The sequence below is a fragment of the Dokdonia sp. Hel_I_63 genome (genome assembly GCF_007827285.1).
In the GTDB taxonomy this organism is placed as follows: domain Bacteria; phylum Bacteroidota; class Bacteroidia; order Flavobacteriales; family Flavobacteriaceae; genus Dokdonia.
On sequence record NZ_VISD01000001.1, the window covers coordinates 641888 to 699558 of the forward strand.

The window sequence follows — 57671 nt, forward strand, 5'->3', positions numbered from 1 at the left end:
GTCCTACACGTTTATCTGAGATCACATAAATAGCTTCTAGCGGCACTTCTACGTAGCTAAGTTGCTGTTGTAAGGAGCCATTTGAAGATACACCTATTCTCGATATCGCATTATCTGCAGTAAAACTATGTTGAGTAGCGGGATTGTCTAGAATTGCTAACACTTTTGCGTTATCAGTAAAAGAAATGCCTCGGACACTACGACCTAATCCATTTGTCGAAAATGATATTTCATTAGTATTGTAACTTAAGTCTACGTTGCTCACCCCAGTACGTATCTTAAATTTTGGACTTATAGCATAGCTCACTTGAAGTCCATAACTTAAATTCACATCACCAGATTTATCATTATCTGCAAACTGTTTGTCTAATCCAGAGCCACCAAAATCTCCATAATAAACAGGTGCGGCTACGGCTCCAACGTCCCAGCGCTTCATTTTAGTATTATTATCTACTTGAGCAAGTTTGTCTTCTTGTAGGGTTTCTATTTTCTGAGCTTCGTCTATGAGGTTTTTATTAGGGTTGTTTTCCTCTTCTAATATGGTTACTTGAGCAACTGAATTATTATCTTCTTGAGGAAACACATTATTTTCAACCTCAGCTTTATTAACATTAAGCTGGCTGTTTGTGTTTCCTGTGTTTAGTTGAGGTGAATTTGCTTGATAAGCAATTACCCCAGCGTTTTGCTCAGATGTTGCGAGTTTTGCTTTATTTGGACTGTTTTGAGATCCATTTCTAGAGTTATTGTCGTCTCTTCTAGATGCTGGGTTAGCGCTTTTTGGATTTCTTGAGGTCGTGTTGTTTTTTATACTTGAAGTAATTTGAGATTCATCAGCAGTTACAAACTTATTGCCTTCTTCATTATTTTTTGATACTTGAGGAGTAATTGATGTTGTAGCTGTGTTCTCTTCTAAGACTGCGTTTTCATCATTTATGATTGGAGTATCTACAATCTGTATATTATTTTGACTAGAAGAGTTGATAAATAAACTACCTAAACCAAAAAGTAAAAGAAGTGCTGCAGCTATACCGCCCAACTTCCACCATAATGGGATGACCTTTTTATCTTCTTTTTCTTTTTGTGCTGCAAGAATATTATTCCACACATGGTCACTAGGATGCGATTCAAAATCTTTGAATTTCTCTTGGAATAATCTATCTATGTTCTTCTTCTCCTTCATTATTGTATGTGAGATTTGCTTCTGGGGTTAAACTGGCTCATCTCTATTTTTTCTTTCAATATTCCCCGGGCGCGTGCAAGGTTTGATTTTGAAGTACCCTGAGAAATGGTAAGCAATGTTGATATTTCTTTGTGTGAGTGCCCATCCATTACATAAAGGTTAAAAACCATTCTGTATCTATCTGGAAGCTCTTGTATAATATTAAGTAGGAAATCGAGAGGAATACTTTCTTCTTCTATTTCAATTTCTACCTCCTTTATATTTTCTTCGTTAACTAGATTAAAGACACCAGGCTTACGGTATCGCTGTAGCGCAGTATTTATAACAACTCTTTTAAGCCACCCTTCAAACGAACCTTTGTTTTTGTACTGACTTACTTTGTCAAAAATGGTCATAAAGGCATCTTGCAGAATATCTTCTGCTTCTGCATAATTAGGAGCATACTTTAAGCATACAGAAAACAAGACGCTCGAGTAGCGGTTGTATAATTCTGCTTGAGCTTTAGGGAGCTTCTTCTTACAGTTCTTTATAAGTTGGTCTTGACTCAACCGGTTGTTTGGTTTTAATGTTCTCATAACAAGATAAGAACAGATATCTATTAAAAGTGCTCATGAGCTACATTATGATATCATTTATGGACGTCTACTCGTATACTTTCTATAAAATTTTACCTGGTTAACACTACGTAGATGCTAAAAAAATAAAAAGGTTGCGTTTAAAATACAAAAACCTCCCTTATGGGAGGTTTTTATTATCAATATGATATAATTGCTTACTCGTTAGATAATTTGATTGCTTCGTGAATTTTTGTTTCTAGCTCATCCATAAGGTCTGGATTATCTAGTAACAATGCTTTTACAGCATCACGACCTTGACCTAACTTAGTATCTTGATAGCTAAACCATGATCCAGCTTTCTTTACAATCTCATAGTTTACACCTATATCAATAATCTCTCCTACTTTTGAGATTCCTTCACCATACATGATATCAAATTCTGCCATACGGAAAGGTGGTGCAACTTTGTTTTTTACAACTTTAACACGGGTCTTATTACCCATTACATTAGCATTGCTATCCTTAATCTGTGTAGAACGACGTATGTCAAGACGTACAGATGCATAAAACTTAAGTGCGTTACCACCAGTTGTAGTTTCTGGATTTCCAAACATTACACCAATTTTCTCACGAAGTTGGTTAATAAAGATTACTGTACAATTAGTCTTGCTAATGGAACCAGTAAGTTTACGAAGTGCTTGAGACATTAAACGAGCGTGAAGTCCCATTTTTGAATCTCCCATCTCACCTTCTATCTCACTTTTAGGAGTAAGTGCAGCAACAGAATCGACTACAACGATATCAATAGCTCCAGAGCGTATAAGATTGTCTGCGATTTCAAGTGCTTGCTCTCCGTTATCTGGTTGTGATATGATCAAGTTATCAATATCCACCCCTAGCTTTTCTGCATAGAAACGATCAAAAGCGTGCTCTGCGTCAATAAATGCCGCAATTCCTCCAGCTTTCTGAGCCTGAGCGATGGCATGTAGTGTTAAGGTGGTTTTACCAGAAGATTCTGGTCCATAGATTTCAATCACACGACCTCTAGGATATCCTCCTACACCTAAAGCAACATCTAGCCCTAGAGAACCCGTTGGTATAGACTCTACATCCACGATAGCTTGATCTCCCATTTTCATCACGGCTCCTTTACCGTAAGTCTTGTCTAGCTTGTCTAGGGTGAGTTTAAGGGCTTTTAATTTTGCATCTTTTTCACTACTCATATCTTCAGTTTTGTATTGTAAATTTAATTGTTAAATAATGGGTAAACAAGGTACGCTTTCGCGAAAGCGAAATATTTTTAACATAATTCTTATCGATGAAGACGCAACCATTTAATTATTATTGCATCTTCGCAATGAGAATAAGTCTAACGCATACCAAACACATTATTCCCGACGTTTTGCCAAAGATACTAAAATTTGGAATCTTTACTAAAATTAGGAAGGCCACAGCTACAAAGTATTAAACAAATTACGACGACATTAAATAAAATGTAAACCTGAATTAGCCAAAATTCACAAAAAAATGCCCGCAGGATAGACCTCCGGGCATTTTTTGTACCCTTAATTCAAAGACTTATATTTGCCGAAGAAATAATTCTTTTAACTTAAAACGAAGGTATAGCATGCAACTGTACAACAAATTAAGCGCAAAAGAGAGAGCACAGCTTATAGAAGAGGCGGGAGAAGAACGCCTTACACTCTCTTTTTACCAGTATCATAAGATTGGAAACCCAGAACTTTTCAGAAACCACCTTTTTGTGGCTTGGGATGAGATGGAAGCCTTGGGACGTATTTATGTGGCAAACGAGGGAATAAATGCTCAGATGTCTGTTCCAGCCAAAAAATTCACAACATTTAAAGCCTTTCTTGACGGAATAAACTTCCTAGAGAATGTACGTCTTAATATTGCGAGAGAGCAAGACGATAAGTCATTCTTAAAACTCAAAGTAAAAGTGCGTAATAAGATTGTTGCAGATGGACTAGTAGATGAAACTTTTGATGTAACAAACAAAGGAGTTCATGTAGACGCTTCTACTTTTAATGAACTTATAGAAGACGAGAATACAGTACTCGTTGATATGCGTAATCACTATGAGAGTGAGATAGGGCATTTTAAAAATGCAGTCACTCCAGATGTAGATACCTTTAGAGATAGTCTTGACATCATTGAAGAAGATCTAAAAGATCATAAGGAGGATAAAAAACTTGTGATGTACTGTACGGGTGGAATACGTTGTGAGAAAGCAAGTGCTTATTTTAAGCACAAAGGTTTTAAAAATGTTTTCCAGCTAGAAGGAGGAATCATTGAGTATGCTCGCCAGGTAGAAGCAGAGAAGCTTGATAATAAGTTCAAGGGTAAGAATTTTGTGTTTGATCACCGTCGTGGAGAGCGTATCTCAGACGATGTTATCTCAAATTGTCACCAGTGTGGTACTCCTTGCGATGAGCATGTAAACTGTGCAAATGAAGCTTGCCACTTACTTTTTATACAATGTGAGGAATGTGCAAAGGCTAATGAAAACTGCTGCTCTACGGAGTGTGCAGAGATTAATGCACTGCCATACGAAGAGCAAAAGAAATTACGTTCTGGTAAAGGAAATAGTAATAAGATTTTTAAGAAAGGTAGATCAGAAAAGCTGGCTTTTAAGAAGTAATCAATAGAAAAAGAATCTGTTGATTTTGATTTTGGAAAAGGCGCTATAGATTACCTATCTTTATCGATAGTTCATTTTGAACATAAATATAACGCGTACACGCATCTGTTACTCTCTTAACGATTGATATGGAGCGGTGTACATTTAAATATACAAAATATGGCATGTGGCAGTTGTGGCACAGGTGAAGACGGATCTCCTAAAGGTTGTAAAAACAATGGAACCTGTGGAACCGACGGATGTAATAAACTTACAGTCTTTGACTGGCTTTCTAATATGTCCCTTCCTGATGGACAAGAAGCTTTTAACTACGTAGAAGTACGTTTTAAAAATGGACGTAAAGATTACTATAAAAACGAAGAAAAAGTTACCCTAAGTATAGGTGATATTGTAGCGACTCAAGCAGAGTCTGGCCACGATATTGGAATGGTAACCCTTACTGGTGAGCTTGTGCGCGTGCAAATGAAGCGCAAGAAAGTAAGGCAAGACACTCCAGAAACACTTAAAATCTATCGCAAGGCATCACAGAGAGATATAGATATCTGGACTACTGCTCGTGAGAGGGAAGAAAGTATGAAGGTGCGCGCTAGACAGATAGCGATACGTCTAGATCTCCAAATGAAAATATCAGATATTGAGTTTCAAGGAGACGGTTCTAAAGCGACATTTTATTATACGGCAGAAGATCGTGTAGATTTTCGCCAACTCATAAAAGAATTTGCTCAAGATTTCCGTACTCGTATTGAGATGAGACAGATAGGTCTTCGTCAAGAAGCGGCACGTCTAGGTGGGATAGGTTCTTGTGGTCGCGAACTTTGTTGTTCTACATGGTTAACAGATTTTAGATCTGTGACTACGAGCGCTGCTAGATACCAGCAGTTATCACTTAACCCGCAAAAGCTTGCTGGACAATGTGGTAAATTAAAATGCTGTCTTAATTATGAGCTAGATGCTTATATGGATGCGCTCAAAAGTTTTCCAAAAAGTGAGACTAAACTCTACACTCAAAAAGGAACTGCAGTTTGCCAGAAAATTGACATTTTTCAAGGGCACTTGTGGTATGCTTACGAGGGAGAATGGATGAACTGGCATAAGCTTACGACAGATCATGCAAATGAAATTATAGCTGCAAATAAGAAGAAAGAACCGGTTGCAAGCCTAGAAGAATTTGCTGCCGAACTTATAGAAGAAACAGTAATAGATTTTGGTAATGTGGTAGGTCAAGATAGTCTTACTCGTTTTGACAAGCCTAAAACTACAAACAAGCGACGCAATAGTCGTAAGAGAAAACCTGCGGGTAACGGAAACAAGCCTCAAGGAGATAGACCAAAAGCTAAGGATAGAACTCCCAGAAAACCCAATCAAGATGGTGCAAAAGGTCCAAGACCTGCAGCAAAGAAAGGACCAAAACCTCAAGCAAAGGGACCTAGACCAGAAGGTAAAGGCCCAAAGCCTCAAGCAAAAGGCCCAAGACCTGAGGGTAAAGGACCTAGACCTAAAAGCAGAGGCCCAAAGCCGAAAGCTCAGGGAGGAAAAGCTAAAGATGCAACGAGCCAAAATCCAACTCAAGAAGGTCAAAAGTCTGGAGGATCAAAGCCTGCAAATAAAAATAAAAGGCGTCCTCAAAAACCAAAACCTAATGCGTAACGTATTACTATTGATACTCATTATTTTATGTGTTTCATGTGATTCAAAACAAGTGTATCATTCATACACGTCGTTAGGTAGCTCATGGAATATTAATGAACCTGTGGTGTTAGAAGTAAACGAGCTTGATAGCGTGCCATTATATAATGCATTCATTACCGTTCGTAATAATAATCAATACCCATACAGTAATCTTTTTTTGATTACAGAGATGCAGTTTCCGCAAGGGCGTACGTATACCGATACCCTCGAGTATGAAATGGCAAATCCAGATGGAACGTGGATGGGTACTGGTTTTGGAGATATTAAAGAAAGTAAATTGTTGTATAGAGAAGGAGTACGCTTTCGCGAAAGCGGAACCTACACATTTACTATAGAGCACGCAGTAAGAAAAAACGGAAACATCGCTGGAGATGCCTATCTAGAAGGAATTACCGAAGTAGGATTACGTATTGAAAAGCAAGAATAAACACATCATAATGGCAAAACAAACACCTCCAAAAAAAGTTGCAAAAAAAAGCGACGGAGATTACAGTAAATATATTTCTTGGTTTTGGCGACTATTTGCAGGAGGAGTCACACTGGCAGTACTATTATTTTTACTAGCGAGTTGGAATGTTTTTGGAACACTCCCCACCTTTGAAGAACTTGAAAACCCAGAAAGTAACCTTGCTACAAAAATCATCTCTGTTGATGGAAAGCAGCTAGGTACTTATTACAATGAAAATAGGACTCCTATTAAATATGATCAATTACCACAGAACCTTGTCGATGCACTAGTTGCAACAGAAGATGAGCGTTATTATGAGCACTCTGGTATAGACTTTAGAGGTACGGCCAGAGCGATGGCTTATCTTGGTAAAAACGGTGGTGCAAGTACAGTAACACAACAGCTTTCTAAGTTGTTATTTTCAAATCCTCCTAGCTCCACGCTAGAGCGGCTTCTGCAGAAGGCAAAGGAATATGTAATTGCAACAAGGCTGGAGCGCCAGTATACAAAGCAAGAAATCATTGCGATGTATCTTAATAAATTTGACTTTCTTTTTAATGCTATTGGTATAAGCTCTGCCGCTCGTATTTACTTTAATAAAGATGTAAAAGATCTTGATTTGCATGAAAGCGCTGTTTTTGTAGCAATGCTTAAGAATCCAAGACAGTATAATCCATACCGTGAGATATCTAAGGAGAAATCACTAAGAAGGCGCAATCAAGTCTTCAAGCAGATGGAAGTAAACGGAATGATCACAACTGCCGAAAAAGATTCCCTCACAGCATTACCTATGGAAGTAAAGTTTACTCCAGAAGGACATGCAGATGGAACGGCAACGTACTTTAGAGAAAATCTTAAGAAATTCATGGCTTCATGGATTAAAGAGAATCCTAAAGGAGAAGACGCAGAGGGTAATACCACATATTATAATATTTACCGTGATGGTCTTACAATAACGACAACTATAGATTCTCGTATGCAGAAAATGGCAGAAGATGCTGTTGCTGCGCATATGCCAAGATTACAAGCCGAGTTTGATAGACAAAACGAGAAAAACAAAACAGCGCCTTTTAGAGATATCGAAGAGGAGGATGTGGAGCGCATTTTTAATAATGCTATAAAAAGCTCATCTCGCTGGCGAAAACTCAAAGCGCAAGGAAAAACAGATGCTGCAATTAGAAAATCATTTGATGTAAAAACAGATATGACCATTTTTACATGGGCAGGAGATGTAGATACATTAATGACTCCGCGTGATTCTATACGTTATTACAAGAAGTTTTTACGTACAGGGATGATGTCTATGGTACCTCAAACTGGAGAAGTGCGCGCGTGGGTAGGTGGTATTAATATGAACCACTTCCAATACGATCACGTACAATTAGGAAAACGCCAGGTAGGATCTACCTTCAAACCTTTCTTATATGCAACAGCAGTAGATCAATTGCATTTATCTCCATGTGATACATTGCCAAACACACTTTATACTATACCTGCGGGAGCGCACGGAAATACAAAGAACTGGACTCCAGAAAACTCTGGAGGTGAGATGGGTGGTATGATTACAATGAAAGAGGCACTTGCTCAATCTGTAAATACAATTTCTGCTAGGCTCATGGATAAAGTAGGGCCACAGCCTGTATTAGACTTAGTAAGCAAGCTAGGGATAGATACGAAGGATATTCCAGTAGTACCTTCTATCGCGCTGGGAACAGCAGATTTAAGTGTGTATGAAATGGTATCTGCATACGGAGCTTTTGCAAATCAAGGGGTATATGTAAAACCACAGATTGTAAGTACCATACAGGATAAAAATGGAACAGTTTTGTATCAGCATGTTCCAGAAACTCGAGATGTTTTAAGTGCAGAGAGTGCTTACGTGACACTACAGTTAATGGAAGGAGTGACGCGCTCAGGTTCTGGAGCAAGATTACGTCACACATGGCGTAAAGATGCAATATATCGTAATGCCGTTACGGGTTATCCATACGGTTTTGATAATGCAATAGCTGGTAAAACAGGTACTACACAAAATCAAAGTGACGGATGGTTTATGGGTATTGTGCCTAATCTTGTGACTGGAGTTTGGGTAGGTGGTGATGATCGCGCAGTTCACTTCCCAGGCATAGGTTATGGTCAGGGAGCAACAATGGCATTACCTATCTGGGGAATGTATATGAAAGAGGTATACAAAAATGAGGATCTAGAGATTTCTAAAAGCGAATTTTCAAAACCTAGTAACTTAACAATCACAACTAATTGTGATGATTATAAGAGTTCTGGTGTAAGCGACGAGCTTCCAGATGAGCTGGATTTTTAATAGTATAATACATACATAATTATAAAGAGTGCGAGCAATCGCGCTCTTTTTTTTGGATTCATTTTTAGATGTTCAATTACGCTTTCGCGAAAGCGTAATTCAATACAAAATCCGTACTTTTAGTACTTATAAACTAAGAATATGATAACAAAGAAAGTGACTGGAGTAGACGCCGCACTAGAAGGTGTTGAAAGTGGAATGACATTGATGCTTGGAGGTTTTGGTCTCAGCGGTATTCCAGAAAATTCTATAGCTAAACTAGTAGCTCTTGATGTCAATAATCTCACCTGTATTTCTAATAATGCCGGAGTGGATGATTTTGGACTAGGGCTGTTGTTACAGAAAAAGCAAATAAAGAAAATGGTTTCTAGCTATGTGGGTGAAAACGCCGAGTTTGAACGCCAGATGCTTAGCGGTGAGCTTGATGTAGAGCTTATACCACAAGGAACCCTTGCAGAGCGATGTAGAGCAGCGCAAGCAGGATTTCCAGCAATATATACACCAGCAGGATACGGAACAGAAGTAGCCGAAGGAAAAGAAACAAGAGAATTTGACGGGAAAATGTATGTGCTAGAACATGCTTTTAAAGCAGATTTTGCTTTTGTAAAGGCATGGAAAGGTGACGCTGCAGGTAACTTAATATTTAAAGGGACTGCAAGAAACTTTAATCCTAATATGTGTGGGGCAGCTACTATAACTGTTGCAGAGGTGGAAGAGCTTGTGCCGGTAGGGACACTAGATCCTAATCAAATACACATCCCAGGGATTTTTGTACAACGTATTTTCCAAGGAGAAACCTTTGAAAAGAGAATAGAACAACGCACCGTTAGAACAAGAGACTAATTATGGCTTTAGATAAAAATCAAATTGCACAACGCATTGCAAGAGAAGTACAAGATGGGTATTATGTAAACCTAGGTATCGGTATTCCTACACTTGTTGCAAACTATGTACGTGAAGACATTGACGTAGAGTTTCAAAGTGAGAATGGAGTTTTAGGGATGGGGCCTTTTCCGTATGATGGAGAAGAGGATGCAGATATTATAAATGCTGGAAAGCAGACTATTACCACCTTGCCTGGGGCAAGCTTTTTTGATAGTGCTACTAGTTTTAGTATGATACGTGGTAAACACGTAGACCTTACCATTCTAGGTGCTATGGAAGTTGCAGAAAATGGTGATATCGCAAACTGGAAAATACCAGGTAAAATGGTAAAAGGTATGGGAGGTGCAATGGATCTCGTGGCAAGTGCAGAAAATATTATTGTAGCCATGATGCATACTAACCGTGCAGGAGAATCAAAACTTTTAAAAAAATGTAGCCTGCCACTAACTGGTGTAGGATGCGTGAAAAAGATTGTGAGTAACCTTGCAGTGTTAGAAGTCACTGAAGCAGGGTTTAAACTGCTCGAGAGAGCTCCAGGAGTGTCTGTAGAAGAGATTCAGGCAGCAACCGAGGGAGCATTAATTGTAGATGGCGATATTCCAGAAATGAAGTTTTAATATACTTCAATCTAGTAAAACATAGTCTCCGATTATCTTATAAACCATTAAAAGTGGTTTTGAGATAGTTGGAGATTTTTTATTAGAGAAACTTTGTGGTCGTATTCTCTTCTTAAGATCACACAGATTTTATGCTTCTTGCGAGCTAATTTCCATTCATAAATAAGTAGCAATCCTTAGTCTTGTAGTTGAGGATATAGAGGCTCTAGTGATTAATTGACTCGATTTACAACGCTAGTCTAGAAATAGTTTTAATAAGTCTTATATCTCTATTCAATAGGTGTCAAAAATAGAGGGTACTTACATTTTGATTTCATTAAAATAGAGAATATTCTTACAAAAAGTGCTATCGCTTAATCATGAAATTCAAAAGAGGCTTTGCTTTACTATAATTTAAAATTGCGCTCAAACCACGTTTAAAAACTCAATAATTCGATGAAATACACAATATTTTAACATTTCAAAATATTTTCTTAATCAAAATCCTTGCAGATGTCTAATTTTATAGTATTTTAGCAGTCCCCCAAATCAAGTAATTGATTTCGATTAAATGCTAAGTAAGTTCGTTAATGAGCGAAGTAATTTAGTTTTATAGTATGACTTAAACGTATAAGAGTGTTTTAAGTTATGATTTGTTAGAAATCCGCGGGGGGAGCCCTGCGGATTTTGTTTTAAACCTCATTTGTCTTTCATCCCTACTATGGAAAAAATAACAAACTCTACGCGATCATTTGTCTCTGGCGTAAAACATGCTGCAGATTTTACAACAAATTGTGCTAGGCTAGCAAAGAAAGTATTTCTATTTATGATCTAGTAACTCTTACATTCCTTTGGGAATAGCATGAATGAGTTTTTGAGTGTACTCTTTTTCGGGTTGTTCATAAATATGATCTGCATCCCCTATTTCTTCTATTTTACCTTTATTCATAACCACTAGCTGGTCAGACATGTATTTTACTACGGCGAGATCATGCGATATAAAAATATAGGTAAAGCCAAAATCTGTTTTAAGTTCATTAAGAAGGTTAAGCACTTGTGCTTGTACGGATATATCTAGCGCACTTACAGACTCATCACAAATAATTAATTTAGGATTTACAGCAATAGTACGAGCAATCCCTATGCGTTGTCGCTGCCCTCCAGAAAACTCATGAGGATAACGATCATAATGTGATGCTTCTAGTCCCACTCGTTCTAGCAACTCTAGCACGCGCTGCTTTCTCATAGATTTAGAATCGTAAAGTTTATGGACTTCCATAGGCTCTATAATGGCTTGACCTACAGTGAGCCTGGGGTTAAGAGAGGCAAAAGGATCTTGAAAAATGATTTGTATTTCCTTTCTTAAACTTCTCAGCGCTGCTCCACGCATTTCATTAATAGCCATTCCTTTGTACAAAATGGTTCCTGCAGTAGCTTTATCTAATTGCAAGATGGCATTTCCCAGGGTAGATTTACCACAACCAGACTCGCCTACAAGTCCTAAGGTTTCTCCCTCATAAATAGAGAATGAAACATCATCCACCGCTTTAAAGGCAATATCTTCAGCGAAGATGCCGGCACTAGAAAAGTATGCTTTTTCTACATTAATCACCTCTAGTAAAGGTGGTTGTGCATACAGATTTCTTAAATGTTCGGCTCTTTCAGATTTTGTTTCGGCTTTAGAAAGTGGTTTTTTATCTAGGTAATCTTTTATCGTTGGTAACTTTTTCAGTCGTTCATCTAGAGACGGTCTTGCACTTAATAATGCTTTTGTGTACTCATGTTGTGGGTTTGAAAATAACGCTTTCGCGAAAGCGTACTCAACAATATCTCCTTTATACATCACAGCAACCCTGTCTGCAATCTCGCTCACTAAGGAAAGGTCATGAGAGATGAAAATAATACTCATCTGATTTTCTAACTGCAATTCCTTAAGTAATACTATAATCTCTTGCTGAACGGTAACATCTAGGGCAGTAGTAGGCTCATCTGCAATAAGGATTTTAGGCTTACAAGCGATAGCCATCGCAATCATTACACGTTGTTTTTGACCTCCCGAAATCTCATGAGGATAGGCGCTATAAATCTTTTCTACAGCGGGCAGCTTTACCTTTTCAAATAAGCGTAGGGTTTCTTCCTTTGCAGATTTTCGGTTGAGCGAAGTATGTTGTAAAAGAATTTCTACCACTTGCTCACCGCAACGCATTGACGGATTGAGACTACTCATAGGTTCTTGAAAAATCATGGAGATTTCATTACCTCGTATTTTCTGAAAATCCTTTTCACTAGTATCTAGTAATGATTGATTTTCAAAAACTATGGTGCCTTCAATAAGCGTGTTTTTCTTAGGTAAAAGCCCTAGAATGGCGAGTGATGACACACTCTTTCCAGACCCTGATTCACCCACAATAGCAAGAATTTCATTTTTATAAAGATCAAATGAAATGTTATGTATTACTTCTTGTACTTCCCCTTGCTGTTTAAAGGATATAGATAGTTGGTCTACAGTAAGGATTTTTTGTGGCTGCATACTTCAAAAATACGATTTCTTACGGTCTGTTTTTAAAAGGATACATCGCAATTTGTAACACAAAAACGAGCTTGATTTGAGACTTTTTATAGTTATCATAATATTTCAAAACATCATTAAATGTATTCAGCTATAGAAAATGAGTAGTTCTTGTTTAGGGATTCATCCAGTTCTTCACACAAATCGTATTTCTTAAAAAAACCTTAAAAATTTTTGTGTAGTTCGTCGAAAAAATTATGATTTCTTTACTGAAATGACGTCATTTACTGGGTAAGCATATAATTTTAGCAAAATAAATGCTAAATAATGTGTTTTATTAAGATTTCCCTATAATTAATTTAGAACTACAGTATGAAGAAAATCTACTCCTTTTTCCTAATGACTATTCTATTAGGAACCGCCGTTTATGCACAGACCAGTGTGGACGGAATCGTCCAAAATTATCTAAGTAGCAATGCAGAAGAAGTTGGCTTGAAGTCTACAGACGTTGCTCAATGGAAAATTACTGATATTGTTCCTTCTCTCAATCCTGAAATACAGCACGTTTATGTAAAACAAATGTATCAAGGTATTCCAGTACAAAACGGAACATACAAACTCACCGTAAGAGATGGTAAAGTTACCTACGAGATAAACCAGTTTGCAAAAGATGTTGCTCAAAAAGCTGCTGGAGCATCACTTTCACTGTCTCCAGAAAACGCAATCTTAAAGGTTGTGAATGCTCATAGTCTTAAGACACCAAGCAATCTAGGAGTTACAAAATCTTCTGGTAATCTTCTTGAATATGCAAATTCTGGAATAAGCTTAGAGCCTATTAAAGTAGAAAAAACATACCTAGCAATAGGTGATAAAATGCACCTTACTTGGAATGTATCTCTTTACCAACTTGACGCGCAACACTGGTGGAATGTAAATGTAGATGCATCTACAGGAGAAATCCTTAAAACCACAGACTGGGTGATTTCTTGTTCTTTTGAAGATCCTAATCACACAGAGCATGGTCATACAACTACAGAAGAGCCAGTAGTAAATTATGGGCCGCGCAGTGCTACTGAAGCGAGCTATACCGCAGCTGCAGTAGGTGGTGGTTCTTATAACGTATTTCCGCTAGGGATTGAAAGCCCTAGTCACGGTAACCGTGTGGTAGTTACAGATCCAGCAAATGCTAATGCATCTCCTTATGGATGGCACGACACAAACGGATCTGCTGGTGCAGAGTTTACAACAACGCGTGGTAATAATGTACTCGCGCAAGATGATACTAATGGTAATAATGGAACAGGTACAAGTCCTAATGGAGGAAGTGCTCTTAACTTTGATTTTAGCCTTAATTTAAATAACACTCCATCTACTTTCTTACCAGCAGCTACTACAAACTTATTTTACTGGAATAATATCATGCATGATGTATGGTACCAATATGGTTTTACAGAGGCGGCAGGTAATTTTCAAGAAAATAACTATGGTAAAGGCGGAGCAGGAAGTGATTCTGTAAATGCAGATGCTCAAGACGGCAGTGGGACTAACAATGCAAACTTTGCAACACCACCAGATGGTCAAAACCCTAGAATGCAAATGTTTTTATTCACAAATCCTACCCGTGATGGTGATTTTGACAACGTAATTATTGCACATGAGTACGGTCATGGTATTTCTACACGTCTCGTAGGAGGACCTGGTACAAACGCATTAGGAGGTTCTGAACAAATGGGTGAAGGATGGTCAGACTGGTTAGGTATGGTAATGACTATACGTCCAGGAGATACGAGAGATACCGCTAGAGGAGTAGGAACCTATGCAATAGGACAGCCTACAACAGGGGCAGGAATACGTCCTACGAGGTATGCTACAGACTTTGCTGTTAATGGAACAACATACAGTGACGTTCCGGGATTAGTAGCACCACACGGAGTGGGATATGGTTTTGCAACTATTCTTTGGGACATGACTTGGGATCTTATTGATCAAGAAGGATATGACCCTAATCAATATAGTGGTAATGGAGGTAATAACATCGCAATGTCACTTGTAATAGAAGGACTTAAAAACACTGCAAATAATCCAGGATATGTTTCTGGTCGTAATGGAATCCTACAAGCAGACCAAGATCTTTACGGAGGTCAGTTCAACTGTTTAATATGGGATGCTTTTGCTAGACGCGGAGTAGGTGTAGATGCCGTAGAAAATAGCAACGGAGGAACAAACACAAATTCAGATCAGGTAGTATCATTCACAAGTGGATGTTCTGGACCACCAGCGCCAGTATCTTGTACTAGTACCGTAGCGTCGTTCCCGTATGCTGAAGGTTTTGAAAACACAATTGGAGCTTGGTCTCAAGACACATCAGATAATGTTGACTGGACAGTAAACTCATCTGGCACGCCATCTTCTGGTACAGGACCAGCAGCTGCAAATGAGGGATCATTTTACATCTATGTAGAAGCATCTGGTGACGGTGCAGGATTTCCAACTAAGACAGCAACTTTAAATTCTCCTTGTTTTGATCTTACAGGAGTAAACGGAGCAGAAGTAACATTTAGTTACCAGATGACAGGTAGTGCTGTTGGGACTGTACGTCTTGAAGGAAGAGATGATGCAACGCAAACATGGGATGAATTATGGGTGCAATCTGGAGATAAAGGAGCGGCTTGGCTAGATGCAACCGTAAGTCTTGCATCTTATGATGGAGCCACACAATTACGTTTCCGTGCTACTACTGGAACTTCATGGCAGGGTGATATTGCTATTGATGGCTTTGCTATTGATGGTACTGCTCCGGCAGATACTCAAGCACCTACTGCGCCTACTAATCTTGCAGTAACAGATGTTACTACAACATCTGTAGCTTTATCATGGACAGCAGCTACAGATAATGTGGCAGTAACGGCATATGATGTCTTCCAAGGAACTAATAACCTAGGAGAAGTAACTGCTACTTCGGCAAATATAACAGGCTTAGCAGAAGGAACTACGTATCAATTTACGGTTCGCGCCAAAGATGAAGTAGGTAATATCTCAGGAAATAGTAACATCGTAAGTGCGACAACTGATACTACTGCACCACCTAGTGGATGTGTAGGTACAGCAAGTGCTCCTTATAGTGAGAGTTTTGAGTCAGGACTAGGTCAGTGGTCACAAGCTACAGGAGATGATATAAACTGGACACGCGATGCTTCAGGAACCCCTTCAAGTGGAACAGGGCCAGCATCTGGAGCTGATGGGTCTTTCTATTTATATGTAGAAGCTTCTGGTAACGGAACAGGTTTCCCTAACAAAAGAGCGATTATAAACTCACCTTGTTTTGATCTAACAGGAGAAACAGAAGCAAACTTTACATTTGATTATCACATGTTTGGATCAACAGACGGTGGTCGTATAGATCTTGAAGCAAGTGCAGATGGAGGTACGACATGGACAAGCCTTTGGAACCAAACTGGAAACCAAGGTAACCAGTGGAATGCTGTAACAATCAATCTTGATGGATACACTGGCGGAACAGTGCAATTACGTTTCAACCGTATTACTGGAAGTACATGGCAATCTGACGTTGCTATTGATAATGTAGTACTATCTGCCGGAGGTGGAGGAGGTGACACAGGTGCGCCATCTGGATACTGTGCATCAAATGGAAATAATACTAATGATGAGTATATACAACGTGTACAAATAGGAAGTATTAATAATGCAACCGGAGCATCTGCTGGCGGTTACGGAGATTTTACAAGCCTTTCTACAACATTAGGAAGTAGTAATACAATCACAATTACTCCAAGATGGACGGGAACTGTATATAATGAAGGGTATGCAGTATTTGTAGACTGGAACCGTGATGGAGATTTTACAGATGCAGGAGAGATTGTATACACTAGAGCAGCAACATCTGCTACTCCAATAACAGGAACATTTAGCGTGCCTTCTGGAGCATCTCAAGGAGCAACGAGAATGAGAGTTTCTATGAAGTATAACGGGATCCCTACAGCTTGTGAGAGTTTCCAGTATGGAGAAGTAGAGGATTATATTGTAAATGTGGTGAGTAGTGCTGGATTTGGAGCAAATGATGCTCAGAGCAGTCTAACCGAAGCAGCAGGAAGTGGAGAATTCTCTATATTCCCTAATCCTGTAACTCGCGGAGAGCTTTCAATTAACTTAAACGGCACAGAAGCAACTGCTGTGACTATCTATAATCTATTAGGGCAGGTAGTACACAAAGGTAATTTTGAAAACACACTTGATGTTTCAAGATTAGAGACTGGTGTTTATATTCTTGAAGTGGAAACTGCAACTACAAAAATGGTAAAACGTTTTATTAAGAAATAGTATTCATTTCTTAGTTTAGTAGACTATAAAGAAAAGCCCGATATCAAATTGATATCGGGCTTTTTCTATGTGAATAATTACGCTTTCGCGAAAGCGTACTCAACTTAATAAAACAATATTATCACTTATTGAGAAATTTCTTAAATTCTTCTGTGGTGTATATTTTCCAGATACCTAGTATTCCTGCAATGACCTGTAAAAACGTACCGCCACTTAATAATCCTGGTGCTAATGGCCAGTGCATAACCTTAAATAGAGCACCTAATACAGTGCAAATGAGCCCTAGAATAAATATGGTTAAAATGTGTTTTACCTTCATGATGAGTAGTAATTAGTTATACAGAAATGATTTCACTCTCTTCGAGTAGTTTCTCGTTGCGCAGCCTCAATACAATTTGAGCAACAGCAACGGTATCTTTTTCACAATATACTACAATACGTTTGATATCCTTTTCTTCGTAATAAACTGCCCTTACCTGGCTGCCATCTATGTCATCCTTGGGAGAAGGAATACCGAGAATTTTTGTGAGCAGTTTTAAAGAAGTGTAGTGTTTATAATCTCCAAACTTCCATAAATCTAAGGTGTCAATGTGAGGTATCTCCCAAGGTTTTTTCCCAAAGAGGTTAAGCTTATGAGGCAATGTAACGCCATTTATAATCATCCTACGAGCGATATATGGAAAGTCAAACTCCTTACCATTATGGGCGCAAAGAAGGTGATGCTTGCCATTAAAATGCGTTTTTAGTAAGGTTTTAAAATCATTGAGGAGAATTGCTTCATCATCTTCGGCAAAAGAGGTGGTTCTAAATCTCTTGCCTGCTACACTAGCGTTAAAATAACCTACAGAAATACACACGATTTTTCCAAACTCTGCCCATATCCCAGCGCGTTCATAAAAAGTCTCTGGAGTGTGCTCATCTTTGCGCAAATACTTTGTTTTATCTGCATAAAGGAACTTTTCAGTTTCATCAAGATTATCATAAGAAGCATGCTGAGGTACAGTCTCAATATCAAGAAAAAGAATATGTTCTAGTTGTAGCGTATCTATCATTTATATTTAAAGTAATTTGTGTGAAGCCTCATAGATATTTATTTAAACTGATAAAGCTATAAAAATTAACTATTTATTGAAAATCAGTAAGTTAAGATACAATAAAATTTGAATGTATATATTACTGTAAGCTTTGAGTCATTTCATAAGTAGCATCAATGTAATCATAAAAGTCTTGCGTAAATGATGCCCCAGGGGTAAATGCTCCTCGCTTATGCCCTAATCTTACAATGATTAGGTTGTCTTCGGGAATCGTGATTACATATTGACCTAAAATCCCACGCATTGCAAATATTTTTTTATCCCTGTAATTACTTAGCCAAAATCCATAACCATAATGATCATCCTCTTGAAATCGTGGGGTTATACTAGTAGATACAAACTTTGGGTCTAATATTTGTTTGCCATTCCATTTTCCTTGATTCATATATAATTTTCCAAAACGAGCAAAATCTCGCGCATTACTGGCTATACAGCAATATGTTTTTGCAAGTCTATTGTTTTTATCATCTACTTGCCATAGCGCGTTTTGTTCCATTCCCATAGGTTTCCAGAAATTTTGAGAGAGATACTGAGCTAGTGGCTGCCCTGTAGCTTCCTGAATAACCATCCCAAGTAATTGTGTATTGCCACTTAAATATTTTACAGACTGACCTGGGGTTTCAGTGACTTTAAGATTAAGAATTGTTTCGGCGAGATTATCATCATAATAAGACCTTGCAGTAAGACTGAATGGGCTTGTATAACTTTCATTCCAGTTAAGACCAGAGGCCATGGAAGATAGGTCACCCACTGTCATTGCGCTATCTGAAAATTGAGGAAAAAAATCACCCACTGGTTGATTAAGATCTTTTATAAAGCCATCTTTTATTGCCTTTCCCAGCATAGCACTTGTAACACTTTTTGCCATTGAGAAGGAATTTGTTTGAGAGCTAGGGCTATAATCTTCTTCGTATTTTTCATATACGATGCTGTCATTTTTAATGATAAGGAAAGCAACTGTACCTAACTCATCATTAATTTCAGTAAGCTCGCTAGTAGCATTTATGGTGTTATAGGCATCATGCTGCTCCCATGGTTGTACAGTACCATTTTGTATAATGTCATTTTCAAAACTAGGATAATCATCTATATAAGCAGTTGTGTGGCCTGTCATATATACCACTCGTACCCCTTTTAGGATGTAATCATAATCAGTAATATATAAGGCAGCCACGATAAGTGCGAATATTAGGACGAGACCTTTAATTGTTTTCTTTAAATATTTCATAATGTTATATAGGGATGGGAAAATGATTTTTTGCTTTCGCGAAAGCGAGATTGAAACCTTTACCTCAAAACAACGAACCCTGAGTAACGGGACTTTCATGTTCAAGCAGCCATTTTTTACGATGTAATCCGCCAGCATAACCCGTTAGAGAGCCATCGCTGCCTATCACGCGATGACAAGGAATGATTATAGAAATGGGGTTCTTACCATTTGCGCTTGCTGCTGCACGTATTACTTTAGGGTCGCCTAGCTGTTTTGCCATCGCTAGATACGAGGTTGTTTTTCCAAATGGTATAGCCTCTAACTCTCTCCAAACTCGACGTTGAAAATCTGTACCTGACGGATCGAGCTTGAGGGAAAAAGTAGTGCGTTCTCCAGCAAAGTATTCTAGAAGTTGGGCTACAGCATCATCAAGTACTTTTGGAATTATCGTAGTGGGTAACGCATCTGTTTCTATAAATAATACAGAACTCAGGCCATCGCTAGAGGCTTTTAACTCTAATAATCCTATAGGTGTGGCTATAATTGCGTGTTCCATTATCTCAAATATACCAATTAAGGTGTTGTTTATCTTACTGCCAATCAGTACTTTTATGGATTATAATATCTACATATGCGGCTCGCGCAACACCTTACTTATCTGGTTTTTAGCTTATTTTCTTTAATAATGATGGCACAAACGCCGTCTCAAGATATAGAAAATTATCAGAGCATTACATTAGATCTCGCTGCTATCCAATTGCAGAATCAGGAGTATAAAAGCGCTATCCAGACCCTAGATGATGTTCTAAAAAGAGCACAAAAACAAGATGATAAAAACAAGCAGTATAGTGGTTACTCCATTCTAGGCAACGTGTATTTGTCATTGCAAGACACGGTAAAATCACGAGATGTTTTTGAAAAAGCACTTGTGATAGCACAAGAACTTAAAAATGATACACTACTAGCATCTTCTTACAATGATTTAGGAAAGTTATACGCATCTTCTGAGGGGTATCAAGACAAGGCGATTAACTACTTGCAGAAAAATATCCAGTTAATAGAAAAATTTGATGGCTCAGATAAGTCACTTGGCGCGCGCATAAACCTCGCTACACTGTATTTAAAGCAAGAAAATTTTGACGAAGCATACCCTGCTTTAATGCAAGCTAAATTTGCAAGTTTAAGAGATTCCTTAGACCGTAAAAGCCGCGCAAGAGTGCTCACATTACTAGGAAGATATTACACTAGTAGTAAACAAGAAACGCTCGCCGAAGACGCTTTTATGGAAGCGATAGAAATCAGTTTTTCAGAAGGCCTAGTTGCCGAAGAGGAGGAAGCTCAAAAGCAACTTGCAAAATTTTATGAAAGCAATAAAAATTTTGAGGCGGCATACTACCACTCACAACGACAGTTACAGCTAGCAAATGAGGTTTTTAAAAATGAAAGCCAGAAGGAATTGCAGGTTGCAAGCGCACAGTTTTACTCTCGAGAAAATGAACGTGACCTTGAGATAGCCACAAAAGAAAAAGAATTATTGGATCAAGTAGCCGAGAGTTCGCTTAAAACGACAACGGCGCTTCTTTTTGCTTCATCCATACTACTTGTGGCGCTTTTTATAATTTTCACATTGTATCGAGCACGCAAGCAAAACTTATTACGCTTACGCGAAAAAAATAAGCAACTAGAAAAAGCAAAGAATGACGCCGAAGAACTTTCTAAACTTAAAACTCAATTCTTCTCAACAATTAGCCATGAGCTGCGTACACCGCTTTATGGAGTGATAGGGATTGCCTCAATCCTACTTGAAGATACAGAGGTAAACAAGCATAGGCATGATTTGAGATCGCTTAAATTCTCGGCAGATTATCTGCTCGCACTCATTAACGATGTGCTTCTTATGAGTAAAATGGAAGCAAAAAATATTAAGCTCGAGCATACACCTTTTAAACTTAATACACTTTTAAGGAGTATCACGCATTCATTTGAATTTAGTCTAGAGCAAAATAATAATAAATTACATTTAGAGATTGATAAAGACCTTCCTAACCAACTTGTAGGAGACTCAGTAAGGCTTTCTCAAATTTTAATGAATCTCATAGGGAATGCCATTAAATTTAATGAAAATGGAAATATATGGGTTCGTATAAAAAAGGAGTCTATTACCGCAGATGGGCTATATAGAACAGCATTTAACATAGAAGATGATGGGATGGGAATTCCAAAAAATAGCCAGCAAAGTATTTTTGAAGAGTTCTCTCAGGTAGAAAATAAAAACTACAATTATCAAGGTACTGGTTTAGGTTTACCTATTGTGAAGAAACTACTAGCGCTTTACGATAGCGATATTACGTTAGTAAGCGAAGAAGGAAATGGAGCAACTTTCTCATTTGTAATTAACCTAGAGAAAGCCACGGGAATAGCTTCTGTAGGGCAACAACAAATTGATACAATAGAGAGTATACACACACTTCAGGGAACACATCTCTTAGTGGTAGATGATAACCGTATTAATCAAAAGATTACTCAAAAACTACTTGAAAATAAAGGGTTTTCATGCGATCTCGCTAGCGATGGTATAGAGGCAGTAAGGATGGCTCAAAACGGAATGTATGACTTAATTCTTATGGACATTCACATGCCTAAAAAAGATGGTATTGAGGCAACTAAGGATATTAGAAAATTTAATACGAGTATACCAATAGTCGCACTTACAGCCGTAGAGATAGATGAAATACGCCATAAAATCTACAAAGCCGGTATGGATGACATACTAGTAAAGCCTTATGATGTATCTCTATTCTTAAGTGTGATACTTCGTAACATAAAAAACAAAAAGGCACAAACAATTTTACCTACTGGAGAAGAGCTTCTAAATTGATTTATACATCAGAAGGCTTATTTTCTGGATTGCTGTCATCATAAAGACCTAAAGTCTTTGCGCGCTTTTGCCAGTTTTTTCTAGCTAGGGTTTGCAAGTCGGCAACGCTGTCGCTTTCATCCATAATTTCTAGTCCTAGTAAAGTTTCAATAACGTCTTCCATGGTAACGAGACCACTCATAGTTCCATACTCATCCACTACTAGCGCGACATGGTTTTTAGTAGAAATAAGCTGATCAAATAAATCTGGAATAGGCAGATTGCGCTTTGTAACAAGAATAGGACGTTCTATCTCCTTTAAAGTAGTTAAATGTTTGTCTAAAGCCATCTCACGATACACTTCGCTTTTTAACACAATACCCGTGATATGATCTCTTGTTCCTTCAAAAATAGGAATACGAGAAAAACGTAATGATTGATTCTCAGCAAAAAAGTCGGCAACGGTGGTTGATGCGTCTGCCATTTTTATCACGGTGCGAGGCGTCATAATATCTTTAGTAAGCACCTCTTTAAATGTAAGAAGGTTGTTAAGTATTTTTGATTCGCTTTCTTCAAAAACACCATCTTCACCTGCCATTTGTGCCATTGCAGTAAAGTCCTCACGGCTCAATACACTCTCGTGATGACCACCGCCACCTACCATACGCGTAAAAAGCTGTAGTAACCATAAAACACCTGTGTATTTTAAACTGGCCACCATAATTGTGAGCGTCTTAGCCGAAAAATTTGCAAGAGACTTCCAGAATTTTGCACCTATAGTTTTTGGTATAATCTCACTCGCAATTAAGATAAGTAGCGTCATTAGAGCAGATACAAAACCAAGAAAGTTGATCTCTGTAAATCCAAGGTTAATAACAAATTCTGGGTATAAATCTGCAGCGACAGTACCCACCATCATTGCACCCACAGTATGGGCAAGCGTATTTAGAGTAAGGATTGCGATAAGCGGTTTATCTACATCTTTTTTAAGCTCTTCAAGAGTTTCGGCATAGGCTTTTCCCTCGTTTTTCTTGATGTTTATAAACGTAGGTGTCACACTCAGAAGTACAGCTTCAAGTATAGAACACAAGAATGAAAAAAAGATTGATATAGTTGCCCACAACAGTAATTGACCCATAATAAAGAGATTGTTTTATGTAAATGTAGGGAAAAAGCGACGATACTTTAGTGGTGTTAGACGTACTTTATATGTGGGCACGCTTTCGCGAAAGCGTAATTAATCATACCAGTCCTAAATCATAACAATAATTTAAGACCAAACCCTTGATTTTTGGGTAGGTTCGCATCTCTTATAATTAGATATGAAAAAGCAAGAATTAAAGGCAGTACTTTTTGATTTTGACGGAACTTTAGTAAACTCAGAGTCGCTTCATTTTGATGCATTTAATGAGCTTCTTGAGCCGTTTAATATCGAGTATTCTTGGGAAGAATATGCGGCAACTATGGCTGGAAAGCCCGCTTATTATGCATTAGAGCAAATTATCAAGGAACATAATCTTGATGTTCCATTTGAAGAAACGCTTAAGAAAAAAGAAGCGTTGTCTTATAAAAATCTTCGTAACTCGCCAGTTACATTTATGCCTCATGCAATAGAGACGCTCAATTATTATAGAGATAAAGGAATTACACTAGCGCTTGTTACAGGAAGTGATCGTGAGATGGTAGATATTATTTTTGGTAAGGAAGATCTCGCACACTTTTTTGAGATTACAGTGACTTCCTCAGATGTAATGGATACAAAACCTAATCCAGAGTCTTACCTCAAAGCACTTAGTGATCTAGGCCTCCAGCCAGAAAATTGTATCGCTATAGAAGATACACACAGCGGTATGACTTCTGCAAAAGACGCAGGATTGCAGTGTTTAATAGTACAACATGATACTACACAACATAAGCGGTTGCAAAGAGCAGATGCGCTCTACATAGATTTAAGAGAAGCACGAGCACATATTGAATCGCGTTTTTCTTTCTAGAAACTCATTTTTTCGCGAAAGCGGAAAGTTTACACAGGCTTTTCAAAAACTTCTTTAAAAGTAAATGCGTGCTCACTAGCACCATTTTCTTGGAGATAAGCAAGTCTTTCAATCGCCTCTTTTTCTGTGGGAGTGGTTCCGGCTTCTATCCACCATAGCGCATAGTGTGCCTCACCATACTTTTGAAACCATTCCTTTTGGCGTTTCATAATAGCCGTGTGGAACGTCGTATAGGTATATGCTCTAAGCGACTCTACATCCTCCCATACAGAGAAATTTATAAGCACTTGCTCATCGGCTAGCGCATTGGGTTGAGGTGTGGCATTCTCATCAAAAACATCCCGCCACACAAAACCTTTAGATTCTTCTGCAAGCACGTTTACCTCATTTGTATGATCTCTAAAATCCTTCATCTCGGGATCATTTATAGAGACCCCTTTCATGCGGGCAACGTTTACTTGAGCGAGGTGGTAGTTCATATAATTGCGTCTAGTTGTGTCAATTAACTAATCAGCTTCACAACATCTTTTGCAAAGTAACTCGCCATCATGGTTGCTCCTGCACGTTTAATAGCGATTACTTGCTCCATCATCACGCTATCGTGATCTAGCCAACCTTTTTCGGCAGCGGCTTTGAGCATTGCATACTCGCCACTCACTTGATATACAGCAATAGGTACATTTACTGCTTCTCGTAAATCACGCACAATATCTAGGTAACATAGTCCTGGTTTGACCATTACAATATCTGCTCCTTCTTCTACATCCATGAGTGTTTCTTTAATCGCCTCATCACGATTTGCAAAATCCATCTGATATGTTTTCTTATCCTTTGGAACATCTTTGAGATCAACAGGGGCGCTATCCAATGCATCACGGAAAGGGCCATAAAAAGAGCTCGCATACTTTGCGCTATAGCTCATAATGCCAGTGTTATAAAAACCTTCGTCTTCAAGGAGGCTACGCATTTCAAAAATACGACCGTCCATCATATCACTTGGTGCAAGAATATCTGCACCAGCGCGAGCGTGGCTTAGTCCCATTTCGGCAAGAACAGCGGCTGTATCGTCATTTACAATCTCTCCGTTACCTACAATTCCATCGTGGCCAAAAGAAGAATACGGATCTAATGCCACATCTGTCATCACAACCATTTCTGGACATGCATCCTTAACCGTCCTAATTGCACGCTGCATAAGTCCGTCACTATTAAGAGCCTCTGTTCCAGAGTTGTCTTTAAGGTTATCTTGCACTTTTACAAAAAGCAAAACAGATTTTAATCCCATTGACCACAACTCTTTTACCTCTTTGGCTATGAGCTCTAAGCTATACCTGTAATATCCAGGCATAGAGTTTATTTCTTCTTTCACACCCTTGCCTTCCACCACAAAAAGTGGAACAATAAAATCATTAGGAGTGATGTATGTCTCGCGCACGATAGAACGTATAGCTTCTGAGGTGCGTAGTCTGCGATTTCTGCGTAGCATAAAAAGAGGTGTATAGATTTATAATCGTCTAGTTAGGTGACCACAACTCTTTTACAAATAGTCGTTCGTACATCGAATTGTGTGCCTTATATTTAAACAAATTTACCAATTAATTTACCACTCCCTTTGCTTAAAGAAGCCTTTCATTTTATCTACCCGTGGCGCACGTATCAAGAGCGCTTCTTAAAGGACTTTAATGATCACATTGCAGACAACCATTTGCATGTAGTTGCACCTCCAGGATCTGGTAAAACAGTACTTGGACTCGAGATGATGCGTCGTGTAAACGAGAAAACGCTTGTGCTTGCACCTACAATTACGATACGTAATCAATGGGAGCAACGCATGTTTGAGTGTTTTGTGAGCGAGGAAGATTGTACTATTCCGCTTTCGCGAAATATAAAAGAGCCTGCACACATCACTTTTGCTACTTACCAATCACTACATGCTTTTTCAAAAAATGAAATGGAAGGCGATATGAATCGGCTGGTAGCTTTTTTCGCGGAAGCGGGCATCAAACATATTGTATTAGACGAAGCACATCACCTTAAAAACGAGTGGTGGAAACCACTTTTTGCCCTCAAAAAACTAGAGGGAACACTCACTGCGTTGACCGCTACACCACCATATGATAGTGAGCAACGAGAAATATCCAAATATTTCCAATTATGCGGTCCGATAGATATTGAAATAAGCGTTCCAGAATTAGTAAGAGAAGGAAATCTATGCGCGCATCAAGATTACATTTATTTCTCCGAACCAGACGAAGCTCAAATTCAATACATTTTGAAATACCGAGTAAAATCAAAGGTTTTCATTGATTCGTTAGTAGAAAATGATAATTTTGGAACGTTCGTTTTAGAACATACTTTGTACACTTTGACAGATGGATTACTTGATCCTATCTATGAGAAACCAGATTTTTACGTTGCCATTCTCGTGTACCTTCAAGCACGTGGTCATGAGATCCCAAAAGAGAAAATTGAGGTCATTGGAGTAGACACAGAGAAGGCACAATTACCACTTTTTAATCAAGAATGGGCAGAGCGATTATTACAACCTATACTCGTTACAGATAGAGAACTATTTATAGAAGACGAAGAGATGCTGCTGGATGTAGAAAAGCAGTTGCGTAGGGTAGGTGCCTTTGAGAATAACCGGGTGAACTTTAAAGGAGAGCGCCAGCTTTATAAATCACTTGCGCAAAGTCCTAATAAGCTTAAAAGTATTTGCGAGATTATAGATTTTGAAGCCCAAGGAATGGGTGAAGATTTACGCGCAGTAATCCTCACGGATTATGTACGCAAGGAATTCTTAGAAAGCGTAAACGATGACCTAGCAGATATAAATAAACTTGGTGTTGTTCCTATTTTTCATCACCTACGACACTCGCTTGCACAAGTAGTAGAACGCTCTCACGGAATAAACAAATTAGAAAAACTAGCTGTTCTCACGGGTACACTTGTCATTGTACATAAACACTTAGAAAGAGAAATCGTCAAAGTACTTTCAAATGATGATTATACCATCACGCCTCTTGATGGAACGGATTTTATCATTGTAAAAACAAAGGAACGAGCAAAGAGTATTATTGTGAGTGTCATTACACAGTTATTTACAGATGGTCACATACAAATTCTGGTAGGCACCGCTGCCTTGCTAGGAGAAGGATGGGATGCTCCTGCTATTAATACTTTAGTACTTGGTTCCTACGTAAGCTCTTTTGTTATGTCTAATCAAATGCGTGGTCGTGCTATACGCGTACAATCTAGTAATCCAGATAAAGTGGCTTCCATCTGGCATCTCGCGTGTATAGATCCTACCATTGATGGCGGTGGTGAAGATGTGGCAAAACTTGTAAAACGTTTTGACGCCTTTTGCGGAGTCTCCCTTGAAAATGATCCTTTTATAGAAAATGGCGCCGACCGGTTTGCACTGCCTACAACCACAATTAACAAGGAGACGATTAATGAAAAAATGCTCCAGCTAGCAGCAAACAGAAGCCATATTAAAGAGCGCTGGAATAAAGCTATAGGGACTGGAAAGTTACTTGTACGAGAACTAAAGTTTGATTTTAGCCCAAGTAGCAAGAAGAAAGAAGCCGAAACGCACAAGGTCTATTATAAAGATGCTGTAAAGTATAGTTTTATGCAGCTAGGAGCTGTTATTACTATGACTATCCCAGAGATAATAATTAATAATGTAGGAAGCTATTTTTCTAAGGGAATGTTGTTTTTTATATACGCTACCATTGGCTCTATTGTTCTCGCGTTAGCGCCTAAAACCTACAAGGCGATTGTCAAGTATATTAAATTTGGTCGGATCGATAAGCAAGTGTATAAAATGGGACAAGTGGTATTAAAGTCACTGCGTGAGCGATTACTCATTACCACCCAACTACAACAAATGAAGCTCGGCGTAGAGTATTTACCTAACGGGGAGATTGCTTGTTTTCTCACAGGCGCCACGGCAAAGGAGGAAATACTCTTTGTAAACTGCCTGCAAGAACTTCTAGAACCCGTAGATAATGCACGCTATATGATTGAACAATCGGGTTGGTTTCAAGAGAAATTTGGACTTGCAAATTACTACAGCGTACCCTCCATATTTACAACAAATAAGAAAGATGCCTCCCTATTTTATAGATATTGGAAGATTTTTGTGAGTGATGACGCACGACTGACTTTTACAAGAACACGAGACGGCAGGAAGCAATTACTTAAAGCACGTTTTCATTATTTGAACACCGAGAATGGCCTCAAGACAAAAACGTCTGCTATCTGGAGGTAAGGGGTTTTTCGCTTTCGCGAAAAAGTGAAGACTCATTGGTCATCAGTCGCACACACAGTAATTTATGACCAATAAGTAGTTTTGGTTTTTAAGAAACCCACTCCTTTGGCTCCTGCAGCACTTTTATTAATCGTTCTTCTTCACTTCCAGGTGCTGGGTGGTGATCATATTTCCACTGTACTACGGGAGGAAGGCTCATTAAGATACTCTCAATGCGGCCATTAGTTTTTAGCCCAAAGAGGGTTCCTTTATCGTGTACGAGGTTAAATTCTACGTAACGACCACGGCGTACTTCTTGCCAGTCTTTTTGTTCTTTCGCGAAAGCGGTGTCTTTTCTACGCTCCACAATAGGGACATATGCCTCTAAGAAACTGTCGCCCACAGTGGTCACAAAATTGTACCAGTCTTGCATAGAACGCTCTTCGGTAGCTTTACAATAGTCAAAAAATAAGCCTCCTATACCGCGACCTTCATTGCGGTGTGCGTTGTAAAAATACTCATCACAACGTGCTTTATATTTAGGATAAAAGTCTGCATCATGTTTATCACAAGCGGTTTTACACGTCTGGTGAAAGTGCGTTGCATCTTCATCAAAAAGGTAATAAGGAGTGAGGTCTTGCCCTCCACCAAACCATTGATCTACAATATTTCCTTCCTTATCATACATCTCAAAATAACGCCAGTTTGCGTGCACCGTAGGCACCATTGGGCTTGTAGGGTGCAAGACCAGTGAGAGTCCGCAGGCAAAGAAATTTGCATCTTCTACGCCAAAATATTGTTGCATCGCCTTCGGAAGTTCGCCGTGAACTTGTGAAGTGTTTACACCGCCTTTTTCGAAGATGTTACCATTTTCAATGACGCGCGTGCGACCACCACCACCTTCTGGACGTTTCCAGTTATCTTCTTGAAATGTTGCTTTTCCGTCTAATTGCTCCAGTCTAGAAGTAATTTGATCTTGAAGATTGAGGATGTAGGCTACAAATTGTTCTTTCATTATATGTTTTTTTAGGTGGTGACCTATGTAGTCAAGCTAGTATTATGGTCTTTATCGAGCAGCTTTATAGTTTGCACAGTTGCGGCAGTTACAGAGATGGGCAAAACGAGTATAATTCCCACAAGTGGGATGATAAGAAACAGCATAAATACAATACCATTACCTATGGCTTGGCCCTTGTTTCTTTTTACAAAATCTACGCTTTCTCTATACTTAAAATGACGTTCCAGTGTGTAATCCATATTACCAAAACCTGCGTAGTAAGCTTGTGTAAGAAATAGTAAAATAGTGGCAGCAATACTCCCTATAATTGGGATAAAATTGAGCAGTAAGATAGGTAGTGTGATAAGCAGTTCTAGACCCAAGTTACGCACGTTTATGCGTATGCCTCGTATAAGTTGTTCGGTGTTTGAGGTGTCTCTATGGGTGTGATTTTCTCCTTTAAGGTGAGCTTCTATTTTTTCTGAAACAGGGCTCATAAATGGCGCGCTCAGTGCCATAATAATGTGCTTATACAAGATAAGGCCTATGGCGATAATGAGCAGTGCGCTTACTATTTCTGCAAATATAAAAAAGGCGTGTCTTCCCGTTTCCCAAGGCCAGATTTGCTCTACCCAGTGACCTATATTATCAGAAAAACCCCAAGCAGATGCTGCAATCATTGAGGCAGTAATAAGACTTATAGCCATTGGGATGGCAAAATACTTCCAAAGCCCCAGCTTTGAGATTAACCCAAATGATGATTTATACGTTTGTAATCCGTTTAAGATGCCTTTTATCATATTATACTGCTATATCTTCTTTGAGAACTTCTCTGTCTTCCTTTGTGATTCCTTTTGACCAAATGGCGAGGCCAAAGGTAAGTACACCTAGTCGACCTATAAACATAAGGATTATGATAATAATCTTACCTATACTGCTTAAATCTCCAGTAATCCCAGTACTCACACCCACAGTACCAAGTGCAGAGGCCACTTCAAATAAAATATTTTCAAAATCAAAATCTTCTGAGAAGGTGAGTATAAACGTCCCTACAAAAATAAGTGTTGTATAAAATATAAAAGATGATGTTGCTACGTATAATCGCTCATAAGGAATGCGTTTTCCTAAGAAGGTGATGTTTTTAGATCCTTTGAGTCGGCTTTTCATTATGGCAAATACGGCAGTAAGTGTCGTAATTTTCATACCTCCAGCTGTACCAGAAGGAGAGGCGCCTATGTACATCAAAAATATAGTTACAAGTAACATAGGTAATACAAAAGCACCAAAGTCAACAGTATTAAAACCTACTGTAGTCATTGCGGTCATAGATTGAAAAAATGCAGCACTCACTCGAGCTGACCCACTCAGGCTTGAGATGGACGGCTCTAAGAAGTAAAAAAATAAGTATCCAAAAGTTAGAAGTATAAGCGAACCTATTGCGACAATCTTTGTTGTAAAGCTAAGCGAGTGTGTTCTGTTTTTTACCCATAAGCCCACGTCTGTAATCACAATAAAACCTAGGGAACCGCAAATAGCGAGCATTGATATGGTAAAGTTTATGAGTCCATTATCTACGTAAGGTGTAAATCCACTATTAAAAAGACTAAAACCAGCGGTACAAAAAGCACTTATACTATGAAAAATAGATGACCAGATTGCCTCTCCCGTTCCCATACCATCTGACTTAAAAGCAATAAAGAATAATATGGCACCTAGAACTTCCATAATTACCGTATACAATACTACAGATTTTAAAAAGTCTTTGATACGTATAGTAACGGGTAATGTAAACTCTGTATTGAGAATACTTTTATGCCAGGGTGTTATTTTATGGGTAGTAGATAGCAGCATAAATGTAGTAAAGGTCAAGTAACCTATACCTCCCAGCTGGAAAAGTGCCATTATAACAAATTGTCCTCCTATGTTATATGAGTCAAAAATAGACATCGTAACCAGCCCCGTAGTACTCACTGCAGAGGTTGCAATAAAAAGATGATCTAGTATTGAGGCACTCGTCTTTTGTAACCAAGGCAAGCTCAGGAGTAAAGTTCCTACTAAAACATATGTGAGAAAACCATAAAATAAATTTTGTTGCGGCGTCCAGCTCCTTTTAAGTGCGGTGTATCGTAAACTCAGCTTATTGTAGAATGTTCTCATAGCTAGAAATTATACTCAAAAGTATTTGTTTTGCCCTCCATAGCCTGTTTACATATGGTTAAATTATCACTTTAAGTGAACCAGTACTGTGTCACAACGCTTGATTTCTTTTAGGGTAGTACGCTTTCGCGAAAGCGGGACCATCTCCAGTAGTTGTGTCACCAGTTGCTCTTCGTCTTGCCCGCAAAGACTAGTGATGAGGTCGCGCCCCACGCGGTTGTTATGCAAGTCCATCGCACGTTCTAAGGGTGCGTTAGGAGAAAAATCTTCGTGCCAGTCTGTAAACCGTTTTGCCCACGCCAGCGAGCGCTGCAGTGGCAAGCCTCGTTGCACACTAAGGTGTACGATAAGCATATTCCACAGGGCGTGTCTAAAAGCATTTTCTGGGCCGTTGAGGTGGTGCTTCTTGCTATAATGTTTATTGCATATAGCAATGGTTTTACGCGTTCCCATTATGGTAGGAATTACAAACCGAGGATGGCGCGCACTGAGCCAAAAAAGACTCCACAGCTGTTTAAAATCCATAGATTTGACAACAGCCCAGACGTTCATTATGCTTTGTACTCTTTTACTGCTTCTATAAATGCGCCTGCATTTTCTATAGGAATGTTAGGTAAAATACCGTGACCAAGATTTACAATGTACTTGTCTTTGCCAAATTCATTAATCATCTCGTGCACCATTCTCTTGATCTCGCTAGGAGGTGAGAATAATCGAGTAGGGTCAAAGTTACCTTGCAGCGTGATATTACCACCAGTAAGGTAGCGAGCGTTGCGTGCAGAGCACGTCCAGTCTACACCTAGTGCAGATGCTCCAGACTTTGCCATTTTATCAAGTGCAAACCAGCATCCTTTTCCAAAGGCAATTACGGGAGCCTCATCTTTAAGTGCATCTATAATTTGCTGTATGTATTGCCACGAGAATTCTTGATAATCTACCGGTGAGAGCATTCCTCCCCAGCTATCAAAAACTTGTACTGCATTCACTCCAGCCTCTACCTTTTTCTTAAGATAAGCAATGGTAGTATCTGTGATTTTTTGAAGTAAAGCGTGCGCGGCTAGTGGTTGTGTAAAACAAAATTCCTTTGCTTTGTCAAAGTTTTTTGACCCTTGACCTTGTACACAGTAACAAAGTATCGTCCACGGTGAACCTGCAAAACCTATAAGCGGAATCTCGTCATTGAGTTTTTCCTTAGTCATCTTAATGGCATCCATCACATAGCCTAGAGTCTCATCGATATCTGGGACAATTACTTGCTCCACATCCTTTGCAGATCGTATAGGGTTAGGCAACCACGGTCCTACATTAGGCTTCATTTCTACATCAATATTCATTGCCTGAGGGATCACTAAGATGTCAGAAAATAAAATAGCAGCATCCATCCCATAACGACGTATAGGTTGTACGGTAATCTCACTCGCAAGCTCAGGAGTCTGGCAGCGTGTAAAGAAGTCATACTTTGCTTTGATTTCCATAAATTCTGGAAGGTATCTTCCAGCCTGACGCATCATCCATACTGGTGGACGGTCTACAGTTTCTCCTTTAAGTGCTCTTAAAAATAGGTCGTTTTTTATGCTCATATCTCTAGGTCTGTTCGAGCGCAGTCGAGAACTTAATTGTACTCTTATAATGAACCTCTCGACTGCGCTCGAGGGGACAATTTTATGTTTTTCTAGACGCTTATGTTCTAGATTCTTCTTTCAATGTTTTCACCGCCTTTGCAATCGTGCTTTCTATGCTTGTTGCATTAGACACGATTACTTTTTTAAAATGTAATCTTGCCGTTGTTGCAGTGGTCTCACCTATGCAAAACGCTGGGCTGTCTATTGCTGGTGCGTTTTTGTTCGCTTTCGCGAAAGCGTTCACACCACTCGGACTAAAAAATAATATACCATCAAATGTACGGTCAAAAGACTGTGTTATTTGCTGTGTTTCGTAAACCACCACCTCTTCACACGCTACATTATTTTCTTTGAGTAATGTAGGTAACTCATCTCTGCGCTGTCTCCCGCAAAAGTAAGTGAACGATTCGTTTTTATGGTTTTCGACTATAAAATGAGCCAGTTCTTCTCCATTTTGAGCTGTTTTTGTCACTTTTATGCCATTTTCGGCTAAAAGCGCTGTTGTTTTTGTGCCAACAGTAAAACAACTTTTTATACTTTCTAATTGCTCACTAGAAAGATTATTAAGTAAAGCGCGTACTCCATTTTGACTAGTGATGATTACATTTTTAAGCTTTCGCGAAAGCGTAAAAGCAACCTCTTGTGTGCGTATCGCATCATATTCCACAAATTGTAAACCTGCATTGAGAAGTAGCTCTCGTTGGTTAGGCTTTAATTTTTTTGTGGATAGTACGGTCATTTTTTTAAATTACTCTTAATCTCCTTCATCAACTCTCGTCCGCCATCATCAAGAATATCAAGGGCACAATCTGTTCCAAAACCAACAGCATTTGCTTTTGAAACAACCTGCTCTACTTCAATTTTTGTGGCACCATCGAGAGAAAATAATACCCCTCTAAATCGTATGTCGTCACCTATTTCTTCTGCGAGAGCTCCTATAGGAGCGGTACAACCGCCTTCAAGAGTTTTTAAAAACTCACGTTCTATATAAGTACACAAAGCCGTAGGCTTGTGGTTTAGTGTAGCGCATGCTTCTAGACAAAACTGATCCTCTTCCATCGCGACAATGAGCATGGCTCCTTGTGCTGGTGCAGGAAGCATCCAGTCTAGTACTTCATAATTTTCTGGAAGTACCTCAATACGTTCTAAACCAGCCTTTGCAAATATGGCACCAGTCCAGTCACTATCCTCTAGTTTTTGAAGTCGTGTATTTACATTACCACGTAAATCTGTAGTCTGATGGTTAGGGTATCTATTGAGCCATTGAGCCTGTCTTCTTAAACTTCCCGTAGCAATTGTGCAAGGTTGTTTGTAGTCTGGTGCTCCTTTATGTACAAGAATATCTTCGGTTGCAGCTCTTTTGAGAACTGCGGCTTGGACAATCCCTATAGGTAAGGCGGTTGGAACATCTTTCATGCTGTGTACAGCAATATCGACGGTGCCGTTAAGCATTGCAACATCTAGCGTTTTTGTAAAAATGCCTGTGATTCCTAGCTCGTAGAGTGGCTTATCTAAGATAAGATCTCCAGTAGATTTTACCGGTACAAGTTCAGTTTTGTATCCGTTTGCTTCTAGTTGTGATTGCACGGTTTTAGCTTGCCAGAGTGCTAGCTCGCTATCTCGAGTACCAATTCGTATGGTTTTACTCATTGTCGTTTTCGAGTTGAAATATAGATTGTATAAGTGCTATACTTTGATCTGTAGATCCGTTTGCGTTGCGTAAATGGTGAGCAAACTGATTTGTAATTTTTTGAATAATCTTGTCACTCATAGCCGTTGCACTCGCCTCACTAAAATCTGGCGTTTTCTTACGTACATTTTCAATCTCTGCAGCTTGTACTTCTTGAAGTCTCACTTTGAGAGCTTTCATGGTAGGAGCAAACTTTCTAGTTTGTAACCACACATTAAACTCGTCTGTAATTTCTGCAATGATTGCTTCTGCTTGAGGAATATAACCCTGGCGACGTTTTAAGGTCGCGTCTGTCATTTTTGATAATTCGTCTAAGTGGAGGAGCGTGACATTCTCAAGCTCTTCTACATCATTAGACACATTTTTAGGAATAGAGAGATCAAGAATAAGTAAAGGCTTTTTACTGTGTAGTAATTCTTTACTTATGGTAGGTTTCTGAGCACCTGTAGCAACTACAAGGATGTCCGTTTGTGCAATCTCACTTTGTATATCTGCATATTCCTTTACGAGTAAATTAAATTTACCTGCAATTTTTTCTGCCTTTTCTTTAGTTCTATTAATAAGCGTGATATGCTCATTTTTAGTATGCTTTACTAAATTCTCGCAAGTATTACGGCCTATTTTTCCAGTTCCAAAAAGAAGGATATTCTTGTCTGAGACATAAGGCACGCGGGCCATGATGTATTGTACTGCGGCAAAGCTCACTGAGGTAGCACCACTTGAGATTTCTGTCTCGTTCTTAATACGTTTACTTGCTTGGATAACAGCATTTACTAATCGTTCCATAAATGGATTGATAAGCTGTAATTTTTTAGCACGCTTAAAACCAATTTTGAGTTGGCCAATGATTTCAAAGTCACCTAGAATCTGACTATCAAGACCAGTCCCTACTTTAAAGAGATGAGCAATCGCGTCATCGCCTTTGTGTAAATATGCTACGTCTAGAAACTCTTCTATGGTTCCGTGGGTGTGCTCGCAGAGAATTTTAACGAGCGTCATTGCGTCTGGCGCAAAGCCGTATAACTCTGTTCTGTTGCAGGTAGAAATAACAGTAAGAGCAGTTACTCCTTCATTTTTGGCACCTTTTAGAATTGCCTCTTGAGCAGTTTCAGATATTGCAAAATGACCGCGCGTGGTTGCGTCGGCTTTTTTGTAACTAATACCTATGGCGTAAAATCGTTGTCTTTTCAAAAGCAAATATTCATTTCCTCTGATACTATCAGGGACGCAAAAGTAATAGTCACTTTCTTAAAAAAATAACGCTAGCGGTATCATTTATATCGTACAAGGTGTAAAATGAACGATAGAAGACGTAATTTTACATGAAGCACAGTGTTTACGGTAAAGTAGATGCCCTTGCTATTTTGTTTATTTAGAGCGATTCTAAATAAAATAATTACTTTTGCTATGGATGTATCACAAAAAAACAACGCTGAAAGCCTAACTAATGAAACCCTCATAGAAGATGGCTTTTTTATATTAAGATTTGATAATGAATCTGCTCAAAAACAGCAAGTTGAGCGTACGGTAAATAGTAGTTACATCCAGTTTCACTTTTGCTTGAAAGGGGCAGCTGTTTTTAATTTTAATGATGGAGCTTATAAACTGCCTATACAGGAAGAAAACTCACTATTACTCTACAATCCTCAGCGAGATTTACCTATGAATTTAGAGCTAGCACCAGAAACTTGGGTCGTTACACTCTTAATGTCTATAAAAAAGTTTCACAACTTATTTTCAAATGAAGCGAGTTTCATTCACTTTTTGAGTGATGAAAATAAAGATCGTAAATACTATAAAGACGGTAGTATTTCTCCCAGTATGGCAATTGTGCTTAATCAGTTAATGAATTACAGCCTGCATCCTTCTATCCAGAAACTATATTTTAAGGGAAAGGCTTATGAGCTGCTTAGTCTATATTTTAATCGTCCAGCAGATGCAGATATTGAGCAATGTCCTTTCCTTGTAGATGAAGATAATGTGCAAAAAATAAAACGTGCTAAGCAAATTATCATTGCGAGAATGGACGCGCCACCCACTCTAAGCGAACTATCAGATGAAATAGGCTTATCACTTAATAAGCTCAAAGAAGGCTTTAAGCAAATTTATGGAGATTCTGTGTTTAGTTTTCTGTTTGACTATAAGATGGAAGTTGCACGCCAGTTGCTAGAGACAGGCTCTCACAATGTGAACGAAGTAGGGCTAAAGGTAGGCTATAGCACAGCAAGTCATTTTATTACGGCATTCAAGAAGAAATTTGGTACTACGCCAAAAAAATATTTAATGAGCTTAGGGTAAAAGTTATCACGCTTTCGCGAAAGCATAAAAAAGACAATACCAGTATCATAAAGTCTTATAGATAACATGAGGATGATACGATTGATATACTGTATTTTTGTTAAGGAAAAACTGAGAATAAATGAACAAAGGAGTTTTAATGGTAAATCTGGGATCACCAGATAGTACAGATCCAAAAGACGTAAAAAAATATTTAGGCGAGTTCTTAATGGACGAACGCGTAATTGATGTTCCTTATGCAGCACGCGCATTGCTAGTAAAAGGAATCATATTAAATACACGTCCTAAGAAGAGTGCAGAGGCTTATAGTAAAATATGGTGGGACGAAGGATCACCATTAATTGTTCTTACACAGCGCCTTCAGAAAAAAGTACAACAACATACTAAACTTCCTGTTGAGATTGCGATGCGCTATGGTTCTTTATCTATCAAAGAAGGGCTTCAGAAATTGCATGATCAAGGAGTAGATGAGGTAATGTTATTACCGCTTTACCCTCATTATGCCATGGCAACCACAGAAACAATTACCGTACTTGCAGAGGAGCTAAGATCTGAGTTTTTTCCGAAGATGAAAATTACTGACGTAAAACCATTTTACAAGGATGCAGATTACATCAAAGTATTAGGAGATTCTATTGCAGAGAGTCTTGAAGGTGTAGATTATGAGCATGTATTATTTTCATATCACGGAGTTCCTGAGCGTCACATACGTAAAAGTGATGTAACTAAGGTGCACTGTAAAATTGATGGTTCATGTTGTATGTCTGAGTCTGCAGCGCATGAATTTTGTTATAGACACCAGTGCTATGAAACTACCCGAATGGTAGGAGAATATCTAGGATGGGAGCCTTTAAAGTTTTCTACTAGTTTCCAGTCTCGTTTAGGATTTGATCCATGGTTACAGCCATATACAGACCGCACTGTAGAGCGTATGGGAAAAGAAGGATTTAAGAAAATGGCCATTGCTACACCAGCTTTTGTGTCTGACTGCTTAGAGACGCTAGAAGAAATTGCAATGGAGGGTGAAGAAATTTTTCACGAAGCTGGAGGAAAGGATTTTCACACCATTCCTTGTATAAACGATCGTGATGACTGGGCTGCGCTTATTGCCAAATGGGCAAATGAGTGGGCACTTGTAGAAAGTGGGAAAGCTATTGCTTAATAAAAGCTACAAATACATCATTTAAAGTAATAGAAAGTGAATTTTGCTTGATATAATTAACCTAACGGTTCTTCTGTGAGTGGTGATTTTTCACCAAATTTCACTTTCTTTATTTCTTTTTGTGCCTCCTCGAGGGTATTAAAAACAGTGAGTTTGTACTTTGAGAAGTTTTGCTCAAACTGTACAATTTGTTTTGTAGCATTTTTTTCTGCAACTATAAACATTGCATTAATATCTGCATAATAAGGGCATTGTATATAGACAATAGGGTCAATAGTATAATCAATCGTTCTGTCAAATATGAATCCATATTTTAAACCGTTGTAGAAAGAGCGAGATTGTTCATGAAGAGCGAGTGCTTTCGGGATATCTAGAACGATTCCTTCATTCATTTTGCAGACCACGTAGGTTTTGTAAAACTCTATTGTAGCAAAGTAAAGATCCTTAGTATGTGAGAAATCATCCATAATTGCACTTGTTTGGGAGGTTTCAATGTATTGAAAAACATCAGTTTAAATAGGGATATCATGTAATTTAAGCATTATATATTTGATTAACAGGTAACTACCGACTAAATAATATCTTAATTGTATCATAGCAACTAGTATTAAAACGCAATATTAACTTGGCAAATAAAAATTCTACAGCATTAGGCACAGAGCCCATTTCAAAACTATTGGTTAAGCAAGCCGTTCCTGCATCTATAGGGATACTTGTGATGTCGCTTAATATGATTGTAGATACCATCTTTGTAGGTAGGTGGATAGGTCCTCTTGCCATTAGTGCGATTACAGTTGTTATACCGGTCACCTTTTTTATTGCAGCCATAGGTTTAGCCGTAGGTATTGGAGGAAGTTCTGTACTGTCAAGAGCGCTAGGATCTGGTGATGATGATAAGGCGCTACGCGTTTTCGGAAACCAAATTACCCTTACTTTTCTGGTGTCTGGACTTCTAGCCGTTTTAGGGCTCGTATTTCAAGATACGCTCATTGAGTTTTTTGGAGCAGATGACTCCTTTAAAGATATGGCGCTTACCTATTATCGCATTGTCCTTTATGGTATTGTAATGCTCGCAATGTGTATGATGGGTAACAATGTGATACGAGCAGAGGGTAAACCCAAATTTGCCATGTATGCCATGATTCTTCCTGCTATAGGTAATATAGGGATGGACTATGTACTCATAAATGTCCTTGGTTATGGGATGGAAGGTGCCGCCTGGGCAACTTTTGTTAGCTATGCCATTTGTTTTGCGTTTATCGTTTGGTTTTTCATTTTCAAGAGCGAACTAAGAATCGTAGCCGAATGTTTGAAGCTAAAACGCAAAGTCGTTTCAGAAATTTCAGGACTTAGCGCAGTAACCCTTGCACGTCAAGGAGTGATATCTGTGCTTACTATTTTACTTAATAATGTCCTTATCAATTATGGAGACGCCCTAGATGTCGCAAGTTATGGGATTATAAGCAGGATGTTAATGTTTGCACTGTTTCCTGTGATAGGAGTTACACAAGGTTTTATGCCTATTGCTAGTTATAATTATGGGGCAGACCAATATGACAGAGTACGAGAAACCATAAAAACATCTATCATTTACGCAGGAGGATTAGCGCTCGCCATTTTTATCATTATTATGGTGGTTCCAGATTTCTTTGTCTCGTGGTTTATAAGTGATAGCCATGCAGATGCTCAGGCCATTGCAGATAACAATATACTTATGGATCGCACACCAGATGCCTTAAGATGGGTTTTTGCTGCCACTCCGGTAATTGTGATTCAATTAATAGGTGCTGTCTATTTTCAAGCGATTGGTAAGGCTGTTCCTGCGCTATTGCTCAGTCTTACAAAACAAGGTTTTTTCTTAATTCCGCTTGTATTGATATTACCTAGTTACTTAGGGGTTTTTGGCGTTTGGATTGCATTTCCTATTGCAGATGTACTATCTACAGTGGTTACGGGTTATTATCTGAGGAGAGATGTGAAGAAAAATCTAGTTGTAGTAACTAATTGATGTTACGCTTACTGCCAGAATTTCTCTGTTCGAGATGGGTGGGTCGTGAAAGTTCAATTATAACATTGCAGATCGTTGTCATAGCTAAACAAACTCTGTAAATTAGCGCAAAGGTCTTGAAATATTATAATATCTGTATTGCTTGTAAACTTACTAGATTAAATTATGAGAAATTTACTTGTTACTCTATGCTTTCTTTTTTTGCTACCACTAATAACAATTGCACAGAACCCTGGCTATGTAAACAGGGAATGGAAAGAAGGTATGTTCAAAACATTCTCCGAACTCAAATTAAATGAACCTAGTCTGCCAATTTTAGGAGAATTTAAAAGAGACACTGTAAAAGTCAAATTGGCTTTGTGGAAAACTCTAAGAATACCAGCTGCAAAATTTGTATTTAATTCAAAAAAAGAAAAGTCTCGTTTGGGTAAAAAGCATAAATCTCTTTTTGCAGTCTGCAAGAATGGTAAAGTATATATACCTCGAGAGAATTATCTTTTTTTTAATTATGTTAATTATTTTGAATTAACTTTTTTAAGTAACGAATATGCTATTTATAGAGGTTATAATATTGGGAATGGTAACACCTACGAATACAATGGCATTCTAGATATGAATACTGGAAAATTAAGTATTTTAAGTAAGAAGTTTTTGAAAAAGTTAGTAAAAGATAATGCAATCCTTCTCAAAAAACTTAAAAAAACACCTAACAGAGAATTAAATGAGATAGAATTTCTCAAAGATTTTATTGAAATGAAATCATAGTTTAATTCAAAAGATTTTTCGCTCCCACTTATTCTTTTGCTTTTCAATTATCTTTTTGATATAAATATCATTTTTTTTAGTTAGAAAAATAAAATTATAGAAATTAACATGACCTTAGTATCAGGACCAAGGTCTTAGATTAATCAGTTTTTCGCGAAAGCGTTAAAAATTCATCCTAGCTTCTTACTTCATAGAGAATTGTGTAATTTTCTTAGCTAAAACCAACACAATCAAAATGAAGACAAAATTATGCTACCTATTCCTGGCGTTATGCTTTGCGATATCACTTGACACCTTTGCACAAACCCCAGATGAGACTTCGTATGAAGCACTAGAATACCGACTTATTGGTCCCTTCCGTGGTGGGCGTAGTGCTGCAGTTACTGGAGTACCAGGTCAGCCCGATTTATTTTATATGGGAAGCACTGGTGGCGGCGTTTGGCGCACAAATGATGGAGGAAAAGAATGGGAAAATATTTCTGATGGATTTTTTGGAGGAAGTATAGGGGCTGTTGAGGTTTCAAAAAGCGACCCAAACGTTATCTACGTAGGTGGTGGTGAGAAAACACTAAGAGGGAACGTATCTTCGGGATACGGAATCTGGAAGTCTGAAGATGCAGGAAAAACATGGATACAGTCGGGTCTTAAAGAAAGCCGTCACGTACCGAGAATACGCGTGCATCCTACAAATTCTGATATTGTATATGCTGGTGTTTTAGGTAATATCTATAAACCTACGCAAGAGCGCGGTGTTTACAAAAGTACAGACGGAGGGAAGACTTGGAAAAGAACCTTATTTTCAAATGCAGATAGTGGAGTTGTAGATTTAATTATTGATCCAAACAACCCACGTGTGTTATATGCAATAACTTGGAATGCCCGCAGAACACCTTATAGTTTAAGTTCTGGGGGAGAAGGATCTGCTGTGTGGAAAAGTACAGACAGCGGTGAGACTTGGAAAGAGATTTCTACAAACGATGGTTTTGCCGAAGGTATACTAGGGATTATGGGAATCACAGTTTCTCCAGCAAATAGTAACCGACTGTATGCAATGGTAGAAAACCAAGAAGAAGGTGGTTTATACACATCTACAGATGCAGGAACAACTTGGAAAAAAATAAACGATGAGCGCAAATTGCGCCAGCGTGCTTGGTATTACACACGTCTATATGCAGATACTAAGGATGAAAATACAGTGTATGTTTTAAATGTGCGTTACCACAAATCTACAGATGGAGGTAAAACTTTTAGTACGCATAACGCACCACACGGAGATCACCATGATTTATGGATAGCTCCAGAAGATCCTAACCGTATGATTATAGGTGATGACGGTGGCGCACAAGTGTCTTATGATGGTGGTCGCTCTTGGAGTACATATATGAATCAGCCTACAGCTCAGTTTTACCGTGTGACTACAGATAATGCATTTCCGTACAGAATTTATGTAGCGCAGCAAGATAACAGCACGATACGCATTCCGCACCGTACAGAAGGTGGTAGCATTACAGAAAATGACTGGGAGAGTACCGCTGGTGGTGAGTCTGCACATATAGCTGTAGATCCAGAAAATAATGAGATTGTGTATGGAGGAAGTTACGACGGATTCTTAACGCGTGTAAACCACGAGAAAAACACGGTACGTAGCGTATCTGTATGGCCAGATAACCCAATGGGTCACGGTGTGGAGGATATGAAATACCGCTTCCAGTGGAATTTCCCTATTATTTTCTCAAAGCACAATCCTAAGAGATTGTACACATTCTCACAGAGTGTGCACGTGAGTGAAAATGAAGGTCAAAGCTGGGAAGTAATAAGTGGTGATCTTACGACTAACGATCCAGAAAAAATGAAATCTTCTGGAGGACCTATCACACAAGATAATACCTCTGTGGAGTACTACTGTACCATATTTGCAGCAGCAGAGTCTCCTATGAAGGAAGGACTGTTATATGTAGGTAGTGACGATGGTCTCGTACATGTAACTCGTAATGGAGGGCAATCTTGGGAAAACGTAACGCCTAAAGGGATGCCAGAAAATATGATGATAAACAGCGTAGAGCCATCTGCCTTTGAAGAAGGAACAGCTTACGTGGCAGGAACACGTTATAAACTAGGTGATTTTGCCCCTTATTTATATAAAACTACAGATTACGGAAAGTCGTGGAAAAAAATCACAAATGGTATTCCTGCAGAGCATTTTACGCGTGTAGTGCGTGAGGATCCTAAGCAAAAAGGGTTATTATACGCCGGTACAGAAACGGGTATGTACATCAGTTTTGACGATGGTAAAAACTGGAAATCGTTCCAACTTAACTTACCTATCGTTCCTATTACAGACCTTACTATTAAGGATGATAACCTCATTGTAGCAACGCAGGGGCGTAGCCTTTGGATTATAGATGACCTTGGGATGTTGCATCAGTCCGCTTTCGCGAAAGCTGGAACAAACAAATTATTTAAGCCAAAACCAACCTACAGAATGGGCGGAAACGGCGGAAAATCAAGCCTTACAGCTGGAACTAATCATCCAGGTGGTGTAATGACTTACTTCAACTTGAAAGATTTTGATGCTAAGAAAGATACTGTAACGTTATCTTATATGACGATGGCGGGCGATACGCTCAAGTCGTTTAGCACAGGAGCTAAGAAAAAAGGTGAAAAGCTGAAAGCTAAGAAAGGTGGGAATATGTTTGCTTGGAACACCCGTACAGACGGCGCCGAAAAGCTTGATAAAATGATACTATGGTGGGCAAGTCTCGATGGACCTAAAGCAGTTCCTGGGAATTATAAGGTGTCACTTAATGTAAATGGAGAGGTGCAAACAGAAACTTTTGAAATAGTTGCAAATCCTAATGCAGAAGCTACAGTGGCAGATATGCAAAAGCAACACGACTTTATTTCTGATGTAAATAAATCTGTAGACAGAGCGCACCAAAGCATCAAAAAGATTAAGAAAATTAATAATCAGCTCAAGTCGTTTACCACACAATACAAAGACGATGAACGTACTGCAGATTTGCGTGAGAAAGCAAAAACAATGCAGGAAGAGTTTGGTAAAATTGAGAAAGAATTATATCAAACAAAGAATCGCTCAGGACAAGATCCACTCAACTTCCCTATTAAGTTAACAAATAAGCTAGGGCATTTAAACAGTCTTGTGGGTATGGGAGATTTTGGACCTACAGATCAAGATATTGCTGTGAAAAATGAACTTACGGCAGCAATCAATACACAGCTTGATGCATTTGACACAATGCTAGATGCAGAGGTAACTAAGTTTAATGACGAGTTTAATAGCTTGAAGTTAGATTACCTTTTTGTGGAGGATGCAAAGGAGTAGGTAAAGTAATTTTATTATTTGAAAGGCGCAGAAGAAATTCTGCGCCTTTATTGTTTTATTTTGCTTCGTATCTTTACCATTATGGCAGAATACTACACTTATTTCAAATCCCTACACATCATCTTTGTAGTCACCTGGTTTGCGGGACTTTTTTACATGCCGCGTCTTTTTGTATATCAGATAGAAGCTAGTGAAAAACCGTCACCAGATAAAGAAATACTAGGCAAGCAACTTGGCTTAATGGCGCACCGCCTTTGGAAGATAATTACGGGCCCTTCTATGGTGCTCACTGTGATTTTTGGGAGCTTGATGTTTTATATAAACCCCGGTCTTTTTAGCGCTCCGTGGATGCATATTAAACTCGCATTCATAGTACTCCTATTTTTATATCATTGGAAAAGTTGGCGTATCCATAGAAGTTTACAAGAGGGAGTTTTTAAATACTCATCCGGCCAGATGAGACTGTGGAATGAAGGCGCAACGCTTATCTTATTTGCAGTGGTTTTCCTTGCAGTTACAAAAAGCACAACCAATTGGATTTTTGGAATGCTAGGCCTAGTAGGTTTGGCAGTATTGTTGATGTTAGGCATTAAATTGTATAAGAAAATACAAGACAAAAACCCAAATGCTTAATGCTCACTTTTAATCGTACCTCACTAGGAACAAAAATCTTTACCTCGATGCTCACGCTGGTATTGATTGCCTTTTTAATGATAGCAGGAGTTACTTATTTTCAATATAAAGAGCAAATAAGAGATTATAATGAGGAGCGATTAGAGCGTAAAGAGTCTTCCATAAGAAAGACGATAGATTTCGTCTTAGATAATACCAGCTACGAACTCAAAACCGAAAAAATCCCATATATTTTTAAAGAAAAAATATATGAAATTGCGAGTATTCAAGGAGAGAATATCACCATGTACGATCTAGAAGGAGAACCTTTAATATCATCTACAGATCAATTATTTGATAGTCCGCAGCAAAAGAAATTGTGTCTTGAGACACTTCAAAACTTAGAAGAATCTGAAGAAAAGAGATATGTAAATCAGCTAGATGGAGAAGTATCACAGCAGCTTTCTTACTCATATATAAACGACCCAAAATATAAGCCACTTGCCATACTTGAGATACAGTATGAAGATAGTGAAGCCTTTATTAATAAAGAGCTTCGAGAGATTTTATGGCGTCTTGTTATTGTTAACATATTGATGGTGTTTACGGCTATTTTGCTAGCTTATTTCTTAGCTAAGTATATTACTAAAACTTTAAAAACGGTAGAAGATAATATTAAAGCTACTCAACTAGACAAACGCAACGAGAAGATAGACACTATTGCGCTACCATCTGAGCTCACTACATTGGTGAATGCTTATAATCGTATGATTGACGAGCTAGAAGGAAGTGCCGTGCAGCTTGCCCAGAATGAGCGTGAGGCGGCCTGGAGAGAGATGGCAAAGCAGGTAGCACATGAGATTAAAAATCCACTTACGCCTATGCGACTCTCTGTACAGAGTTTTGAACGCCGTTTTGACCCAGAAGATCCAGAAGTACACGATAAAATAAAGGAATATAGTAAGACTCTTATTCAGCAAATTGATACCATGAGTAGTATCGCGAGTGCATTTTCAAACTTTGCAGATATGCCTGCACAGCAAAGTGAGATTCTCAATGTACCTAACATAGTAAAGCTTTCTGTAGATATATTTAATGAACGTTACATCTATTTTTCTAGTGAAAAGGAAGAGTTATATGCAAATTTTGACAGGACGCAACTGATTCGCGTGGTTACAAACCTGGTTAAAAATGCAGTACAAGCAACTAAGACTACAGAGCATCCTAATATTATTGTAGCTGTACAAGAACTAGAAAAAGAGGTTGAGATTACTGTAACAGATAACGGAATAGGAATTTCGGCAGAGAATGAAGTAAAAATCTTTGAGCCTAAATTCACAACCAAATCTAGCGGAATGGGGCTAGGGCTCGCAATGGTAAAAAATATTATGGAGACCTATAATGGAAGTATTACCTTTACTTCTCAAGAAGGAAAAGGAACTGTGTTTAAGGTTGTTTTCCCAAAATAAGAAGTTTTAAATCGTGGCTATTACGGCTATATAAGAACCAATATTAAAAACCAACATAGTACTATGTACAATAATATTCTTTCAACTACAGAAAACGGTATTACTACAATTACAATCAATCGTCCTTCTAAGCTCAATGCTTTAAACAAAGAGACTATTGAAGAACTTCATAACGCTTTCGCGAAAGCGGAAGAAGATGCAACCGTACGCGTTACAATCATAACTGGTTCTGGCGAAAAAGCTTTTGTAGCAGGTGCAGATATCTCCGAGTTTGCAAATTTCTCAGAATCTGAAGGAGCAGAACTTGCTCGTAAAGGCCAAGAAATTCTATTTGATTATGTAGCAGATATGGGAACTCCAGTTATCGCTGCAATTAATGGTTTTGCTCTAGGTGGCGGACTAGAACTTGCGATGGCGGCACATTTTAGAATTGCAAGTGATAATGCACGCATGGGGCTTCCAGAAGTAAGTTTAGGAGTAATCCCAGGATATGGTGGTACACAACGTTTACCACAACTAGTAGGTAAAGGACGTGCCATGGAGATGATTATGACTGCAGGAATGATAGATGCAAACACAGCATTAGAGTACGGTCTTATCAACCATATCGTAGCACAAGAAGAATTGTTGCCACTCGCAGAAAAACTAGGAGGTAAAATCATGCGTAACTCACCTATGGCAATCGCAGCGGCAATTAATGCAGTAAATGCAGGATTTGAAGACGGTGTAGATGGATATGATACAGAAATTGAAGAATTTGGCGGTTGTTTTGGAACTGACCAGTTTATAGAAGGAACAACGGCATTTCTCGAGAAGAGAAAGGCTGAATTTTAATAACGGAATGGACTTATAAAAAAATCCGCAATCGTATGATTGCGGATTTTTTTGTGCTTTTAAATAAAATAATTACAACTCCCATCCCTTACGGTAGTCACGCTTCACCCATGCATTTGCTTCCTCATAATTAGTTACACGCATATTATCTCCGTCCCACTTAATCGTACGACGACCAGGGTAGTTATATGGATCCCAGTCTCCTGATTTTTTACCTTCTTTCAATTCTTTGTATTGGAAAGCTTTAATAGCGAGATTGCCCATAAGTACAGCCTCTGTAAGAGGTCCTCCATAAGAAAATGGTGATGATGTAGCGCCACCATTAATACACGCCTCAATCCACTCTCCAGCATGACCAGTGGTCACTCTTTTGATTGTTTGCGACACTGCGGTCATATCTTTCATACGCTCGCTAGGAAGCAAACGCGGGTTTGCACTATAGGTGTCTGTAACCATAATCCCATCGCTACCGTAAAAAATGCTACCACCACCGCCATCACCTGGCTTCTCTCCTTCTCCTAATTCGCTAGGTAAATCTGGCATAATTCCACCATCATACCAGTTTAACCCCACGTCACCCTGAGTAGGTGAGTCAAACTTTAATCTTACAATAGAACTTGGTGGGCAAGCCTCTCTGTAATCTGCCTCCACAAAATCTCCAGACCAGATGCTCGTACAACTAGCTTCGGCTTCATAAGGGAAGCCTAGATTTAAGGCTTTGAATGGCGTTTCCATAATGTGACAACCCATATCTCCCATGGCTCCTGTACCAAAATCCCAAAAACCTCTCCACTTAAATGGCAGGTAATTCTCATTATAAGCACGGTATGAAGCAGGCCCTAACCACAAATCCCAATCTAGATTTTTTGGTACTGGATGCCCTTCTGTTATGTGTTTAAATCCTTGTGGCCACACCGGTCGATTAGTCCAGCAATCTACACGAGAAACTGTACCTATAACTCCGGAGTTAATCCACTCCTGGGCTACTCTAATCCCATCACCAGAAGCTCCTTGGTTTCCCATCTGGGTTACAATTCCTTGCTGTCGTGCCACGGTTGCCATTAAACGAGCTTCGTAAATATTATGTGTAAGAGGCTTCTCTACATATGCATGTTTATTCTCACGCATAAAAGGTAATGCGATGGTAGCATGCGTATGATCTGGTGTTCCTACCATTATCGCATCTATTTCCTTTATATGATTATCGTATAACTTTCTAAAGTCTCTATACGTTTTGGCTTTTGGGTGCATGGCATAGCTCGCGGCACCCATCTTATCATCTACGTCGCACATTGCCACAAACTTCACTTTACCATAGTTTGTAAGATCATTCACCACGCCGCCGCCACGACCACCTACACCTATTGCTCCTATATATAAAGTATCTGAGGGAGGCACATGATTTCCGCCTAGCACAAAGCTAGGAACGATAGTAAAAGCTGCACTAGCTGCAGCACTTTTTTGAAGAAAGGAACGACGTTTCATAAGGATTGATTGTTTTTGATTCTTAAAGATATTAAAATCAACTCAATCTAAAGTTTAAGTAAGTGGATTACGCTTTCGCGAAAGCGTACAAAATATACATAATTTAAAAAGTATAAATATTCTTTGTGAGTGGTATACCGCTGGCAGTGTTGGTTAAATTGTATTTTGAATAATTATGTGAATAGGAAAGTTCACTTGGTGTAAACTAATTATTTTTTGAGATTATATGTTTGATATGTGGGTGTCTGCTAAGATCAATTATATCATGCCAATTATATGTAAAGCAAAGATAATGAGCAATTAAATGTAAATTTATTGCGGTTTTGGCATCCTTTTTGTTAAAATATCTCAATCAATCAAAAATCACTTTTATGAAACAATTTACTTTTCTAATCATCCTTTTTTTTAGTTCTCTATGTAGTGCTCAGTATGTAATAACTATAGAGGCTAATATTATTGACAGCGATACTCGTTTAGGTATTCCATATGTAAATGCGGGTTTTGTGGATAAAGCAATAGGAACCGTAACTAATAAAGATGGTTTCATGTCCTTGCAATTTGATGAAAGTAAAATTATAGATAGCGATGTCATCCAATTTTCAGTTGTAGGTTATAAAACACAGAGCTATTCTTTTGAAGAATTGGTCAGTAAATTTCAAAAAGATAACACTATTGAACTCGTTAAAGATGTCTATGGTTTAGATGAAGTGATGCTGACTTCAAAATGGGGAAAAGCAGAGCGCTTTGGATCTAAACAACGGACTAATGAATTATTGGCCTACTGGAAAGATAAAGAGGGATTAGGAGGTGAAATAGCTAGTTTCATTAAGATTCCAAAAGGAAGGCATAAATTATCAAAGGTTAGCTTCAATGTTGTTGAAAATATTTCCGACAGTATAAAAATACGTGTGAATATTTATAATTACGATAAAGGATTCCCAAGAGAGCAATTTCTGTCTAAGCCTATCTACCATACTATTTCTTCCAGGAGTGGTATTGAAACTATAGATTTGATACCAGCTAATATTGTTGTAAGTCAGGACATTGTGCTAAGCATAGAGCTCTTAGAAGTTTATGGTGAAGAGTTAGGTCTTGCAATCTCCCAAAGTCTTAATTCAAAACGATCTTTTTTAAGGTCGGTCAGTCAAGATGGTTGGGTCAAACAAGTTTCAAATGGTGTAGATTTATCTATACTAGCAAAGCCATCACTTCAAAATAATTCTGAGATTACTAACACCAAGGTGAATCGTGTATCTATTCTTTGGGATGTATCTAGGTCAATGATGGATCGATCCTTAGATAAGGAAATAAAACTCTTAAAAGCGTACTTAGGTGATGTCAACCCTGCAGAGGTTGATGTAATTATTTTTAGTAATACAATAAATGATAAAAAATCTTTTAATTACGGGTCATCACAGGAAGACGTATATCGGTTTTTAGCGAATCAATCATATTTTGGTAATACAGATGTTAGTGAATTGGCAGAAACACCTCAAAATTCTGATGTGACCTTTTTATTTTCTGATGGGCTGGTTAATTTGGGTAGTTTTGATCCTATATATACATCCGGAGATTTTATAGTTGTAAGCAGTACTCAGAGTGCTAATCACATAGTTCTCAATGAATGGGCTCAATATAATGAGGGCAAGTATATACCATTGTACAATAGAAAAATAAAAGAAGCCAAAAGTTTACTGAATACATCTGACGGTGTATTTATTGAGACTATTGAGATTTCGGAAAATGATAATAATACGATATCAGGAACCGTGTACTTTGATGAACAACCACTTTCGGGAGTTTTAGTAAGTATTAATAATACTTTTAAGGAGGTTAGAACAGATCGTAGTGGGCGTTTTAAAATCTCTGCTAAACAAGGGGATGTATTAAATTTTGAATTCCTAGGTATGGACTCAAAACAAGTAGTTGTTGAGGACAATATAAGAGATCTCTCGATAAGGTTAACTAAATCATTTGATGTTCTCAATGAGGTGGTATTAACGGGTAGTGGTGCTGTAAATAAGAATAAGCAATCTTCTGTTGAAGAAGCTTATGGTATATTGTCAAAAGAGGATTTTCCTTCAGGAGCAAAGTATGTAGCAGATGTTTTAAAAATTGTTCCGGGATTAACGGTAAAAGGAACTGGTCGATTTGCTCAATTTATAACTAATGTTAATCCAATAGGATATTTTATTGTAGATGATATTCCTTTTACATCATTGCCACTATATCTCGACGCTAGCTCTATTTCTAGCATATATGTAATGCCAGGTGATATGGCATACTTTAAATATGGATCTGCAGCCAGCAATGGAGCAATCATAATCAATACAATAGTAAATAAAGAAGCAAATAGCGCCTTAGTAAAAGGGAATGATTATGAAGGAAACCTTTCTCAATTAGACTATTCTAACTCAATAAATAGTTTTGAGAAAAAACTTTCTGACAAGGTGATAGGTGTTGATAAAAAAATTGAAGTTAGAGGAAAAGTTTTATTAAATAACAAACCTGTTTATGGATGCTATGTTATTCAAAAGGGATCTCTTAATGAGGTGATAACAGATAGTAATGGTGAGTTTGTAATCACTACTCAAGAGGGTGCTATTTTAAGTTTTGAGTATAAAGACACTAAGGCAAAGGAAACCATTATTTTAGATAACTCGTTCTTAAAAGTGGAACTAGAATCTCAGTATGAGATATTAAATGAAGTAGCTCTTACTGGTGAGGCAAAACAAAAGAAAGATAAAAACCTAACTGATAAGGAAAAGAGACTTGCCCAAAAAGATAGATCCGGGATAGGATATCAATCGATAGATAAGGAAGACTTTAATCCAGGTGGTTTTTCATTTCTAGCAGACCTAATAAGAGGACGTTTTCTTACTATTCTCGTTAAAGGAGAAGGTGATCAAGCAACCTATCATACTAGAAAGCGATCATCAATTCTACAAGGTGATGAGATTCTATTTGCTGTAGATGGAGTGTTGACTCAAACACCTCCTACATTTCTTGATTTAAATAGAATTGAAAATATAACATTTAAGTCTACACTAGCGGGAACCAATAAGTATGGTGCGCTAGGACGAAACGGAGTTATAGAAATTACAACTATGGGTGGAGAGTTTATAGATACTAAAGAATCACAAAGTGCACTCGCAAAAAATAATGATTATCAAGAAGGTGCAAAAATATTTTCGTCGTCTAGAAAGACTGGAATATACAATGCAGCAACTACGGAAAATCTAAAAACATTGCAGCAGCAGTTTTTGAATAAAATTGACGAAGATCCTTTAGATGTAAACAACTATATAGCTTATTATAGGGTTTTAGAACCACTAGATAAAAATCAAGCAGTTAGAGGATTAACAACAATTTTAGACATAGCAGACAGTAATACAAGGGTGTTAAGGTCGCTTGCTTTTTTTTTAGAAGAACAGAATTTATATAAACAAGCTTTAAAAATACATGAGCGTGTTTTAGAATTAGCTCCAGAAGAGTCGCAGTCACACCTCGATATTACACAGTCGTATAAAAGAGAAGGTAAATTTGTTAAGAGTTTTGAAACTCTCAAAAGGATACTCTCTGCAGATTCTACCACTTATAATATTTCTCCAGAACTCATTAAGATAGCTGACACAGAATTAAGACATCTTCTTACTAAAAATAAAGATCGTATAAATTATGATGAAGTGCCTTCGGCATTTTATGAGACGGTACAATTAATTGATAAAAGGATTTTAATTGAATGGAATGACCCTCAAATGGAGTTTGATTTACAGTTTGTAAACCCTGCAAAAAAATTCTACAATTGGTCACAAAATTTAAGTACACCAGATAAATCTGATGTTATCACTAATGGTTTGTTATCAAAGGAATTTATAATTGATGATGACTCTAATAAAGGTGAGTGGATTATAAATATCACAAATAACACTTTTAAGAAGTCAAGAGTACCTCTCTTCGTAAAGATGACGATACAATCGAACTATGGCGGTATTGATGAGCAAGAACAAATCTTGATTATACCTATCTCTCAGTTAGATCAAAAATACACAGTTCAAAAAATCACAATGTAGATTGCTATTATAAATGCTTATTTTCTTTAAGTAATTTATACGTTATTATGGTATACGCTTTCGCGAAAGCGCAATAGAGGAACTATAAAAAAGCTTATAAGAAAGGAGCAGTCAGCGCCACACATGAAGAAAATAAGATTTCTATAACAAGTGTAAATTTAAAAATGAGGTATCTTGGGATTATTACAAATGATAACATCTCAGGAACCTACACACAGCTAGGTACTGACTATCCATTACAATTAATGAAAACAGAAAAAACACTTCCAGGAAATACAACATTGCCATCATCAAATGAGTCGCTTGCAAAGCTCATTGCTCAAGAAGATGGGGATTTTAAATATAAAGTAGAAGATTACTTCCAGACGCCAGAAGCATATGCGTTTAAACTTTCACCAGATGGAAAGTACTTGTCGTACATGAAGCGTAGAGCAGATGGAAAAAGAGATTTATTTCTTAAAAACACAAGTACACAAACTGAAGTTAAGCTTGTAGAACAGCAGGAAGATTTAATACGTAGCTACTTCTGGGCAAGTGAAGATCGCATTGTGTACTCACAAGATAAAGGAGGTAATGAAAACTACCATCTCTTTGGAGTAAATCTAGACGGTAGCGGTAATGAGGAGTTAACACCTTTTGATGAGGTACGCGTAGCCGTACTAGCTGTTCTTAAAGAAGATAAAGATCACGTTATCGTGCAGATGAACAAGGACAATCCTGCACAGGAGGAGCCTTACAAACTAAACATTAACACGGGCGCTATCGAGAAGTTGTATACCGTACATGAGGGAGATGCACCGGTAGCAGGATATGATTTTGACAAGTACGGAAACCTACGTGCAATCTCAAGAATCATCAATGGGGTAGACATGGAGTTGCTTTACAATATTGATGATGAGTTTGTAAAAATAATGGAAGTCCCTTTTGGTGAAACTTTTGGTATCAGTCGTTTTGATTATGCGTCAGATAATCCAGATGCGGCTTATGTGGTTTCTAATCTTGAGACAGATAAAATCGAGATTCAGCGTTATGACTTGCGAGCAAATAAGGTGCTGGCAACGATGTACAAGGATGAGACGTATGATGTGAGCGGAATTACGCTTTCGCGAAAGCGTAACTACGAGATTGATTATTTTTCGCACAATGGTGAGAAAGCAGTTATCGTACCTGTAAGTGATACTTATAAAAAGGTGCAAAAGCGTTTGCAGAAAGATTTTGGCGATAAAGATTTTTATGTGGTAGGACGCACAGATGATGAGAGTAAAATGATGGTTGTGGTAACGAGCGATCGCATTATAGGTGAGTATCATCTCTATGACGTGGAGGAGAATACGGTAACGTTGCTGTATAAAATTCTTCCTCAGCTTGAGGAGCAAGATATGGCTGCAATGACTCCTATTACTTTTAAGAGTCGTGATGGGATTACTTTACACGGGTATCTTACCATGCCTAATGGGGTAAAAGAAGGTCAAAAAGTACCTATGATTGTAAATCCGCATGGAGGACCGCAAGGAATACGTGATAGCTGGGGCTTTAACCCAGAAGCACAATTATTTGCTAGCCGTGGATATGCTACGCTAGCCGTAAACTTTAGAATTTCTGGCGGATACGGTAAGGAGTTTTACACCTCTGGTTTTGGGCAAATAGGGCGTAAAGCGATGGATGATGTAGAAGACGGTGTTGATTATGCAATTTCCCTTGGACAGATTGACAAAGATAAAGTTGCCATTTATGGTGCAAGTCACGGTGGATATGCCGTACTACGCGGAATGACTAAAACTCCAGAAAAATATGCCTGTGGTGTAGATTATGTGGGTGTAAGTAACTTGCATACTTTTATGGAAACTATCCCGGCGTACTGGGAGAAGTATCGTGATATGTTGCATACCATCTGGTACAACCCTAACAAGCCAGATGAGAAGAAAATCATGGATGAGATTTCTCCAGCCTTGCATGTGGACAAGATTGTAAAGCCACTATTTGTGGTGCAAGGAGCAAATGATCCTCGAGTAAATATAGACGAGGCAGATCAAATTGTGGAGCAGTTAAGAGCTCGCGGAGTCGAGGTGCCATACATGGTGAAGTATGACGAGGGTCACGGTTTTGGGAAAGAAGAAAACACGCTAGAATTGTATAAAGCAATGATGGGCTTTTTTGCAGAGCACTTAAAACAAGAAGAAGTTGTTGCTCTTAAAAAGTAGATTATATTTTACGCTTTCGCGAAAATTTGAATAAAAAAACCCTGAATGTCATTTGACATTCAGGGTTTTTAATGAGGTGTAATCTGCTATTTTAATCCTTCCCATTCGGCATAAAATTGGGCTAGGAAGCCTTCCATATAATGGTGGCGTTTCTCTGCCATTTTCTTACCAGTTTTTGTGTTCATTCTATCTTTTAATAGTAGCAGCTTTTCGTAAAAGTGATTGATGGTAGGAGCGGTACTTTTTTTATACTCCTCTACTGTCATAGCTAGCTGAGGTGCTATTGCTGGATCATAGAGTTTTCTGTTTTTAAACCCACCGTAGTTAAAGGTACGTGCAATCCCTATGGCTCCTATTGCGTCTAGTCTATCTGCATCTTGTACTACATCAAGCTCTGGAGATGTAAACGCTTGCGCTTTATTTCCTCCTTTAAAAGAGATGTTTTTTATAATCTGTACGACATGCTCAATCACGGTACTATCGCAGTTTTGGTTTAACAAAAACTCTGTTGCCATTTTAGGAGCAATAGTTTCATCACCATTAAAAAATTTCGAATCTGCAATGTCATGTAATAACGCGCCAAGCGCTACAACGAGAGGATCTACCTTTTCTCCTTGAGCTATCTTTACGGCGCTTTTATACACCCGTTCTATATGAAACCAGTCATGACCACCTTCGGCATTTGCAAGGGTGGTTTTTACAAAGGTGATGGTGTTGTCTATGAGTTCTTGGTGTTCGTGTGTCATCTTTAGAAGGAATAGGATAGATTATAATCTCAAATGTCGGCAGTTTGATTCATACCTACAAGGTTACTTATGGCAAAACTATGCAGTTTGAATTGTTACTTTTTCGCGAAAGCGCACTGAAAACAAAATGCATACGCATAAAAAAACCACCCTAAAAAGAGTGGCTTATTTTTTATTGCCGTCTAGCGACTAAAGTCTACAGACTACTTTACGTGCTCGTTAAAAGCATCCATAAGGTTTTCTGCAATCATTTCTGCAGGTCTACCTTCAATGTGGTGACGCTCTAACATATGTACTAATTCGCCATCTTTAAAAAGCGCCATAGAAGGGCTTGATGGAGGAAATGGTACCATAAAAGAACGAGCAAGATCTGTTGCCTCGCCGTCTACTCCTGCAAACACAGTAAATAAGTTGTCTGGCGTTTTCCCGTTTACTGTAGCATGTACAGCAGCTGGACGTGCATTACGAGCAGCACAACCACAAACAGAATTTACAACCATAAGAGTTGTTCCTTCTTTTTTCATTGCAGCGTGTACATCGTCTGTTGTATGTAATTCTGTGAAGCCATTTCTGGTAAGGTCTTCACGCATAGGTTTTACTAAATCTGGTGGATACATAATCAATATATTTTGATAACAAAGGTACAAAAAGTGTTCCTCCTTTGTATGACGGAAAATATGGCAGATTCTTACAATTATTTCCTACCGCTTTTATAACAAGCTGTAACTATGGCACAAAAGCGTAACAAACAGAATTTGCTCTCGTCTAATCTTAAGAACTCGTAGATTTGCAGTTCTAAAAGATTGAAAAGTACATATGATTAAATATATAGGAGCCGTAGTAGGTTGGTTTTTGGCACGTGGGTTTTTTGGCGCTGTCATAGGCTACTTTATCGGTAGTGCGATAGACATGATGATGAGTACAAATAAGGGAGCATCCGAAGGTGGATCTCGTGGGCAACGCTTTAAAGATGTTTTTGAGCAAGCCACACAGCAGAATGTTTCACCTGGCGATTTTGAACTTAACTTGCTTTCACTCGCATCTATCGTGATTAAGGCAGATGGAAAAATAAGCCAGACAGAGCTGGACTATGCTAGAGCCTACTTTGTGAGAGCATATGGAAAGGAGCGTGCAAATGCAACCTTTAGAACTTTTAATGATGTGATTAAAAATCGTGAGATTTCGGCATCAAATATATGTACATACCTTAATGCAAGAACACGTTATGAGGTGCGATTACAGATTTTACACTTCTTATTTGGCATCGCAGGAGCAGATGGGCAAATAAGTCAGCCAGAGGTTAATGTCCTGGGTACAATTGCGGGATATTTTAGAATCAACCATCAAGATTTTGAGAGTATCAAAAATATGTTTGTTAAGAAAGCAGACAGTGCCTATAAAATACTCGAAATAGAAAAATCTGCTAGTAATGATGAGGTGAAGAAAGCATTTAGAACCATGGCCAAAAAATATCACCCAGATAAACTTATGGATATGGATGAAGCCTACCGCAAGGGTGCCGAGGAGAAGTTTAGAAACGTGCAAGAAGCTTACGAGCAGATTCAAAAAGAACGCGGTATTTAACGTCTTTCTTAGTATAACCTTACTATTTCTTTAA

The 57671-nt window shown here is 38.3% G+C and carries 44 protein-coding genes (1 of these 44 cut by a window edge); 21 read left to right on the plus strand and 23 right to left on the minus strand.

From position 1 onward, the window contains the following. From JM84_RS02900 to recA, 3 genes are all read right to left on the minus strand, one after another. Window positions 1-1180, minus strand: the 5' portion of a protein-coding gene (locus JM84_RS02900) for an outer membrane beta-barrel protein (protein WP_144782656.1). Its footprint begins 278 nt before the window's first position; the window shows 1180 of its 1458 coding nt (coding positions 1-1180); the start codon lies at window positions 1178-1180; the stop codon falls past the left edge of the window. Continuing rightward, window positions 1180-1755 (minus strand): RNA polymerase sigma factor, encoded by a 576-nt coding sequence (locus tag JM84_RS02905; protein WP_144782658.1) that lies wholly within the window; start codon window positions 1753-1755, stop codon window positions 1180-1182. Before JM84_RS02905 ends, JM84_RS02900 begins: the two co-directional genes overlap by 1 nt. Before the next feature lie 197 nt (window positions 1756-1952). Continuing rightward, window positions 1953-2960 carry a recombinase RecA gene (gene recA, locus JM84_RS02910; RefSeq protein ID WP_013750564.1) on the minus strand — a complete coding sequence of 336 codons (1008 nt, stop codon included), beginning with the start codon at window positions 2958-2960 and terminating at the stop codon, window positions 1953-1955. A 404-nt stretch (window positions 2961-3364) separates the two neighbouring features. Between recA and JM84_RS02915 the strand changes: the two genes are divergently transcribed. The 6 genes from JM84_RS02915 (at window position 3365) to JM84_RS02940 (ending at window position 10355) form a co-directional block, all read left to right on the plus strand. After that, window positions 3365-4396: a rhodanese-related sulfurtransferase gene (locus tag JM84_RS02915; RefSeq protein ID WP_013750563.1), complete on the plus strand. Its 1032-nt coding sequence runs from the start codon at window positions 3365-3367 to the stop codon at window positions 4394-4396. 159 nt (window positions 4397-4555) lie between these two features. Continuing rightward, window positions 4556-6043 (plus strand): regulatory iron-sulfur-containing complex subunit RicT, encoded by a 1488-nt coding sequence (gene ricT / locus JM84_RS02920; RefSeq protein ID WP_013750562.1) that lies wholly within the window; start codon window positions 4556-4558, stop codon window positions 6041-6043. Next, window positions 6036-6512: a gliding motility lipoprotein GldH gene (locus JM84_RS02925; RefSeq protein WP_013750561.1), complete on the plus strand. Its 477-nt coding sequence runs from the start codon at window positions 6036-6038 to the stop codon at window positions 6510-6512. Before ricT ends, JM84_RS02925 begins: the two co-directional genes overlap by 8 nt. Window positions 6513-6522: 10 nt before the next feature. Further along, a complete protein-coding gene (locus JM84_RS02930) occupies window positions 6523-8853 on the plus strand; it encodes a penicillin-binding protein 1A (protein ID WP_013750560.1) in 2331 nt (776 codons plus the stop codon). Window positions 8854-8994: 141 nt separating this feature from the next. After that, window positions 8995-9696, plus strand: a complete 702-nt coding sequence (locus tag JM84_RS02935) for a CoA transferase subunit A (RefSeq protein ID WP_013750559.1) — start codon at window positions 8995-8997, stop codon at window positions 9694-9696. Between the two features lie 2 nt (window positions 9697-9698). Further along, window positions 9699-10355 (plus strand): CoA transferase subunit B, encoded by a 657-nt coding sequence (locus JM84_RS02940; RefSeq protein ID WP_013750558.1) that lies wholly within the window; start codon window positions 9699-9701, stop codon window positions 10353-10355. A gap of 820 nt (window positions 10356-11175) precedes the next feature. Here JM84_RS02940 and JM84_RS02945 read toward each other — a convergent pair. Continuing rightward, window positions 11176-12864 carry an ABC transporter ATP-binding protein gene (locus JM84_RS02945; RefSeq protein WP_013750557.1) on the minus strand — a complete coding sequence of 563 codons (1689 nt, stop codon included), beginning with the start codon at window positions 12862-12864 and terminating at the stop codon, window positions 11176-11178. 351 nt (window positions 12865-13215) lie between these two features. On the opposite strand from JM84_RS02945, the gene JM84_RS02950 reads away from it, so the two are divergent. Then, a complete protein-coding gene (locus JM84_RS02950; protein WP_144782660.1) occupies window positions 13216-17181 on the plus strand; it encodes a M36 family metallopeptidase in 3966 nt (1321 codons plus the stop codon). A 121-nt stretch (window positions 17182-17302) separates the two neighbouring features. On the opposite strand, the gene JM84_RS02955 is transcribed toward JM84_RS02950, so the two are convergent. From JM84_RS02955 to JM84_RS02970, 4 genes are all read right to left on the minus strand, one after another. Continuing rightward, a complete protein-coding gene (locus JM84_RS02955; protein ID WP_144782662.1) occupies window positions 17303-17500 on the minus strand; it encodes a gliding motility protein GldL in 198 nt (65 codons plus the stop codon). Between the two features lie 16 nt (window positions 17501-17516). Next, window positions 17517-18233, minus strand: coding sequence for a 3'-5' exonuclease (locus JM84_RS02960; protein ID WP_144782664.1), 717 nt, complete (start codon window positions 18231-18233; stop codon window positions 17517-17519). Between the two features lie 121 nt (window positions 18234-18354). Beyond that, entirely contained in the window at window positions 18355-19503 is a 1149-nt protein-coding gene (locus JM84_RS02965) for a serine hydrolase domain-containing protein (RefSeq protein WP_144782665.1), read from the minus strand. Between the two features lie 64 nt (window positions 19504-19567). Next, window positions 19568-20041, minus strand: coding sequence for a methylated-DNA--[protein]-cysteine S-methyltransferase (locus JM84_RS02970; protein WP_013750552.1), 474 nt, complete (start codon window positions 20039-20041; stop codon window positions 19568-19570). A 129-nt stretch (window positions 20042-20170) separates the two neighbouring features. Here JM84_RS02970 and JM84_RS02975 point away from each other — a divergent pair, with 129 nt between their 5' ends. Further along, complete coding sequence (locus tag JM84_RS02975; RefSeq protein WP_013750551.1) at window positions 20171-22363, plus strand: response regulator; 2193 nt, start codon at window positions 20171-20173, stop codon at window positions 22361-22363. Between the two features lies 1 nt (window position 22364). On the opposite strand, the gene JM84_RS02980 is transcribed toward JM84_RS02975, so the two are convergent. Beyond that, the gene (locus JM84_RS02980; protein ID WP_144782667.1) at window positions 22365-23480 is read right to left on the minus strand and encodes a CNNM domain-containing protein; all 1116 of its coding nucleotides are present in this window, start codon (window positions 23478-23480) and stop codon (window positions 22365-22367) included. A 184-nt stretch (window positions 23481-23664) separates the two neighbouring features. On the opposite strand from JM84_RS02980, the gene JM84_RS02985 reads away from it, so the two are divergent. Next, a complete protein-coding gene (locus tag JM84_RS02985) occupies window positions 23665-24336 on the plus strand; it encodes an HAD family hydrolase (protein WP_144782669.1) in 672 nt (223 codons plus the stop codon). A 29-nt stretch (window positions 24337-24365) separates the two neighbouring features. On the opposite strand, the gene JM84_RS02990 is transcribed toward JM84_RS02985, so the two are convergent. Next, a complete protein-coding gene (locus JM84_RS02990) occupies window positions 24366-24815 on the minus strand; it encodes a DUF3291 domain-containing protein (RefSeq protein ID WP_144782671.1) in 450 nt (149 codons plus the stop codon). A 23-nt stretch (window positions 24816-24838) separates the two neighbouring features. Continuing rightward, a complete protein-coding gene (gene hemB, locus JM84_RS02995; RefSeq protein ID WP_144782673.1) occupies window positions 24839-25822 on the minus strand; it encodes a porphobilinogen synthase in 984 nt (327 codons plus the stop codon). A gap of 126 nt (window positions 25823-25948) precedes the next feature. Between hemB and JM84_RS03000 the strand changes: the two genes are divergently transcribed. Next, a complete protein-coding gene (locus JM84_RS03000; RefSeq protein WP_144782674.1) occupies window positions 25949-28612 on the plus strand; it encodes a DEAD/DEAH box helicase family protein in 2664 nt (887 codons plus the stop codon). An 88-nt stretch (window positions 28613-28700) separates the two neighbouring features. Here the strand turns inward: JM84_RS03000 and hemF are convergent, their stop codons facing one another. From hemF to hemA, 8 genes are all read right to left on the minus strand, one after another. Beyond that, a complete protein-coding gene (gene hemF, locus JM84_RS03005; RefSeq protein WP_144782676.1) occupies window positions 28701-29606 on the minus strand; it encodes an oxygen-dependent coproporphyrinogen oxidase in 906 nt (301 codons plus the stop codon). A 23-nt stretch (window positions 29607-29629) separates the two neighbouring features. After that, entirely contained in the window at window positions 29630-30388 is a 759-nt protein-coding gene (locus tag JM84_RS03010; RefSeq protein WP_144782678.1) for an EI24 domain-containing protein, read from the minus strand. A 1-nt stretch (window position 30389) separates the two neighbouring features. Further along, a complete protein-coding gene (locus JM84_RS03015; RefSeq protein WP_144782680.1) occupies window positions 30390-31745 on the minus strand; it encodes a TrkH family potassium uptake protein in 1356 nt (451 codons plus the stop codon). 66 nt (window positions 31746-31811) lie between these two features. After that, window positions 31812-32270 carry a DUF6973 domain-containing protein gene (locus tag JM84_RS03020; protein WP_144782682.1) on the minus strand — a complete coding sequence of 153 codons (459 nt, stop codon included), beginning with the start codon at window positions 32268-32270 and terminating at the stop codon, window positions 31812-31814. Between the two features lie 26 nt (window positions 32271-32296). After that, a complete protein-coding gene (hemE, locus tag JM84_RS03025) occupies window positions 32297-33325 on the minus strand; it encodes a uroporphyrinogen decarboxylase (protein WP_035334967.1) in 1029 nt (342 codons plus the stop codon). Between the two features lie 100 nt (window positions 33326-33425). Next, window positions 33426-34106, minus strand: coding sequence for a uroporphyrinogen-III synthase (locus tag JM84_RS03030; RefSeq protein ID WP_144782684.1), 681 nt, complete (start codon window positions 34104-34106; stop codon window positions 33426-33428). Continuing rightward, window positions 34103-35017 carry a hydroxymethylbilane synthase gene (hemC, locus tag JM84_RS03035; RefSeq protein ID WP_108877568.1) on the minus strand — a complete coding sequence of 305 codons (915 nt, stop codon included), beginning with the start codon at window positions 35015-35017 and terminating at the stop codon, window positions 34103-34105. The genes JM84_RS03030 and hemC overlap by 4 nt, the downstream gene beginning before the upstream one ends. After that, on the minus strand, window positions 35010-36254 hold the full coding sequence (gene hemA / locus JM84_RS03040) for a glutamyl-tRNA reductase (protein WP_013750538.1): 1245 nt from the start codon (window positions 36252-36254) through the stop codon (window positions 35010-35012). The genes hemC and hemA overlap by 8 nt, the downstream gene beginning before the upstream one ends. 210 nt (window positions 36255-36464) lie before the next feature. On the opposite strand from hemA, the gene JM84_RS03045 reads away from it, so the two are divergent. After that, entirely contained in the window at window positions 36465-37355 is an 891-nt protein-coding gene (locus tag JM84_RS03045; RefSeq protein WP_144782686.1) for a helix-turn-helix transcriptional regulator, read from the plus strand. A gap of 121 nt (window positions 37356-37476) precedes the next feature. Then, a complete protein-coding gene (gene hemH / locus JM84_RS03050; protein ID WP_013750536.1) occupies window positions 37477-38517 on the plus strand; it encodes a ferrochelatase in 1041 nt (346 codons plus the stop codon). Window positions 38518-38573: 56 nt separating this feature from the next. On the opposite strand, the gene JM84_RS03055 is transcribed toward hemH, so the two are convergent. Beyond that, window positions 38574-38984 carry a hypothetical protein gene (locus JM84_RS03055; protein ID WP_013750535.1) on the minus strand — a complete coding sequence of 137 codons (411 nt, stop codon included), beginning with the start codon at window positions 38982-38984 and terminating at the stop codon, window positions 38574-38576. 158 nt (window positions 38985-39142) lie between these two features. Here JM84_RS03055 and JM84_RS03060 point away from each other — a divergent pair, with 158 nt between their 5' ends. From JM84_RS03060 to JM84_RS03085, 6 genes are all read left to right on the plus strand, one after another. After that, window positions 39143-40525: an MATE family efflux transporter gene (locus JM84_RS03060; RefSeq protein WP_013750534.1), complete on the plus strand. Its 1383-nt coding sequence runs from the start codon at window positions 39143-39145 to the stop codon at window positions 40523-40525. Between the two features lie 165 nt (window positions 40526-40690). Further along, complete coding sequence (locus tag JM84_RS03065) at window positions 40691-41290, plus strand: hypothetical protein (protein WP_013750533.1); 600 nt, start codon at window positions 40691-40693, stop codon at window positions 41288-41290. Between the two features lie 235 nt (window positions 41291-41525). Beyond that, window positions 41526-44633 (plus strand): WD40/YVTN/BNR-like repeat-containing protein, encoded by a 3108-nt coding sequence (locus JM84_RS03070; RefSeq protein ID WP_144782688.1) that lies wholly within the window; start codon window positions 41526-41528, stop codon window positions 44631-44633. An 81-nt stretch (window positions 44634-44714) separates the two neighbouring features. After that, window positions 44715-45266: a CopD family protein gene (locus JM84_RS03075; RefSeq protein ID WP_144782690.1), complete on the plus strand. Its 552-nt coding sequence runs from the start codon at window positions 44715-44717 to the stop codon at window positions 45264-45266. Further along, window positions 45266-46714: a sensor histidine kinase gene (locus JM84_RS03080; protein ID WP_013750530.1), complete on the plus strand. Its 1449-nt coding sequence runs from the start codon at window positions 45266-45268 to the stop codon at window positions 46712-46714. Before JM84_RS03075 ends, JM84_RS03080 begins: the two co-directional genes overlap by 1 nt. Window positions 46715-46777: 63 nt before the next feature. Then, a complete protein-coding gene (locus tag JM84_RS03085; RefSeq protein WP_013750529.1) occupies window positions 46778-47548 on the plus strand; it encodes an enoyl-CoA hydratase/isomerase family protein in 771 nt (256 codons plus the stop codon). Window positions 47549-47620: 72 nt separating this feature from the next. On the opposite strand, the gene JM84_RS03090 is transcribed toward JM84_RS03085, so the two are convergent. After that, on the minus strand, window positions 47621-49033 hold the full coding sequence (locus tag JM84_RS03090; RefSeq protein WP_013750528.1) for a Gfo/Idh/MocA family protein: 1413 nt from the start codon (window positions 49031-49033) through the stop codon (window positions 47621-47623). Window positions 49034-49404: 371 nt separating this feature from the next. On the opposite strand from JM84_RS03090, the gene JM84_RS03095 reads away from it, so the two are divergent. Both JM84_RS03095 and JM84_RS03100 read left to right on the plus strand, forming a co-directional pair. Further along, window positions 49405-53106: a carboxypeptidase-like regulatory domain-containing protein gene (locus tag JM84_RS03095; protein ID WP_013750527.1), complete on the plus strand. Its 3702-nt coding sequence runs from the start codon at window positions 49405-49407 to the stop codon at window positions 53104-53106. 164 nt (window positions 53107-53270) lie between these two features. Next, entirely contained in the window at window positions 53271-55307 is a 2037-nt protein-coding gene (locus JM84_RS03100) for an alpha/beta hydrolase family protein (RefSeq protein WP_144782692.1), read from the plus strand. A gap of 86 nt (window positions 55308-55393) precedes the next feature. On the opposite strand, the gene JM84_RS03105 is transcribed toward JM84_RS03100, so the two are convergent. Both JM84_RS03105 and JM84_RS03110 read right to left on the minus strand, forming a co-directional pair. After that, on the minus strand, window positions 55394-56053 hold the full coding sequence (locus JM84_RS03105; RefSeq protein WP_144782694.1) for an HD domain-containing protein: 660 nt from the start codon (window positions 56051-56053) through the stop codon (window positions 55394-55396). A 203-nt stretch (window positions 56054-56256) separates the two neighbouring features. Further along, the gene (locus JM84_RS03110) at window positions 56257-56670 is read right to left on the minus strand and encodes a BrxA/BrxB family bacilliredoxin (protein WP_108877581.1); all 414 of its coding nucleotides are present in this window, start codon (window positions 56668-56670) and stop codon (window positions 56257-56259) included. Between the two features lie 199 nt (window positions 56671-56869). On the opposite strand from JM84_RS03110, the gene JM84_RS03115 reads away from it, so the two are divergent. Next, a complete protein-coding gene (locus JM84_RS03115) occupies window positions 56870-57637 on the plus strand; it encodes a TerB family tellurite resistance protein (protein WP_144782695.1) in 768 nt (255 codons plus the stop codon). Window positions 57638-57671: the final 34 nt, after the last annotated feature.

Excerpts from the sequence above, each read along its gene's own strand:
- JM84_RS02960 (WP_144782664.1), bottom strand. The coding sequence starts at position 18,233 with ATGATAGATACGCTACAACTAGAACATATTCTTTTTCTTGATATTGAG.
- JM84_RS02975 (WP_013750551.1), top strand. The coding sequence starts at position 20,171 with ATGATGGCACAAACGCCGTCTCAAGATATAGAAAATTATCAGAGCATT.
- JM84_RS03085 (WP_013750529.1), top strand. The coding sequence starts at position 46,778 with ATGTACAATAATATTCTTTCAACTACAGAAAACGGTATTACTACAATT.
- JM84_RS02940 (WP_013750558.1), top strand. The coding sequence starts at position 9,699 with ATGGCTTTAGATAAAAATCAAATTGCACAACGCATTGCAAGAGAAGTA.
- JM84_RS03010 (WP_144782678.1), bottom strand. The coding sequence starts at position 30,388 with ATGATAAAAGGCATCTTAAACGGATTACAAACGTATAAATCATCATTT.
- hemC (WP_108877568.1), bottom strand. The coding sequence starts at position 35,017 with ATGAGTAAAACCATACGAATTGGTACTCGAGATAGCGAGCTAGCACTC.
- JM84_RS02945 (WP_013750557.1), bottom strand. The coding sequence starts at position 12,864 with ATGCAGCCACAAAAAATCCTTACTGTAGACCAACTATCTATATCCTTT.
- JM84_RS03095 (WP_013750527.1), top strand. The coding sequence starts at position 49,405 with ATGAAACAATTTACTTTTCTAATCATCCTTTTTTTTAGTTCTCTATGT.
- JM84_RS02905 (WP_144782658.1), bottom strand. The coding sequence starts at position 1,755 with ATGAGAACATTAAAACCAAACAACCGGTTGAGTCAAGACCAACTTATA.
- JM84_RS02950 (WP_144782660.1), top strand. The coding sequence starts at position 13,216 with ATGAAGAAAATCTACTCCTTTTTCCTAATGACTATTCTATTAGGAACC.
- JM84_RS02930 (WP_013750560.1), top strand. The coding sequence starts at position 6,523 with ATGGCAAAACAAACACCTCCAAAAAAAGTTGCAAAAAAAAGCGACGGA.
- JM84_RS03015 (WP_144782680.1), bottom strand. The coding sequence starts at position 31,745 with ATGAGAACATTCTACAATAAGCTGAGTTTACGATACACCGCACTTAAA.
- JM84_RS02985 (WP_144782669.1), top strand. The coding sequence starts at position 23,665 with ATGAAAAAGCAAGAATTAAAGGCAGTACTTTTTGATTTTGACGGAACT.
- JM84_RS03075 (WP_144782690.1), top strand. The coding sequence starts at position 44,715 with ATGGCAGAATACTACACTTATTTCAAATCCCTACACATCATCTTTGTA.
- JM84_RS02955 (WP_144782662.1), bottom strand. The coding sequence starts at position 17,500 with ATGAAGGTAAAACACATTTTAACCATATTTATTCTAGGGCTCATTTGC.
- hemB (WP_144782673.1), bottom strand. The coding sequence starts at position 25,822 with ATGCTACGCAGAAATCGCAGACTACGCACCTCAGAAGCTATACGTTCT.
- hemE (WP_035334967.1), bottom strand. The coding sequence starts at position 33,325 with ATGAGCATAAAAAACGACCTATTTTTAAGAGCACTTAAAGGAGAAACT.
- ricT (WP_013750562.1), top strand. The coding sequence starts at position 4,556 with ATGGCATGTGGCAGTTGTGGCACAGGTGAAGACGGATCTCCTAAAGGT.
- JM84_RS03020 (WP_144782682.1), bottom strand. The coding sequence starts at position 32,270 with ATGGATTTTAAACAGCTGTGGAGTCTTTTTTGGCTCAGTGCGCGCCAT.
- JM84_RS03070 (WP_144782688.1), top strand. The coding sequence starts at position 41,526 with ATGAAGACAAAATTATGCTACCTATTCCTGGCGTTATGCTTTGCGATA.
- JM84_RS03090 (WP_013750528.1), bottom strand. The coding sequence starts at position 49,033 with ATGAAACGTCGTTCCTTTCTTCAAAAAAGTGCTGCAGCTAGTGCAGCT.
- JM84_RS02935 (WP_013750559.1), top strand. The coding sequence starts at position 8,995 with ATGATAACAAAGAAAGTGACTGGAGTAGACGCCGCACTAGAAGGTGTT.
- JM84_RS03110 (WP_108877581.1), bottom strand. The coding sequence starts at position 56,670 with ATGTATCCACCAGATTTAGTAAAACCTATGCGTGAAGACCTTACCAGA.
- JM84_RS03100 (WP_144782692.1), top strand. The coding sequence starts at position 53,271 with ATGAGGTATCTTGGGATTATTACAAATGATAACATCTCAGGAACCTAC.
- JM84_RS02970 (WP_013750552.1), bottom strand. The coding sequence starts at position 20,041 with ATGGAACACGCAATTATAGCCACACCTATAGGATTATTAGAGTTAAAA.
- JM84_RS03055 (WP_013750535.1), bottom strand. The coding sequence starts at position 38,984 with ATGGATGATTTCTCACATACTAAGGATCTTTACTTTGCTACAATAGAG.
- JM84_RS03105 (WP_144782694.1), bottom strand. The coding sequence starts at position 56,053 with ATGACACACGAACACCAAGAACTCATAGACAACACCATCACCTTTGTA.
- hemF (WP_144782676.1), bottom strand. The coding sequence starts at position 29,606 with ATGAAAGAACAATTTGTAGCCTACATCCTCAATCTTCAAGATCAAATT.
- JM84_RS02925 (WP_013750561.1), top strand. The coding sequence starts at position 6,036 with ATGCGTAACGTATTACTATTGATACTCATTATTTTATGTGTTTCATGT.
- JM84_RS02915 (WP_013750563.1), top strand. The coding sequence starts at position 3,365 with ATGCAACTGTACAACAAATTAAGCGCAAAAGAGAGAGCACAGCTTATA.
- JM84_RS03045 (WP_144782686.1), top strand. The coding sequence starts at position 36,465 with ATGGATGTATCACAAAAAAACAACGCTGAAAGCCTAACTAATGAAACC.
- JM84_RS03065 (WP_013750533.1), top strand. The coding sequence starts at position 40,691 with ATGAGAAATTTACTTGTTACTCTATGCTTTCTTTTTTTGCTACCACTA.
- recA (WP_013750564.1), bottom strand. The coding sequence starts at position 2,960 with ATGAGTAGTGAAAAAGATGCAAAATTAAAAGCCCTTAAACTCACCCTA.
- JM84_RS03030 (WP_144782684.1), bottom strand. The coding sequence starts at position 34,106 with ATGACCGTACTATCCACAAAAAAATTAAAGCCTAACCAACGAGAGCTA.
- hemH (WP_013750536.1), top strand. The coding sequence starts at position 37,477 with ATGAACAAAGGAGTTTTAATGGTAAATCTGGGATCACCAGATAGTACA.
- JM84_RS02965 (WP_144782665.1), bottom strand. The coding sequence starts at position 19,503 with ATGAAATATTTAAAGAAAACAATTAAAGGTCTCGTCCTAATATTCGCA.
- JM84_RS03080 (WP_013750530.1), top strand. The coding sequence starts at position 45,266 with ATGCTCACTTTTAATCGTACCTCACTAGGAACAAAAATCTTTACCTCG.
- JM84_RS03115 (WP_144782695.1), top strand. The coding sequence starts at position 56,870 with ATGATTAAATATATAGGAGCCGTAGTAGGTTGGTTTTTGGCACGTGGG.
- JM84_RS02980 (WP_144782667.1), bottom strand. The coding sequence starts at position 23,480 with ATGGGTCAATTACTGTTGTGGGCAACTATATCAATCTTTTTTTCATTC.
- JM84_RS02990 (WP_144782671.1), bottom strand. The coding sequence starts at position 24,815 with ATGAACTACCACCTCGCTCAAGTAAACGTTGCCCGCATGAAAGGGGTC.